Origin of the sequence: Comamonas sp. CMM02, assembly GCF_014851485.1 — a bacterium.
Taxonomy (GTDB): Bacteria; Pseudomonadota; Gammaproteobacteria; order Burkholderiales; family Burkholderiaceae_C; genus Comamonas; species Comamonas avium.
This window is the reverse complement of sequence record NZ_JACUZW010000005.1, coordinates 171,155-228,055: the sequence shown is the minus strand read 5'-3', so window position 1 is coordinate 228,055 and position 56,901 is coordinate 171,155. Positions and strand designations below refer to the sequence as shown.

Below are 56,901 nucleotides of genomic sequence, written 5' to 3'. Positions count from 1 at the left end.
CTGCAGCTGGCTTGTCGCCGTAATGCTGTGCCAGTTTCATCATGCTGTCTTGCACGATATCCAAGGCCGCTTCTTCGTCGCGGACGTGATAAACCGAGCGCTTGAAAGCTCGTTTTTCTACGCCTTTGAGGAAGTCGGATAGCTCTTGTTCAGTGGCCAAGACAGGGGTGCCCGGTAAGTCGAAATCTCGCGAAGCTGCTTACATGTGTAACGAGTAGCAGCGCACGGCAAAGACGCTCATTATTGCATTGCGTTGGCAAACTGCCCAAAAAGCGTTGACCAAAGCATATGTTGCAGTGCCATAATTGACGCTTGCAATTGAACAAGGCAAACGGGTCAGGGTCCGGCGTACACCATATCGCTCATGTCCACTGGCCTCAAGTCCTAAGACGATCCCACAAGGATACGGACGAGGGGCACCCAAGGTTTTTCGTTAGAGAAATTCACAAAGGTTGATCATGGAAATTTCTAAAGCAGAGCACGCTAATGCGGCGGCTGCCTCTTCGCAAGCAGGCACCCAGGAGCTGATGGGTGCCGAAATCCTCATCAAGTCACTGCAAGCCGAAGGTGTGAAACACCTGTGGGGCTACCCTGGTGGTGCCGTGCTCTATATCTATGACGCACTGTACAAACAAGACACCATTGAGCATGTCCTGGTGCGCCATGAGCAAGCCGCAGTGCATGCCGCCGATGGTTTTGCCCGTGCAACGGGTGAAGTGGGCGTGGCGCTGGTGACCTCTGGCCCCGGCCTGACAAACGCTGTCACGGGTATTGCCACGGCGTATACAGATTCCATTCCATTGGTGGTGATCAGCGGTCAGACCTCGACCGCCTCGATTGGCACCGATGCCTTCCAAGAGTGCGACACCGTGGGCATTACGCGTCCCATCGTCAAGCACAACTTCTTGGTCAAGGATGTGCGTGATCTGGCGATCACCATGAAAAAAGCTTTCCACGTTGCGCGCACAGGTCGCCCTGGCCCCGTGGTGGTGGATATTCCCAAAGATGTGTCCTTCAAGAAAGCGGCGTTCAGCAGCTATCCACAGACGGTGGAGATGCGCTCGTACAACCCCGTAAAGAAGGGGCACTCGGGCCAAATTCGCAAGGCATTGCAGTTGCTGCTGAGTGCCAAGCGCCCTTATATCTATACCGGTGGCGGCGTGTTGCTGAGCAACGCAAGCCCTGAGCTGCGCGCTTTGGTGGACATGCTGGGCTACCCCATCACGCACACCTTGATGGGCCTGGGCGCTTACCCTGCCAGCGACAGCAAATACCTGGGCATGCTGGGCATGCACGGCACGATTGAGGCCAACAATGCCATGCAAAACTGCGATGTGCTGCTGGCCGTGGGCGCACGTTTTGACGACCGCGTGATTGGTAACCCCAAGCACTTCATGTCGGCAGAGCGCAAGATCATTCACATCGACATTGATCCCTCTTCCATCTCCAAGCGCGTGAAGGTGGATGTGCCCATCGTGGGCGACGTCAAAGAAGTGCTCACCGAGCTGATCGCCATGATCCGCGAAACCACCTCCCAGCCTGACGAAGGTGCGCTGGCACAGTGGTGGACACAGATTGAAGCGTGGCGCAGCCGAGATTGCCTGCAGTTTGACCGTGCCAGCAAGGACGTGATCAAACCCCAGGCGGTGGTGGATGCCCTGTTCCAGATGACCAAGGGCCAAGACGTGTATGTCACGTCAGACGTGGGCCAGCACCAGATGTGGGCTGCGCAGTACTACCGTTTTGATGAACCACGTCGCTGGATCAACTCTGGCGGTCTGGGCACCATGGGCGTGGGCCTGCCATACGCCATGGGCATCAAGCTGGCCAAGCCGCAGGCAGAAGTGTTCTGTATCACGGGCGAAGGCTCGATCCAGATGAACATCCAGGAGCTGGCCACTTGCCGCCAGTACAACACCCCTGTGATCATCTGTGCGCTGAACAACCGTTTCCTCGGAATGGTGCGCCAGTGGCAGCAGATTGAATACTCGGGCCGCTACTCCAGCAGCTACATGGATTCACTGCCTGACTTCGTAAAGCTGGCCGAGGCCTTTGGCCATGCCGGTATCTTGGTGGAAGATCCTTCGCAGGTGCAGGCTGCTTTGATTGAAGCGCGTCGCATTGCCCGCGAAGAAAACAAGTGTGTTTTCATTGACTTTCGCACCGATCCCACCGAGAACGTATTCCCCATGGTGCAGGCCGGCAAGGGCATCACGGAAATGCTGCTTGGACCTGACGACTTGTAAAAAACAGAAGCTGCCAGCGCAAGCTGGTGGCCGTTTTCAAAGTCTTTTCATGCGCAAACGCAGGCTGGTTCTGCGCTAAGCGCTCTCATTTTGACGAATCTATTGTTTGCCAAGCTTGTCACTTACCGGTGACAGGGGAGGGCAGCGAAAAGAGGGATCTGGACATGAAACACATCATTGCCGTGCTGCTCGAAAACGAGCCTGGTGCTTTATCGCGCGTGGTTGGCCTTTTCTCGGCACGCGGCTACAACATTGAATCGCTCACCGTGGCACCGACGGAAGACCCGTCGCTGTCGCGCATGACCATCCTGACCACCGGTTCGGATGACATCATTGAGCAAATCACCAAGCACCTCAATCGCCTGATCGAAGTCGTGAAAGTGGTGGACCTGACCGAAGGGGCCTACACCGAGCGCGAGCTCATGATGGTCAAGGTGCGTGCGGTGGGCAAGGAGCGCGAGGAGATGAAGCGCATGGCGGATATCTTCCGTGGCCGCATCATCGACGTGACCGAAAAAAGCTACACGATTGAGCTGACAGGGGACCAGTCCAAGAACGACGCGTTCCTGCAAGGTTTGGATCGCACCGCGATTTTGGAAACCGTGCGCACCGGTGCCTCAGGCATTGGTCGTGGCGAGCGTATCTTGCGCGTTTGATGCCTGTTTGCCGCGTACACTGATTTTTTAAATAACGTTTTCACCCCCATAAACACACTGGAAATAACTGGAGCCAAACATGAAAGTTTTCTACGACAAAGACTGTGACCTGAGCCTGATCAAGGGCAAGACCGTTGCCATCATTGGTTACGGCAGCCAAGGCCACGCACACGCTCAGAACCTCAACGAGAGCGGCGTGAAGGTCATCGTGGGTCTGCGCAAGGGCGGCGCTTCATGGGACAAAGTGGGTAAGGCTGGCCTGACCGTCATGGAAGTCAACGAAGCCGTGAAGGCTGCTGACGTGGTCATGATGTTGCTGCCTGACGAGAACATTCCTGACGTCTACAACAACAATGTGGCCCCCAACATGAAGTCGGGCGCTACCTTGGCGTTCGCTCACGGCTTTAACGTGCATTACAACCAGGTGGTGCCACGCGCCGACGTGGACGTGATCATGGTGGCCCCCAAGGGCCCTGGCCACACCGTGCGTTCCGAGTACCTCAAGGGCGGCGGCGTTCCTTCCTTGATCGCCATCTACCAAGACAAGTCTGGCAAGGCGCGTGACGTGGCACTGTCTTACGCCATGGCCAATGGCGGCGGCAAGGGCGGCATCATTGAGACCAACTTCAAGGAAGAAACCGAAACTGACCTGTTCGGCGAACAAGCCGTGCTGTGCGGTGGTGCAGTGGAGCTGGTGAAGATGGGCTTTGAGACCCTGACCGAAGCTGGCTACGCTCCTGAAATGGCTTACTTTGAATGCCTGCACGAGCTCAAGCTGATTGTGGATCTGATGTACGAAGGCGGCATCGCCAACATGAACTACTCCATCTCCAACAACGCGGAGTATGGCGAGTACGTGACTGGCCCTGAAGTCATCAACGAAGAATCGCGCAAGGCCATGCGCAATGCCCTGAAGCGCATCCAGAGCGGTGAATACGCCAAGATGTTCATCAGCGAAGGCCGTCTGAACTACCCATCCATGACAGCTCGTCGCCGTCAAAACGCCGAGCACGCCATCGAGCAAGTTGGTGGCCAGCTGCGCGCCATGATGCCTTGGATCTCCAAGAACAAGCTGGTTGACCAGACTCGCAACTAATGCGCCAACCATGCAGGCCGCACCGCGCGGCCTGCAGCCCAAGGCCACTGCCAGCGCAGTGGCCTTTTTATTTGTCAGGTGGCATGGCGACAGCGATACACTGGTAGCAAGCTGGATGCAAAAGCAGTCTGCGTAAAATACTATGGTTTTAATAGCTGCCTCGGCTTTTCAGAGGCGGCGCTCTGGAGGTGCATTACATGCATGACAGCAATGACGCCCATACGGGCGATAACGGCGTAGTGGTTCGCAAGCGTCGCAAGGGCATTTACATATTGCCCAATCTATTCACACTGGCAGCCTTGTTTGGCGGCTTTTACGCCATCGTCATGGCCATGAATGGCCGCTTTGACCTCGCCGCCATCGGTGTTTTCTGTGCCATGGTGCTCGACAGCCTCGATGGCCGTGTTGCCCGGATGACCAACACCCAGAGTGCATTTGGCGAGCAAATGGATTCGCTGTGCGATATGGTGTCATTTGGCGTCGCTCCAGCGTTGATTGCATATGAATGGGCGCTCAAAGGTCTGGGGCGCTGGGGCTGGATTGCTGCGTTCGTGTACTGCTCTTGTGCCGCACTGCGCTTGGCGCGCTTTAACGTGAACACAGGGGTGGTGGATAAGCGCTGGTTCCAGGGGCTGCCTTCGCCAGCTGCCGCTGCTTTGGTGGTCGGCTTTATCTGGGTGTTCAATGATTACGGCGTCGTGCGCGGCGAAGATGGCCTGATCACCTGGGTGCAGATGATGTGGGTGATGTTCATCTTGACGCTGTACTCGGGCTTGACGATGGTCACCAACGTGCCTTTCTACAGCTTCAAAGACTTCAACATGAAGCGCAGCGTGCCGTTTGCAGCCATCGTGCTCATCGTGCTGGGTATTGCCATCGTCAATATCCACACTCCCACTGTGCTGTTTGCGGTGTTCGCACTGTATGGATTCAGCGGCTATGTGGTGTATTTGATGCGCAAGGCCAAGGGCCAGCAAACCAGTGTGATCAGCACGTCCAAAGACGAGCCTGAAGAACGTGGTTTGCACCACTAAGTAAAAACGCAAGCATTGTTTTTGAAAAACTGTGCTAGAGTAATCCGCATGCAAAACCTGTCGCTAGCTCTACTACTAACCATGTCCATCGGGCAGATCAAGTAGCGCGCGCGTACAAAACACCCTACTTCCAAGGCCCGTAGCTTCCAGCGACGGGCCTTTTTTTGTTGAGTTGCTGGGGGATCAGGTCAATTTTTCTTGAATCACGAAAGAGAGTCCCTATGTCGATGTTGCACAACCCCGCTAGCAAATACCAACCCTTTGTTCCTGTTCGTTTGACCGATCGCACGTGGCCAGACGCAGTTGTCACCAAGCCACCAGTGTGGTGCAGTGTGGACTTGCGTGATGGCAATCAGGCGTTGATTGAACCCATGGACATCGAGCGCAAGATTCGCATGTTCGAGCAACTGGTCAAGATCGGTTTCAAGGAAATTGAAGTCGGCTTTCCTTCTGCTTCTCAGATTGAATTTGACTTCATGCGCAAGCTCATCGAGGAAAAGCGCATTCCCGATGATGTGACCGTGCAAGTGCTGACCCAGGCCCGTGAGCACCTGATCCGCCGCACGTTTGAAGCGCTGGAGGGTGTGCCCCGTGCCATCGTCCACCTGTACAACGCCACCGCGCCTGTGATGCGCCGCGTGGTGCTCAATATGAGCGAAGACGAAATTGTCGAGCTGGCCCGCACCAATGCCCAGCTGTTCAAGGACATCGCGGCAGAACACCCCAGCACGGACTGGACGTTTGAATATTCGCCCGAAATGTATTCGGATACGGAAGTTGAGTTTTCCAAGCGCGTGGTCGATGCAGTGACCGAAGTGTGGCAACCCACGCCGCAAAAGAAATGCATCATCAATTTGCCGACAACCGTGGAGCACTCCAGCCCCAATATCTTTGCCGACATGGTGGAGTGGACACACCGCAACTTGCTGCGCCGTGACTCGATCGTTTTGTCTGTACACCCCCACAACGACCGCGGTACAGGCACGGCCACAGCTGAAATGGCATTGCTGGCCGGAGCTGACCGCCTGGAAGGCTGCCTGTTTGGCAATGGTGAGCGCACCGGCAACCTTGACGTGGTGAATGTGGCCTTGAACATGTACATCCAGGGTATCAATCCTGGGCTGGATTTTTCAGATATCGACGGCATTCGTGCCACGGTGGAGTACTGCAATCAGTTGCCGGTGCACCCTCGTCACCCCTATGTGGGCGAGCTGGTTTACACCTCGTTCTCGGGCTCGCACCAGGATGCGATCAAGAAGGCGTTTTCGGCACGCAAGGAAAGCGACATCTGGGACATGCCTTACTTGCCAATTGATCCCAAGGATTTGGGACGCAGCTACGAGGCCGTGATTCGCGTGAACAGCCAGTCAGGCAAGGGCGGTATTTCTTATCTGCTTGAGGCAGAGTACGGCTTGCAGTTGCCACGTCGCTTGCAAATCGAGTTCTCGCAAATCGTGCAACAGGAAATGGACTCTTTGGGCACCGAATTCACTGCTGCAGACTTGTGGAAGATCTTCCGCAAAGAATTTGGCATGGATGTGGCCCAGGCTCCGCAGTATCGTTTGGCAGAAGAAGATGGTGTGGTGACCTTGAACGCCAAGCTCCACTGGGACGGCCAAGAGCGCGTGCTTGAAGCGCAGGGCACCGGCCCGATAGATGCCTTTGTACAGGCGTTGTCGCAATCGCTGGGCCGCCAGGTGCGTGTGATGAATTATTCGGAGCATGCAGTAGGCGAGGGGGCTAATGCCCAGGCGGTGGCCTACGTTGAAGTGCGCGTAGACGATAGCCACACCGTGTTTGGTGTGGGTATGGATGCCAACATTGTTTCGGCATCGATTCGGGCGATTTTGTCAGGCTTGCGCCGTGCGCCAGCCGTGCAAACAGTGGCCGTTTAAGGTGGAAGCAGGGTGGCGCTTTGTATGTTTTTACAAGTGCCGCCCAGCTACTGACCTGCCGGATTGTGAAATCCGGCAAGGCGACAGACGGTAGTGCTTTGGCTAAGTTCGATGCCGTCTGTATTGCTTGCTCTCAAATAAATGAAATTGAGTGCTAGCTGCATGCTACAAACGGTAGGTGTCGTCCTATAATTCGCTTAATTTCCGCTAAAAAGTTGTGTATTTCGGTAAATGGCATGACTTTCTTTGGTGGTAACGGCACTCCCTTGTTGTTTGTTGCTCGGAGCACTTGCATGCACCACCGATCCCCGTTTGCGTATGGTCGAATCGCCAAAGCGCTGGCCTTTTTGACTTTGAGTTGTGCATTGGCTGCCCCAGCCGCTTACGCATCGAAAAAGGCCCCGACCAAGAAACAAACCACTGCCGCCTCTGCTTCCGTCAAGAAAAAGCAGGCAGCCAAAGCCACCAGTACCAAAAAGGTCGTGGCACAAAAGAACACCAAGTCCGCTACATCTAACCGCAAGGTGGTAGCCACGCGGGCAGTTAAATCCAATACCAAAGTTGCGCGTAAAGCGACGGCCACCCGCGCGGTAGCCGCTGCAGCGGCGGGCGCGGCGGCCGTAGCGGTAGCACGGCCTTCGTTTGGGCAAATGGCAGGCTTGCACCAGGTCTCTGATCCTTTGGATCTGAAATCCAGCGTTGCGCTGGTGCTGGATCAGGACACCAAGGAGGTGCTGCTGAGTAAGAACGACCATGCGGTCTTGCCCATTGCCTCCATCACCAAGCTGATGACGGGTTTGCTGATTGCCGAAGCCAAGCTGCCGATGGATGAAATGATCACCATCACGCAAGACGATGTGGACACTGAAAAGCACAGCAGCTCACGTTTGCGCGTTGGCACACAGCTGAGCCGCGGCGAAATGCTGCACTTGGCGCTGATGTCCAGTGAAAATCGTGCTGCCCATGCGCTGGGTCGTACGTACCCCGGCGGGCTGGTGCATTTTGTGCAGTTGATGAACAACAAGGCCAAGTTGCTGGGCATGACTGAAACCCAGTATGTAGAGCCTACAGGTCTGTCGAGCCGCAACCAGTCCAGCGCGCATGATCTGGCTACATTGGTGAACGTGACACACGCCAACCCCCTGATGCGCCAATACTCCACATCGCCCAGCTATGAAGTGGCTGTGGGTAACCGCATGCTGCAATTCAACAACACCAACAGCCTGGTCAAGAGTGACCGCTGGGACATTGGCCTGCAAAAAACCGGCTACATCTCAGAAGCAGGCCGCTGCCTGGTGATGCAGGCAGAGGTGTCTGGCCGCAAAATCATCATGGTGTTTTTGGATTCAGTGGGCAAGTACAGCCGCCAGGGCGATGCAGAGCGTGTACGCCATTGGGTCGAGTCATTGTCGAGCGGCAACGGCATGCTGACCGCCAGCAAATAAAGCTCACGAGTGATTCAATAAAAATAGCGGCTAGCGCCGGTATTTAAAGGGTTTGAGATAGTTATGTATCTGAAACCCTTGAATACAAAGCGCTAGCCGCTATTTTTTTATTCTGATCTAGTTGGAGCAGGTCAGCACAATCTTTCCAAAAGGTTGCTGATTTTCCAGATGCGCATGAGCTTGCGCGGCCTGCGTCAAAGGGTATTGCTGTTCAATCAATGGCAGCAATTGACGGCGTGCGATGACAGGGAGCCAGCGTTGGGCAAAACGCTGGGTCATGGCCACTTTTTGCGCGGTGCTGAGCGACTTCATGACCGTGCCCTCTATGCGCAGCCTGCGCGTCATCATCACATCCATCGGCAGCGTACCGCTGGCGCCACCTTGCAGCCCAAGCTGAATCAGGCGACCAGCCATATCCAGGCTGCGTACATTGCGCTCCAGATATGGCGCGCCCATATTGCAAATCACCACATCGACACGCCCGCCGGTTACTTCACTGGCAATGACTTCGGCAAAGTCCTGTGTGGCGTAGTCCACGGTGATGTCAGCCCCCAAGGCACGCAGGCGCTCATGCTTGCCAGCGCTGCTCGTGGTGACAATGGTGCTTGCACCAGCTATACGTGCCATTTGTATCAGGGTTGTGCCCACACCGCCGCCTGCACCGTGAATCAAAACCCGCTCACCGGCTTGCAGGTTCCCCAGATGCTGCAGAACATGGTGTGCAGTCACCATGGCTTCGGGAATGCTGGCGGCCTCTACATCGCTGATGCCTTCTGGCACACGCATGGCCATGCCTGCATCGATGCGGGCGTACTGTGCATATGCGCCCCCGCCCACAATGCCCATGACGCGTTCGCCCAAGCGAAAGCCGCTGACCTGCGGCCCCATGGCGACGACTTCTCCAGCCATCTCCAGTCCAATGACCTGGTCACTGTCTCCAAAACCCGGGTTGGGGCCGTACTTGCCTTGGCGCCAGTTCAGCTCTGCCCGATTGAGGCCGGCGGCATGCACGCGCACCAGCAAATCATTGGGGCGCATCGCCGGAAGAGGAATGTCTTGGGGGTGCAGAACGTCAGGGGCACCAAAGCCATTGTGTACGGCTGCGAGCATCAAGGATGGAAGTGTTGTCACGGTGTCTTCGCTGGTAGGTTATTGCAATTGCGTACAGCCAAGCATATGAGCTAAACAGCTCGACCTGACAAAACCGTATGCAAAGAGGGCAGAGGTCAAGACGCTCTAGTGACAGTCTTTGGGACAACTCCTGGCAGATGTGATTGCATGCCTGACGGTGTTTAGCGCCTATCGAGCTGACAGGTGTGTGAATGCGCCGTGGAACGTGCTTGCTGTCGCTGCGCCTTTAGTGATGTAGCGGGCGCAGGGCGGGCCGCGCACCGCTGGCGCAGTGTCTTTGGCAGATGCGTGAAAGAGGTTTGCATTGAAAAGGTGCCAGACAAGCAAAAAGCCCTGCACAACCACGTTGTGCAGGGCTTGAAACTTCTTTTGTGGCGCGGCGTACTGGAATCGAACCAGTGACCCACAGCTTAGAAGGCTGTTGCTCTATCCAACTGAGCTAACGCCACCACGTTGATTTGATTATGTTTTACCCGCAATGACTGCGGCAATAAGCGCTCTATTTGCGGAGCGCTGCGCAACAATCAATTGCTGCGAGTTCATAACCAGCCGTTATTATGCCCCCGATTGCAGGTCCAGAAGGGGTTGTGGTGTCCTACTTCGTCGCTTGGATTTTGGCTCCACGACGCAGGTAGTGGGCGTTGGGCGGTCTGTACGGATGTCCCAACTGCTCGGGTGCCTTCATCTTGCCGCGTTCATCAGCAACGTCATCTGCAGTTTGGGGTGCAAATGTCTGCAGCCGTTTTATGTTGCCGCCTTTTTCTGTCGTGGTGCGCGCAGGCTCACCAGTACGGTACTGCTAACGGTGCTGTATTGCCCTTTGGGCAAAACCATTCCGTGAAACTGAAAGCTGTCTAGAAAAGGCTGCGCCCTCCATAAGCAGTCGCATTGCATTAAAGACCGCTCAAGGCCAGTTGCATCTCATGCCCCAGAGACACATATTCAATGTGGTTGCCAGAGCGGGCGGGGGCAGGCCGCAGATATAAGACGTTCTGCTGAGCTGACAGTTCAGACGCCTCAAAAGCAAAACCCGCATTGCGCGGGTTTTGTATTAGCGGCCCCAGTCTTTGGGTTGGTAAGGCTCGAAACTGGTTCCGTTACAGACTCGGTAGCTTTCAGGCAAAGCTTGCCGTTCGTGCACTTGAATCTTGAGGCCTGCGGGCATCACGGTTTCAGGTTTAACCTTCACGGGTTGTTTCCACGGTTTTTTCGCAGAGACGTTGCTATTTGCTTGAGCATCGATTTTTGGTGGTGGCACAGGCTTCCTCTCCATAGTCATCAACAATTTAAATCTCTCCCTAGTGTGCCAGTTGAATGGCTTTTAACCTAATCCACACTAAGTGGTTGCGATTGCTTGCTTAATTTCACGCGCGCATGAGGAGGCAGGCTACGGACTGCGTCGTGCCATGGCCGCATCGTAAACAGCATCCGTGTGCTGTTGCTGCTATGCCATGACCACACCCAGTGGGGCAACCTGGTGCTGCCGGTGGCCTCTCTCTATGTTGGTCAACCCGCTGGCCCTCGAACGGCTGACTTTGCCGTTGCCGCCATGCGTCAGCCGATCCAGAACAAGCTGGCATCGGCATCGGCATCGGCATCGGCATCGCCTGCGCTGAGCCAGGTGGCGCGAGATGCTGGACTTACTAAGGGGGCAATGATGTTTGCTCTAGATATCCATAGCCAAGGCAATACCAGCGAGCGCAGCATGAAGTGATGGCCCAAAGCGTTCCCGCAGGATTCGGGCAGTCTGGCTGAACAGATCTAGTCTCTTTCCCAGCGCAAAATAGATTGGAGACGTGACCATCCCAGATTAACCATCCTCAGCCCGGATGGATTCACCTTTCTCACCGACCACTCTTTCTTGATCTCAGTGGTATCCATCGGTGATGTGCGAATGGGTAAGCAACGGCCTTCTAACACCTCGTCAAAAAAAGCAGCAAGAAAACCGCTGAAAACGGACATGGCGATTTGCACTTGCGCTTAATAGTTTTGCTGCAATGCGTTTAGTGGCTCGTGCTTGTAGGGTTGCTGTTGCGGGCCATGGCTTTTCTCCTTGCCCGTTGTAGCCTTGCCTGGCTGCGACGACGGTGGTTCTATGGCGGTTGCTGTGGGTGAGCGACGGCCCATACAGCAAGAAAGATATTTAAAGCTTTTTTGGAGCCAAGACATAAAAAACCTCGCTTTAAAAAATAAATTCAACAAACCTATCAGCGCTTCACAGTACTCCCTTTACGTACCGCCTGGTTGTGTATCGCATCAAGATATTTTTCTAATCGCTCTCACCAAGCCTGAGTGCATTTTTTGCACTGCAGCACTGAATGCCTCGGGTTTCTAGAGGTTTCCACCCGAGATTTCAATCAAACTGCCTGTGGTGTAAGGAGATTCATCAGACATCAGCCAAACAATGGCGTTTGCGACTTCTTCAGGTGTGCCGCCACGCTTCATGGGAACGCTTGGCGCAAGACGGATAAGCCTGTCTGGCTGTCCACCGCTGGCATGAATATCCGTGTCAATCAGTCCAGGGCGTACAGCATTTACGCGGATACCTTCTGCTGCAACTTCTTTGGCCAGACCCAGCGTCATCACATCCATGGCACCTTTGGATGCAGCGTAGTCCACATACTGGCGTGGAGCGCCCAGCCTTGCTGCAATACTGGAGACATTCACGATAGAGCCGCCCTGACCACCGCGTGATGTACTCATTCGCACAACAGCTTCACGTGCGCAGAGGAACGCTCCGATCGTGTTGATGCGGAACATGCGCTCCAAGCGCTGCAAGCTGAACTCAGCCACTGTCTGGGCTTTGTCGACCACCCCTGCGTTAATGACCAAGGCATCGAGCCGGCCAAACTGCTCATCCACCAAGGTGAACAAGCACTGTATTTGCTCTTCACTACCTACATCTGCTTGGACAGCGGCAGCGCGCCGCCCGAGACTCTCAATACTTGAGACAACAGCATGTGCTGCTGCATGCTCATTGTTGTAGCTAATGACGACATCCCATCCCTTGGTTGCTGCTTGTAAAGCCGTAGCAGCACCTATGCCGCGGCTGCCACCAGTGATGAGTACAACTTTGTTTGTCATGCGCTTCCTTAAAAGAATACCCCAGTCTAGGCGTGGCAGCCTTGGTCAGCTGCGAGATGCCCAACTGCACGGCCATTGGCAAAGAGCGCGCCTTCACCGTGAATGCTGCTGCCGTCCGCGACTACGCCGCAAACGCTAATGAGCTACTCGGACAGTGCAGCCAGCGATACACAGCGCTGGCTGCAAAGGCTGTCGGACACGCTCTTGATGCAAGAGTCTGCAGGGCAGCTTGGCCCGTGAAAGTTGTTACACCGTAGTGCAGCAGCTTGGCGTTGATTATTCTATTTTCAATATAAACCTTATAGCAAAAAACGTATGCGTCATGCGCGATGGGGCTAAAAATACCTAGTTTCAGGGATTGGCAAGTATTGTGCGTTTCGTTAAATTTTTGGGCTTTCTTGAGGCATTCAACGATGCGTAAAGCATTCCTTGAATCAAAGCAATAAGACACATAAGCGCTGGGGCAACATTACGATGAACCATATTTACCGATCTATCTGGAATGCTTCGTTGGGCTGCTGGGTGGCTGCGCCTGAAACCGCGCACATTGGCGTTAAGGTGGGCAGCGCACGCATTACTCGCAACATGGCCTCTGTGTGCCTCAAAGCTGCGCTGACGCCTTTGGCGCTGATTTTTGCCTTGGCTTGGCCGTTGTCCGGATTGGCAAGTAGCGTTGCGGGCGCTTCAAGCTTCGACGCGGGCGTGGCGGGCGCCGGCAGTTTCTGGTCCGGTGCGGGAATGGATGGACAAGGAGGCTTTATTCCGGCGTTCGGGGGCTCATGGGCCTACCAGTCGATCGATTCCGGATCGATGACCGGCACGGCACTGACCGGCGGCCTGGGAGGCGCTGGCGACGCCGCGACTGCGTCCTATGTCGCTGGCGGCGGCGGCGGTGGCGGCACCGGGGCGATGCTTATCAATACAAATGGCGTCAACACCGTCAGCACCCTGCTGACCGTCAAAGGCGGACGCGGCGGCAATGGCGGCGCCAGCATATCAGGCACCGACACGGCGGCGATGGGCGCGGGTTCGGGCGGCGGCGGCGGCGGTGGGGATGGGATCGGACTCGTCTCCACCACGAATTTCTCGTTTACGAGCCATGGCGATGTCGTGGGGGGGCTGGGCGGCAGCGGGGGCATCTCTTCTGTGGACGGAGGTGTCGCGGGCGGTGGCGGCGACGGCGGCAATGGCATCTACGCCCTCTCTGCCCCCGGGGTCACGATCAACAATTCGGGCTCCATCACCGGCGGCAATGGCGGCAGCAGCATTGCGGGCTTCGCCTCCGCTTTCGGCGCGCTGGCCGGGGCCGGAGGCGCGGGAGTCGCCTTGGGCGGCGCAATCCTGAACAACGGAGCGACCGGCGTCATCATGGGCGGCAATAGCGGCGCAGCCGGAAGCCTGGCGGGATTCACGACGATGAACGGCGCCGGCGGGGCCGGCGTCACCGTGACCAACGGGGTCCTGACGAATGAAGGGATCATACGCGGCGGCGATGGCCAGTCCGGCGGCGCGGGCGTGGTGATGGCGGGCTCCGGCACCCTGATCAATGCAGGTAGCATCCAGGGCGGGACGCTGGGGGGCTCCTCGCGCGCCGACGCCGTGCGCATGTCGGGCAACAACGCGCGTCTGGAATTGCGGTACGGCTACAGCTTCCAGGGCAGCGTTCGAAGTACCGGCACCGGCAACGTCGTGGCGCTGGGTGGCGCTGCGGGCGGCAGCTTTGACATGACGCATTGGGGCGTTGGATTCATTGGATTCTCCAATCTGGAGAAGACCGGAAGCGGAACCTGGCGACTGACCGGCCTGACCACCGAACGGCCCAACTGGGCCGTGAAATCGGGAACTTTGAACTTCGACGATGGCGCCCAGCTTGGCGACTCGGCGTCCACGATCGCGTTGGGAGCCGCCAGGCTGGCCTATACGCCGACGAGCGGCCATGCCACGGTGAACGCGGCCATCTCGCTGACGACCGGGGCTACCGGCGTGATCGACGTCGGCGGCAACTCGGTGCTCGACATTATCCAGGGCGTACGGGGCTCCGCGGCGACACTGAAAAAGGAAGGCTCGGGCACCCTGAGCCTGAACGGCCCGTCGAACTACGGCACGCTGCTGGCGGCCAACGGCCGTGTGATCCTGAACCACGACGTGTTGCCGCAAATCATCGGCAGTGCGACCGACATCACCATCCAGACCCGCGGCGATCTGACCCATGGCGGCGAGTTCTACGGCTTGGACGCACAGTTTGGCACGATGACCAAGGACGGCCCCGGCGTTTTGACGTTGACCGGCGCCAACTACCTGGCTTGGCACATAGCAACCGGTGGGCTTGTGGCATCAAGTGACAGATTTCAAGGCGACGTGGACATGGCTACGGGTTCGAGCTTTGTGTTGAATGCAACGACTGACGCTAGTTACAGAAACAAGATGAGCGGAGGTGGCGCATTCACCAAGACCGGCACAGCCACTTTGAAGCTAACGGGTGCTAGTACCTATACCGGAGGCACCACCGTTAACGCCGGCACGCTGGTGGCGGCTAACGCAAGTGCGCTGGGTAATGGTGCTGTCACTGTGAATACAGGGGCAGCACTGGAAGTTGTCAGTGGTACCGAGCTGGTGGTCGATGGTAATTTGACTTTTAACTCCGGCTCCAGCTACCGTGTGAGCGCCAGCCCTGATGGCACGGGCCACAGTAGCATTAAGGTGGCTGGCACGGCCAATCTGAATGGCAGCGTGCTGCATGTGGGCAATGAGGTTGATGCGTTGACCGACTTCCAGGTGGGCAAGAAGTACACCATTTTGTCGGCCTTCCAGATCCATGGCATCTTCGATGCTGCGACCTCCAACTTTGCCTATCTGGATGCCAAGCTGGATTACTCGATTGCCAACCAAGTTGACTTGGAGCTCAAGCGTAAAAGCAGTGGTGGCAATAACGGTGGGCAAATGCACTTTGCCGATCTGGCGAACACGTCCAATCAGGGCGCCGCTGCCAACGCCCTCGCAAGCCTGCCAAGCAGCCACCCGCTGTATCAGCACATTGAGACATTGCCTGCCGGCACGCCTGCGGCGGTGTTCAGCAGTCTCTCGGGTGATACGCACTCCACAGTTGCTAGCAGCGTGAACATGCTGAGCGCGCAAGCGCCCAACATCAGCCAGCAGCACTTGCGCAACAACCTGACTGCAGGCCTGCGTGCAGGCGCACCGATTGCCCAGTCGGATGGGCCTTTGCCAGCCTCGGCCTTTCCCTCGTCCAAAGCTCTGCCTGCATGGGTAGAGGTGGTGGGTCACTGGCAAAAGATGGATGGCAACAGCAACACCCCCGGTGTGAAGCAAAACACCACCGGATTGTTCCTGGGTGCTGACGAAGAAGTGGGCAGCAGCGGCTGGCGTGTCGGTGGCTCGGTGGGCTACACCAGTGCCGACGCCAAGGTGAGCAGCCGTGATGCATCGGCAGACATCAGCAGTTACAGCGCAGCGGTGTACACCGGCAAGGGCTTTAGCCATGGCGCCAACCGCATCAACGTGATGGGGGGTCTGGCGTACACCAAGCACAGCATTGAGTCTGAACGCAGCGTGGCCACGCTGAACCAGAACCTCAAAGCTGACTACAGCGCCCACACAGCGCAGTTGTTTGCCGAAGTGGGCTACGCCATGGGCCAGTACGACAAGCAGGGGTTTGAGCCATTTGTAGGCATCACGCTGGGCGAGCAGCGCTCGGACAGCTTCAAGGAAAGCGGTGGCTTTGCGGCACTGAGCAGCCAATCGAGCCGCGACACACTGGCCAGCACCACGCTGGGCGTGCGTGCGCACAGTGACTTTGTGCTGGCTGGCAAAGACACCCGCGTGCGTGGCACCTTGGGCGTGCGCCATGCCTGGGGCAAGCTGAGCCAGAACCGCACCATGGCGTTTGAAGGCTCCAGCAGCTTTACCGTGGCTGGCGCTCCGCTGGCGCGCAACACGGCGCTGGTGGGTCTGCAGGCTGAGATGGCGCTGAGCCGTTACTCGGCCCTGGTGCTGGGCTACAACGGCGAGTACGGCAGCGGCAGCCGTGACCAGTCGGCCAGCGTGAAGGTGCGCTGGGCTTTCTAAGCGTCACTGCTGGACTGAAAGAAAAAACCCCTGCCGGCGCAAACTGGCAGGGGTTTTTTTGATGACTGGCTTCAAGATCTGATGGACACGCGCTTGATGCAAAAGTCTGCCGGGCAGCTTGGCCCGTGAAAGTTGTTACGCCGTAGTGCAGCAGCTTGGCGTTGATTATTCTATTTTCAATATAAAACTTATAGTAAAAACCGTATGCTTTATGCGCGATGGGGCTAAAAATACCTAGTTTCAGGGATAGGTATATTGGTGTGTGGGTGTTACTGTTTGTTCCGATTTTTGGAGGGCTTCGGGCGGCGTGATGACAGCCTTTGAAGCGAAAAACACTAATACACACGCATTTAAGGCGTTATCACATGAACCATATTTACCGATCCATCTGGAACGCCACCTTGGGATGCTGGGTTGCCGTACCTGAAACTGCCCGCGCCGGTGGCGGTGCTGCAAGTGGCAGCAAGCAATCGAAGGTGATTTGCGCTAACCAACGTAGCTTGCGCTGGCATGGCATTGCTGGTGCCATTGCTATGGCTTGGGGATTGTTGGCCGCATCTTCTGCATATGCGGTATGCGACACGCCGGCGCCCGGTGCGACGATTAATTGCACTCTCACAACAGTCGGCCTGACTACTGGTGTGAACAATCTAACTGTCAATGTGCTCAGCGAGGCGGTCATAAATGCGCCGCTGCTTGGAACAGCAATCAACCTTAGCGGCAATAATGCCCGGTTAACTAACACCGGTTTAATTGATCCTTCTCTGTTGGGAACAGCTTCAGGGCTGACAACGGGTGTGACGATGGGTAACGCAAATAACAGCATCGTCGTAGTTACCAATAACAACACCGGCGTGATTCGTGGCACTTCCGGTCTTCTTGGTGCAAGCTTGGTTGGCTTGACCGGCATCGGTCTGAGTGTGCAAAACGGTGCAGCCGGTACTACCACGATTACAAACAACGGCATTATTGAAGGCATGCCGTTGGTAGGTACCACCATACCTGCATCAGATATTCCTGTGATTGCACTGTGGGGCGGTGGCAAGGGCGTATTTACCAACAACGGGACCATCACCGGCCGGGTGGCCATGCAGGGTACATCGACCGGAAACGTATTCACGAACACTAACACTCTTAGCGGCAGTTTGTCCCTTGGCACGGGTGGTGGTGCCAACCGTTTCAATGCGATCACCGGCTCGTTGGTGTCCGCCGGCGGTGGTGTAGGGGTTGCGTTGCCGGTACTGGGCCTGACCATCGGCTTTGCCGGCGCCGGGATTGTCGATGGTGGCACAGCCAACAACGGCAACACTCTGGCTTTGCAGAATGCCGTCGGCGGCGGCTCGGGTACCGGCGGAACGGGGACGATCAATGGGAACAACTACCTCAATTTCAGCAACCTGATTGTCGATAGCGGCACGTGGTCACTGTCCGGTTTTTTATTTAATGGTGCATCCGCACCGACCGTTCAGCTCAATGGCGGTCTCCTGAATGCCACTTCAGCAGCACTGGGTGCTGCCCCTGTTACGGCCAACGGGGGGGCACTCGGGGCATCTGAGGTTGGAGTGACGCTGGGCAACCATATCACCTTGGGCACGAATGGTCTGACCGTTTCCGGCATCAACAGCTTGACTCTATCCGGCGTGCTCTCAGGTGCGGGTGAGCTGATTAAGAGGGGTGCCGGTACCCTGACACTGAGCGGCGCTAACAGCTACACCGGCGGCACCAGCATCCAAGGGGGCACATTGGCCTTGGGTGCTGGTGGACGCTTGTCGGCAACAAGCGCGCTGAACCTGTCTGGTACGGGGAGCACATTCGACATGTCGATTGGCGGCAACCAAACCGTGGGCGCGCTGCTTGGCGCGGCGGGCTCGAATATAGTTTTAGGTGCCAACACTTTGACTTTTGGTTCTGCCAGTAGCACGACCTTTGCTGGCGACATCAGCGGCACGGGTGGCAGCCTATCCAAAAACGGTACTGGCACTATGACCTTGACCGGCAATAGCAGCTATAGCGGCATGACCACAGTGGCCTCAGGTACTCTGGAGTTTGCAGGTACTGCGGGTCATCAACTGGGTGGCGGGATAACCGTAAACGATGGCGCGGCGCTGGGCATTAAAGCTGCCACTTCGGCGCTGGGGGCGGTCACGTTGGCTAATAATTCCACGCTTTCACTGGATGCATCGGGGGCCTCGGCGCCTGTGCTGACAGCGGACAGCTTGAGTATCGGCACGAACGTGGGGTTCAACCTCTCGGGCATTAGCAGTCTTACGGGGGATAGAGATCTGATCTCTACCACGGCGGTGATTTCGGGCGACTTCAGCACTGTCAGCATTGGAGGCTTCATGGGGACGGTGGATTACCTCACACTGGTCACCCAAAAATCGGCAGACAACAAGAAGTACGTGGCCAGCCATGGGCTGACCTGGGGGGCGAAGAACAATTTGGCCCATGGCACGTTCACGCTGGCTCAGGCAACTGACGAGTTTGATGTGGGGGCGGCACTGACGGACCAAACCGCTAACGGCAGCTGGGACGGCCGCACGCTGACCAAGGCGGGTGCAGGCACGCTGGTGCTTTCAGGTGGCAACACCTATACCGGTGGCACACAGGTTAATGCGGGCACGCTGGTAGCGGCCAACAATCAGGCGCTGGGCACTGGGAATGTCAATGTGGGAGCGAGCGGCACGCTTGCAGTGAACTCTGGCGTTGCTCTCAAGGTGGGGGGGAATCTGGGCTTTCAGTCGGGTTCTATCTACCGTGTTTTTGTTGATCCCGATGCCAAAACCAGCGGTCGTATTGATGTAACTGGTAACGCTACGTTGACAGGTGCTGTGCTGGATGTACAAGCCCGAAAAGATTTGAGTACGAACCAGACGTACACCATTTTGAAGGCGGGCAGCGTGATCGGCCAGTTTGCCAGTGTGACGTCGAACTACGCCTATCTGGATGCTAAGGTCGCTTACCTGCATGGCAACCAAGTGGATTTGACCTTGCACCGCAAGCCCGGCAGCGGTGGGGGGAGTTTGGGCTTTGCCGATTTGTCCAGCACTTCTAACCAAGCGGCTGCGGCCAACGCCCTCGCAAGCCTGCCCAGCAGCCACCCGCTGTACCAGCACATCGAGACATTGCCTGCCGGTGCGCCTGCGGCGGTGTTCAACAGCCTCTCAGGCGATACGCACTCCACCGTTGCTAGCAGCGTGAGCATGCTGAGCGCGCAAGCGCCCAACATCAGCCAGCAGCACTTGCGCAACAACCTGGCCGCAGGCCTGCGTGCAGGCGCACCGATTGCCCAGTCGGACGGGCCGCTGCCAGCCTCGGCCTTGCCATCGTCCAAAGCCCTGCCTGCATGGGTAGAGGTGGTGGGCCACTGGCAAAAGATGGATGGCAACAGCAATACACCCGGTGTGAAGCAAAACACCACGGGCCTGTTCCTGGGTGCTGACGAAGAAGTGGGCGGCAGCGGCTGGCGCGTAGGTGGCTCGGTGGGCTACACCAGTGCAGACGCCAAGGTGAGCAGCCGTGATGCATCGGCAGACATCAGCAGCTACAGCGCAGCGGTGTACACCGGCAAGGGCTTTAGCCATGGCGCCAACCGCATCAACGTGATGGGTGGTCTGGCGTACACCAAGCACAGCATTGAATCTGAGCGCAGCGTGGCCACGCTGAACCAGAACCTCAAAGCTGACTACAGCGCCCACACAGCGCAGTTGTTTGCCGAAGTGGGCTACGCCATGGGCCAGTACGACAAACAAGGGTTTGAGCCATTTGTAGGCATTACGCTGGGCGAGCAGCGCTCGGACAGCTTCAAGGAAAGCGGTGGCTTTGCAGCGCTGAGCAGCCAATCGAGCCGCGACACACTGGCCAGCACCACGCTGGGCGTGCGTGCGCACAGTGACTTTGTGCTGGCTGGCAAAGACACCCGCGTGCGTGGCACCTTGGGCGTGCGCCATGCCTGGGGCAAGCTGAGCCAGAACCGCACCATGGCGTTTGAAGGCTCCAGCAGCTTTACCGTGGCTGGCGCTCCGCTGGCGCGTAACACGGCGCTGGTGGGTCTGCAGGCTGAGATGGCGCTGAGCCGTTACTCGGCCCTGGTGCTGGGCTACAACGGCGAGTACGGCAGCGGCAGCCGTGACCAGTCGGCCAGCGTGAAGGTGCGCTGGGCTTTCTAAGCGCCACTGCTGAGCTGAAAGAAAAACCCCTGCCGGTACAAGCTGGCAGGGGTTTTTTAATGGCTGACAGCAAAAACGGTTGGATACCCCCCGGGATGCAAGAACAGCCAGTCCTGTGATCGTACATCAATAAAAACTTGGGAAGTTCGACAGGCAGGAGTCCCGCAGGTCTGAACGGCCTTGAGGTCTGCTGATGTATCGAAAGTTAACTAAGGGGTTGACTGACAAGGACGTGGAGGCATCGGCCATTGGTGCAGGTATTCATCTGCATAAGACTAGAGCATCAATGCAGTGCTTTGTCTGCTGTGCTTAAACCACTTAAGGAGAAGCGTATGAATACCCGAAATCCCCTTGAACCTGCAAACCCTGCAACCGATCCTGACCTTGCCGAGCAAGCGCAGCCAGGGCATGGAGTGCCGTCACAGGATCCAGATCCCAATGCGCAGGTCGCTATGAGTGAGCAAGAGTCAGCTCGTGAAATTTCATCTTCCCTGGTTGGGGGAGGAGCACTGGCGGGTGTAGCTGTTGGAGCTGCAGTTGGTGGTGCTGTGGCTGGTCCCGTTGGTATTTTGGTTGGAGGCACTGTAGGGAGTGTGGCTGGTGCTTTGGGAGCCGCCGCCGCAGGTACATCTGCAGAGCGCAATAAATCAGAGGTTGAAGATTGCCCACCTGAAAAATGACAGCACCTTAGGTGCTGCTCGCCTCAGAGGATGCATGCGTTTTTTTCATTAGATCGCTTTGTCCTCTTGTCCATATTCCCCCCTCGTTGAAAGGAAGGCGCAATGCCATATATCGATATTTCACAATCCAGTACAGGTACCCTGCAGCTGCACTATCAGGACTATGGCAAAGGCCGGCCCGTCATTCTTATTCATGGATGGCCTTTGAGTGGCCGAACCTGGGAGCCGCAAATTGCCGATTTGGTAGAGGCAGGTTTTCGGGTGATTGCATATGACCGTCGTGGTTTCGGTGCTTCCTCCCAGCCTTGGTCAGGGTATGACTATGACACTTTGGCGCAGGACCTTAACGAGTTGATCGCCGAGTTAACACTCTCAGATGTCACTTTGGTTGGCTTTTCCATGGGAGGTGGAGAGGTGGCCAGATACATCGGGATGTATGGCTCTAAATTCATTCGCTCAGCAGTTTTTGCGGCTGCTGTGACACCTTATTTGTTTCAATCTGAGAAAAATCCAGAAGGCGCAGTCACAGAGAAAGACGTTCAGAAAAAGCAAGGAGCAGTTTTGACAGATCGTCTGGATTTCCTGGAGGGATTTACTCAGAAGTTTTTCTCGGACTCTAGTGGCAAGTTATTGGTCAGTGAAGCCCAGAGGGAATACGCAAAGATGATTGCAGCTTTTGCATCTGCCAAAGGTACGCACGATTGCATTGGCTCATTTTCAAGAACAGACTTTCGTGCTGACTTGCAAAAATTTGATATCCCAACGCTTGTGATTCATGGCGATAGTGATCAGATTGTCCCCATCGAAGTCAGCGGGGCAAGAACGCATAAATCTATCAAGGGCAGCGAGTTGCATGTCATCAAGAATGGCCCACACGGCTGCAACCTCTCTCACGCCAAAGAATTTAACAACGCACTAATCGCTTTCTTGAAAGCGCATTGAGCCTGTCCTTCGACAGCCTGTCTGACTGACAACAAGGAGCTACCGATGAATACAGCAAATCAGTACCAAGACTGCATTGACGCATGCAACGCCTGTGCTGTCGCATGCAACACATGTTTTGCTCAATGTCTCCAAGAGACGGATGTTCAAATGATGGCGCGATGCATCGCCTTGGATGCTGACTGCGCGGCAATCTGTACCTTGGCAGCCAATGCCATGGCTCGCAACAGCGAGATGGCCAAACATTTTTGCCGTCTTTGCAGTGAAGTGTGTTTGGCTTGCGCCCATGAGTGTGAGCAGCATCACCATGCACACTGCCAAGCATGTGCCAAAGCATGCAAGAAGTGCGCGCAGGCCTGTCTAGATATGCTTAACTGAGCTTGATCGCAGTAAAGTTCGGTAAGTAGCCACTGAGGACTTTACTGTTTGCGCTGTCATAGCAGGGCATTAGCTAGCCGGCGAGATACCTGTGCTCGTTGTGCGCCCTGATCGTCGCTGTCAGCTGAAGGCACAGTTTTACCAAGCTCTGGCTAACGGTTGCCAAATGCATTGCCAATGCTTGCTTGGACTGTGACGCACCAATGCCTTGCAGCCTGACTTTGACTTGCTCACATTGACCAGACTGGCCACAGCGAGCGGTAAGGGAGCTGGCGCCTGAGATGCCGATAACGAGGCAGACAACGAGGCAGATAACGAGGCAAACAAGGGTGGTGGAGAGCATGCTCAACTGTCCAGCCACAAAGCCCACATAAAAAAGCCCCGGTACTTCAGTGCACCGGGGCTTTTCTTGTTCTTTATGCGCTTTTTCCACTCCGCATTGCGCACAGTAATAACGAAGCATGCAGCTCAAAGCACTGTGTGACAGAACATTGAACCATGCTGCGCAGTGGATGTGGCACAGGGCTTGGAGGGCCTTATTCTTCCTCGAAAACGATGTTCGGCAGAGCCGTCACGCGTGCAACTTCCTTGATGTCGCCAAGAACACCGGTGCTGTAAAAACTGTAGGGAGTATCAGGCTCCAGAGCTGCGGCGGCCAGGAACGCCAAAGGCTGGTTCATGCTCACATAGTAGCTGCCGGGTGCAGCTTCAAGGCTGTGGCGCACCAGATGAACGGCCGTTTCAGAGGCTGATGCACCTGGGGTGACTTGATAGGTTTCTGTTTGAATGCTGGACAGTTCTGCAACGCGCAGCACATTGACGCCCATCATGCCCAGGCGCTCTGTGGCTTGTACGGCATTGGCTGACAGCCAGTAACCGCAGGCGTTGCTGCGTGTGCGCGGGTTGCTGATGGACAGGCTGCTGGTCCATGCCACATTTTTCTGAACCAACTGCGCACTGGCTGCATCAACCAATGTGATTTCTCGCTGTCCATGGCTGGGCTGGGCTTGGACTGCCAGTGTGCTGCGGCAAGCGTGCGAGGCTACATCACGCGTCACATAAGTGTTCACCTGGCGCAAGTCGCCAGCACGCTGGGCGGCACTTTGCAGTACAGCGAGCATGGTTTGCACTTGACTGTGCACACGGCGTTGCAGATGGGTGCGCTTGAGATCGCTGCCCCGGCTGCTCGCTTTCATGCTGACCACATTTTTCAGGCTGGCGGCATTGGTGAGGGTGGTTGGCTCTAGCGTTCCCATCGCAAAACCGTTCTCGGCGCTGTTGCCTGTGGCTTCAAATGCCCAGTCCACCCGCATGCCTGCTTGGCTCAGCGCGCTGGAGGCAGGTTGGTGCATCCACTCACGGGCGGCTTTGGTGACAAATTCGTGGGCATTGGGTGTGACTGCGTATTGCAGACCCATGTCATTGGCGCGCACCGCAGCGAAACGCTGCAGCGTGGGCTCAATGGCATCGAATTCGCTGGCATCTAAAAGTACGCTGGGGCGATAGTCTCGCACCAGTTTGGCCAGAAAGCGGGCTTCGGGAGTTTTGAGCTGCAGGTGGTCAAAACGCAAATCTGTGCCGTCAGACGTTGCTGCGGTGCCTTTGTCAAACCCATCAGGGTTGGCGCGGGGCACAAAGATGATGTTGATTTTGTCCAGCAATGGAGTCAGCAAACCTCCGGCGCCGAGCTCTTTGCTCAGTACCAGGAGGGCTTCTGTTGCCGCTGCATCGGTGCCTTGCTGGCCTGCCACGATCATGACGCTGGGTCGATTGCTTTCATCCAGCGCCAAAGGCGTTATGGCCTTGGCCTGGGTTGCAATCAGCGCATGGATGGGGGTGCCGCTTTGGGCATTGCCATTGTTGAGCAAGCCCAGACGAGGGCTTTCTTCAGGTGTCTGCTGGCTTAAATTGCGCAGTACCTCTGCCAGCTCACTGTTGGTTGTGAAGCTGCGACGGCCTTCGGAAAGGCCTGGTGTGCTGTAGCGTTCACTGGGCTCTGGAAACAGAGCGGCAATTGCGCCGCTGTATGGCAATGCTTCAAGGCGCGTATTCGATGCCACAGGCGTTACGCTGGCTGGCAGAGGGGCTGTGGGGGCTGAACTGGAGGGCTGCGCACGCGTTGTTGTACTTGTGGTGGCAGGCCATTCAGGAAGAGGTGTGCTGGAGCATGCAGCCAGAGCCAGAGCTGAGCCGATCATGAGCCAACGCGAAGCATGCGTTGCCATGTTGTGGCCTGGGCGTTCCAGATACGGCGCGAAGACAGGGGCGTTGGGCTTTGTCATGGTGCTGTAAACCGCAGAAAACCAAGTGAAGATGATGTCCGTCCAGTAGCGATGGCTAGCAGACGGACATATCGCGTGAGGCAAAAGCCAGGAGTTGGCGCATGTTACGCCGTGGCCTTGCCCCGTGTTGTCAGCGCAGGGCGCTAAGAGTGGCTTGAACCACCTGTGATGGATGTACTTTCTTGTGTCGCACGCAATGTATGAACTGTGAAAAAGTACATGCCTTCAAGCGCAAATCTTTGATCTGCTGGGTGGTTCGGCCATTCCTGGAGATTAGCGGTTAAAACCGCCGCCGCCGCGGCGATTGCCGCCGAAGCCGCCACCACCGCCGTTACCACCGCCATTGCCGCCACGGAAACCGCCGCCGCTGCCACCACCATTGCCGCCTCGGAAGCCGCCGCCACCGCCACTGCGGCGTGGGCGCTCCATCATCAGATCAATGCTGGTGCGGGTTGGGTCTGGCTGCCCGCTGGTGTTGCTGCGTGGAGCGCGTGACGGGTTGCCAGCTTGCGTGCCCAGGTGGGCATTGGGGCGTGGAGGCTGGTCGTCAAAGCGGTTGTAGCCTTCGCCACGTGATTCGCGAGGCTGGCGTGGCTGACGCTGTTCACGGGGCTCGCGAGGCTGGCGAGGTGCCTGAGCTTCGCTTGCGCCTTGTGCCGTTGGGCCACGTGGGTTGTCACGTGAAGGGCGCTGACGCGAGCGGTTGTAGCCTTGGCCGCTGCGGCGGTCCTGGCTGTCTTGCTCTGCGCGTTCGCCACGCGGTGCGTCATAGCCGCCGTCGCGAGCCTCAAACGAAGGTGCCTGTGCGTTGTCGCGAGGCGCAAAGCCTTGGCGGGCAGGGCGGCGTGGGCCACCACGGCGAGGGCCTTGACCATCTGCATCAGCTGCAGAGGGCGCATCACCACGGGGCGCGCGCTGAGGGCGGCCGCCGCGATCAGGTTGGCCAGCCTTGGTGGTGCGAATGCGATCCATCATTTCCTGGCGAGCGGCGCGTGCAGCGGCTTGCATGACATCACGGCTTGGCGGCTTGCCTGCACCGCCCCAGATGGTTTGGCGACCCATGGCGATGGGCTCAGCCTTTTCACCAGGCTCAGGGCCAAACTCAGGCATAGGAACGACGGGGATTTCCTGCTTGGTAAAGCGTTCAATGTCCATCATGAAGCCTTCTTCGTCCATGCAGACCAGGCTGACTGCGTGGCCTTCACGGCCTGCACGGCCGGTGCGGCCAATGCGGTGAACGTAATCTTCAGAGACGTTTGGAATTTCGTAGTTGACGACGTGTGGCAGCTCGTCAATGTCGATGCCGCGTGCCGCGATATCCGTAGCAACCAGAGCGCGCAGTTCGCCGGTTTTAAAGCCAGCCAGTGCCTGTGTGCGCGCGCTTTGGCTCTTGTTGCCGTGCAGGGCCATGGCGGTGACACCGTTCTTGGTCAAGAACTCTGCCACATGGTTGGCACCAAACTTGGTGCGTGTGAACACCAGCACCTGGTTCCACTGGTTGCTGTTGATGATGTGCAGCAGCACATCTTTTTTCTTGTTGCGCCCCACTGGGTGGATCACCTGCTTGATGCGCTGCACGGTGGTGTTGCTTGGCGTGACCTGAATGCTTTGCGGGTTGCGCAGCAGACCGTTGGCCAGGGTGCGGATCTCGTCGCTGAAGGTCGCCGAAAACAGCAGGCTTTGCTTGTTCTTGGGTACGAGCGCCAAAATTTTCTTGACGTCGTGGATGAAGCCCATGTCCAGCATGCGGTCGGCTTCGTCCAGCACCAGGATTTCAACTTGCGACAGATCGACCAGACCTTGCTGCTGCAAGTCCAGCAGGCGACCTGGCGTGGCCACCAGAACGTCGACACCCTTGCGGATGCGGTCCACCTGAGGCTTCATGCCTACACCGCCAAAGATGACGGTGGTGGTGACGTCCAGGTACTTCGAGTAAAAGCGGATGTTTTCTTCAATTTGCGCAGCCAGCTCACGGGTCGGAGTGAGGATCAGCGCGCGAATGCCGCCTGCAGGTGCAGTGGTGCCGCCCTGCGTCAGGCGATGGAGCATCGGCAGCGAGAACGCTGCGGTCTTGCCGGTGCCGGTTTGTGCGCCGGCCAGCAGGTCGTGGCCTGCGAGCACCAAGGGAATAGCCTGTGCCTGAATAGGGGTAGGGGTTTCGTAGCCCTGCTCCAGCACCGCTTTCACGATGGCGGGTGCCAAGTTCAATTCTTCAAATGTCATTGTTGTCGATACGCCCATCCGGGCGCGGGGTATCAGCCCGTCGGAGCAACCTGTGCAGGTTGCCAAGCCAGTCGTAGGCAGATGAGATTCACAGGATTTGGGAGCCGGAATCGCTCGGGTTGGCGAGTCTTTGTCCCCAGCTGAATGCTGATGCCAAGGGGAAACTGGAGCCCCTGACTGTGCGTATTGTCGCATGAGGAGATAATCAATGGTTGGGGCGCCCTTGAACTGTGCGCCAGATTATTATTTTTTTACAAGAATTTGCTGACAAACACATGGCCCAATACGTCTTTTCGATGAACCACCTGACCAAGACAGTGCCCCCAAAGCGCCAGATCTTGAAGGACATTTCGCTGAGTTTCTTCCCCGGTGCCAAGATCGGCGTGCTGGGCTTGAATGGTTCCGGCAAGTCTTCGCTGCTGAAGATCATGGCTGGCGTGGACAAGGAGTTCGAAGGCGAAGCCATTCCAATGCAGGGCCTGTCGATCGGTTACCTGCCCCAAGAGCCGCAGCTCAACCCTGAGCACACGGTGCGCCAGGCGGTGGAAGAGGCCATGGCTGAGGTGAACAACGCCAAGGCGCGTCTGGAAGAAGTCTACGCAGCCTATGCCGAAGAAGACGCAGACTTTGACGCCCTGGCTGCAGAGCAAGGCGAGCTGGAAGCCATCATCGCTGCCGCAGGCACCGACTCCGAGCACCAGCTGGAAATTGCTGCTGACGCGCTGCGTCTGCCCGCATGGGACGCCAAGGTAGGCCTGCTGTCTGGTGGTGAAAAGCGCCGCGTGGCGCTGTGCAAGCTGCTGCTGTCCAAGCCCGACATGCTGCTGCTTGACGAGCCGACCAACCACTTGGACGCTGAGTCTGTGGACTGGCTGGAGCAGTTTTTGCACCGCTTTTCGGGCACCGTGGTGGCCATTACCCACGACCGCTACTTCCTGGATAACGCCGCCGAGTGGATTTTGGAGCTGGACCGCGGACGCGGCATTCCATACAAGGGCAACTACTCCGACTGGCTGACTCAAAAGAGCAACCGTCTGGAAACCGAGCAAAAGGGCGAAGAAGCCCGCGCCAAGGCCTTGAAGAAGGAGCTGGAGTGGGTACGCCAAAATGCCAAGGGTCGCCAAGCCAAGTCCAAGGCACGTATTGCACGCTTCGAAGAGCTGAGCGATTACGAATACCAGCAGCGCAATGAAACGCAGGAAATCTTTATTCCTGTGGCAGAGCGCCTGGGTGCCAAGGTTATTGAATTCAACAACGTATCCAAGGCTTTTGGCGACCGTTTGCTGATCGACAACCTGTCCATGAACGTGCCGGCTGGCGCGATCGTGGGCATCATTGGCCCTAACGGTGCCGGTAAGTCGACCCTGTTCAAGCTGATTGCGGGCAAGGAGCAGCCTGATTCCGGTACGGTGGATATTGGCCAGACTGTGAAGATGGCCTTTGTGGACCAGCACCGTGATGATCTGGCCAACGAAAAGACGGTCTGGGAAGACATCTCCGGTGGTCTGGACATGATCACTGTGGGCAAGTTCACCATGGCCTCGCGTGCTTACGCCGGACGCTTTAACTTCAACGGACAAGACCAGCAAAAGAAGGTCGGCAACCTGTCCGGTGGTGAGCGCGGTCGCCTGCACCTGGCCAAAACCCTGATTCAGGGCGGCAACGTGCTGATGCTGGACGAGCCATCCAACGACTTGGACGTGGAAACATTGCGCGCTTTGGAAGATGCGTTGCTGGAGTACGCGGGCACAGTGATGGTCATCTCGCACGATCGCTGGTTCCTGGACCGTATTGCCACGCACATCCTGGCTGCTGAAGGTGATTCGCAGTGGGTGTTCTTTGATGGCAACTACCAAGAGTACGAAGCCGACAAGAAAAAGCGTCTGGGCGAAGAGGGCGCTGCTCCCAAGCGTTTCCGCTACAAGGCACTGAAGTAATTATCTTCAGCAGTGCTTGACAAAAAAAGGGCTCCGAATGGAGCCCTTTTTTTCTGTGCGACCGGCATGGGTGCGGGCTTCGTCAATCGCGTGGACTGGGTAAACCCCAGATCAATAGTCGTTACATGGTTTGTATATTGACTTTTTTGACGCAAGTCAACGTAATAAGAAGTTGCAAGCTGGGAGCGTTTCTGATGTCTTTTTCTGGTCTTTTTCAGCGTCGCCGTGTGGCGCAAATGGGCGTGGGTTTGCTGGCTGCCAGCGCGTTGGCGGTATTTGCACAAAACAGTTACCCCAGCAAGCCTGTGCGTATCGTGGTGGGCTTTTCAGCGGGTGGCACCACCGACGTGGTGGCACGCATCATGGCCAAGGAGCTGACACAGTCGCTGGGGCAGAGTTTCATCATTGAAAACCGCCCGGGTGGTGGCAGCAATATTGCCACCGAGGTGGTCAAGGCCGCCGATCCTGATGGCTACACCTTGCTGTTTGTGGCCGTGACCAGCGCCATCAACCAGACGCTGTACCCCAAGATCAAGTTTGATTTGAACCGCGATTTTGAAGCGGTGGCGCTGGGTGCCAAGGTGCCCAATATTTTGGTGGTGCACCCCAGCGTGCCGGCCAATAACGTCAAGGAATTCATTGAGTGGGCGCGCACGAATGACGACAAGATTGCCTATGCCTCTTCGGGCAGTGGCACATCGATTCACATGGCCGGCGAGATGTTCAAGGTGCGCACGGGTCTGAAAACACAGCACGTGCCTTACAAGGGCAGCGCCCCTGCAGTGACGGATTTGATCGGCGGGCAGGTGCAGTTCATGTTTGACAACATGCCAGCCTCTTGGCCGCATGTGCAGTCGGGCAAGCTCAAGGCGCTGGCTGTGACGACCAAAACCCGCTCACCTTCGGCACCCAATGTGCCTACGCTGGAAGAAAGTGGTGTGGCACCGTTTGATGTGACCTCGTGGTTCGGCCTGATTGCACCCAAGGGCACACCTAAAGAGGTGGTGGACAAGCTCAATCTGGTGATGAACCAGGCGTTTGACAAACCTGAAGTGAAGCTGGCTTACGAAAAACTGGGCGCCGTGGCAGAAAAGAACAGCCCCAAGGATTTCAGCAACTTCATCCGCCAGGAGGTGAGCACATGGGCACCCGTGGTGAAGGCTTCTGGAGCCACGGTGGATTAATGGCCTTGTAGCGGCGGCCTGAAAAGCGACTCTACCCCTGAGGTGTATCACTGCTTTGAGCGGCCGTAGCCTGTGCCATGTCAGTGGTGGTGCGTATATTTTTGAACCCATTCTGCGAGGTGCTGGGGTGAAAGTTCAGGCTGGGTTTTTTAAAAGTGAGCGCCTGACGCTTGCTGTATATGGTTTTTCATATGATTTATATGTGAAAGGCTTATTCAGTAAGCGGTAGGTGCTCTTTTTTTATTTAGAAAATAAAGCTGCGCTGTATTGCAGTGCACTGCACTGCATTGCATTGACATCAGCCGCAGGAACCGTTTCAGATTGCGCTGCCAATCGTGGGTTCATTTATCGCGCTCACCCTGCATGCTGTGGTGGTTCAGCTCCTGCCAGCTGGGCAGTACGGTTTGCTGGGGTACGGGCATGGATTGCGCCAGCAGCACGGCGCGTGCTGTGGCAATGGCCACCACTTCGGCGGCCATGGTGGACAGCGTCATCATGCCCAGCGTTTGGCCACTTTGGCCGGTAGCCAGTGCAAACAGCGTGTCGCCGTCGCTCATGGTGTGCACGGGGTTGATGCTGCGGGCCAGCCCATCGTGCGCGGTGACAGCCATTCGGTGGGCCTGGGGCTTGGTCAGGACGGCATCGGTGGCCACCACGCCAATCGTGGTGTTGCTGCCCGCCAAAATGGGTTGCGGCTCTAGACCATGCAGCAAGGCATCACGCGCATTGAGCAGCGCTTGACCATCGGGGGTGCGCGCACCAGCAAGCAACTGGCCGGTGTAAGGGTTGAAAACGTCACCCAGTGCGTTGCAGGCCACCAGCGCACCTACCGTCACTCCACGCACGGTCAGGCTGGCAGTGCCAATACCGCCCTTCATGGCGCGCTGCCAGCCAAAAATCTTGCCAATCACCGCTCCGGCACCGGCTCCAACACTGCCCTCTGCCGGGCGTGCGCTGGATGCGGCCTGGCAGGCGGCATAGCCAGCAGCGGCATCTGGACGGATTTCCATATCGCCCAGCATCACATCAAACAGCACGGCAGCAGGCACCAGCGGAATGCGGCCCACCCCGATGTTCAGCCCCGCGCCTTGCTCCTCCAGCCAGCGCACTGCGCCGGTGGCGCTGTCCAAGCCCCAGGCGCTGCCACCGGCCAGCACAATGCCGTGCACGGTCTGCACCAGGTTGCTGGGGTGCAGCAAGTCTGTTTCGCGGGTGCCGGGTGCCGCACCGCGCACATCCACACCGGCGACGGCGCCTTCGGGGCACAGCACCACGCTGCAGCCTGTGGGGCGCTGCTGGCTGGTGAAGTGGCCAACGGTGATGCCTTGCACACGGGCAATATGCCCATCGTGATTCAAGAGGTGGGTGTGGGTGCTGTCTGTCAAGCTGTGCCTCCCTCGGAGAAGATGGTTTTATGCTGATATGAGAATAAACAGATGGTGTTTTATTCTTTAGGGCTTACCCTTGCCTGCACCATACTCACCGCACTTGACGGCGTGGCGCTGCGCGCATTTTGACGCATGCCCACGTTCATTCATCTCAGGGAGTTATTCATGTCTGATCGCTTTTTCTTCAAGGCTGGTGCTGACCGCCGCGCTGTATTGACTGCTGCTGTGCTGGCCATGGCGGGTGTGCTGGCTGCGCCAGCGATGGCGCAGGATGCAGCCAAGAAAAATCTGCGCATTGGTGCCACCGCAGGCTCCAACTACGACTTGCTGCAAGAAGGCATCGTGCCCCAGCTCAAGGCCAAGGGCTATACGGTCAAGCTCATTGAGTTCAATGACTATGTGCAGCCCAATCTGGCATTGAGCGATGGGTCACTGGACGCCAATTTCTTCCAGCACCGCGCCTACTTTGATCAGTTCACCAAAGACCGCAAGCTGGCCCTCAGCGCGATTGCCCAAGGCCCTGTGGCCCCGATGGGTGTGTACTCCAAGAAGTTCAAGAGCCTCAATGAACTCAAATCTGGTGCCCGTGTGGCCCTGCCCAATGACCCCAGCAATCTGGCGCGTGCCTTGCTGGTGCTGCAAAACGCTGGCCTTATCAAGATCAAAGCTGGTGTGAACCCGGCGCGCGTTTCTGAGCTGGACCTGGCTGAAAACCCGCACAAGCTCAAGTTCCTGCCTCTGGATGCCGCACATCTGCCCCGCGCGCTGGAAGATGCTGACTTTGTGGTGGTGAATGGCAACTTCGCCATCTCTTCCGGTCTGAAGCTGCAAGAGGCGGTGGTGCTGGAGAAAACCCCTGATCAGTACCTGAACGTTGTGGCCGTGAAGACCGGCAACGAAACCACCCAGTGGGCCAAGGATCTGGCCGAAGCCTACCGCTCACCAGCATTCAAGCAGGTGGTTGATACCAAGTTTGTGGGTTACATGAAGCCTGCTGCTTTGCAGTGATCGCGATTGCCAGCCATCTGGCGCTGAAGGTATAAAAAAGGGCTGCCAAGTTGGCAGCCCTTTTTTTGCAGATGGCAGTCAGCAGGTGCCGGGTGGCTGCTCGTCAGCCTGAATATCTGGATTCATCTGCGAAGTCGGCGGGCATGTGTCTACCGCGTAGGGAGCTTTTTTCGGTTGAGCAGCACCATGCATGCCAGGCCAAAGAGCATGGCGGCCACAAGCGCGCTCACCCACGTGAATGAGGCTTCAAAAGCTTGCATGGCGCTGGCCAGTGCCTGGCTTGCGCCCGGGTGCGCCTGTGCGTAGGTGTGGGCTTCATCCAGACTGCTGCCCGCCATGTGGGACAGCCCCATTTCTTGCACATTCGCAACGTAGACGGCTGTCATGATGGAGCCAAATATGGTGACACCAAAGCCCCCGCCAAACTCGTAGGCAACGCCTTCCACAGAGCCGGCCATGCCTGCACGGTCTTCAGCCACATTGCTCATGACCAGGGTGCTGGATGCCGTGAGGCTGGAGCCAATGCCGATGCCGCACAAGGCCAGGATCAGCACCTGCGCCCAGACACTGGCGTCACGCAAGAACATGTAGCCCGCTATGCCCAGCGCCGTCATGCACAGACCCGCAACAATCACCCGCACGCTGCCCACCCGGCCAATCAAGGCCCCGGCCAGCGGGCCTGCGAAGAACGACCCCAGCGAAATCGGCAGCACAAAGGCACCAGCCTCTAATGGGCTCTTGCCCGCAACCAGCTGCAGGCGCTGGCTCAACACCAGCTCAAAGCCAATCAGCGTCATGGAAGCAATCAGCGCCACCAGCATGCCTGTGGCAATCGGTGCAGCACAAAGCAGGCGCAAATCAATGAGCGGGCGAGGAATGCGCAGCTGCCGGCGAATGAATACGGCCAGCAGCAGGGCCCCAAAAAGCAGTGCAGACCATGCCAGCAGGCTGTGGCTGTCGGGCTTGGCGAACTCTTTGATGCCATAGGCCAAGGCGATGATGCCCAGCATGCTTTGCCAGCAGCTGGCAAGGTCGATGGTGATGTCTGGGTTACCGGCCCGGACAGGCACATAGTGCAGCGCCAGCAAGGTCGCCACGCCAATGATGGGCACATTGATCAAAAACACCGAGCCCCACCAAAAGTGCTCCAAAAGCGCGCCGCCAAGCAGTGGGCCAATAGCTGCCCCGCCAGAAGCAATGGCAGCCCAGATACCAATGGCCAGCGCCAGCTCTTTGGGATCCTGAAAACTAGTGCGGATGATGGCAATGGTTGCAGGCATCATGGCTGCACCGCCCACAGCCAGCAGTGCACGCGCTGCAATCAGCATGGCTGCAGTCGGTGCAAAGGCGGCCAGCATGGAGGCCACACCAAACGTGACCATGCCAAAGATAAACACGCGGCGGTGGCCCAGGCGGTCCCCCAGCGCCCCCATCACAGGCATCAAGCCTGCCATCACGAGCGAGTAAGCGTTCAGAATCCATAATTTTTCTGAAGCTGTCGTGTGCAAGGCTTGCGCCAAGCTGGGCAGCGCGGTGTACAGCACGGTCATGTCAATCACGACCAGGAACAGCGCTGCAGAAACAATCGCCAGAGTTAGCCATCGGCTCTGGAACTTCATACGATTCCTCAATACAATTATTTAAATACAATCGTATTTTAGTGCGGGCGTTTTTTTATTTTTTGGAAAAGACAATATGGGAAGAAAGCCATCGATTGACAAAGCCAGTCTGCTGGACGCAGCGGAGCACATCATTCGCACACGTGGTGCGGGAGCGCTGTCGTTCGATGCCATTGCCAAAGCGGCCAAGGTGAGCAAGGGTGGCGTGCAAAGTGCATTTGGTACCAAGGAAGCGCTGCTTACGGCGCTGTATGAACACCTGGACAGCGGTTATGAAGCACGTTTTAACGCCGCCAAGCTGGCAGGCGCTTCTTGCGTGGCGGCCTATGTCGATGCCGTCACCACTGCAGACACCGCAGTGAACCAGCGCATTGGGACCATGTCGCTGGCAATGAGCCAGGAGCCTGAAAGCCGTGAGTACCTGCGCAAATGGTATGCCGAAAGTTTTCCCGATCTCTCTGCCGCCACGCCTGAAGGCCAGCAAGAAATTTTGCGGCTGTGCGCTTTGGAGGGGGCGCTGATGCTGCGTTCAATGAACTTGCTGCCTTTGCCAGAACAAGCATGGAGCCAGCTTTTTACGCAGTTGCGCAGCTAAATCGTGCACGGTCCTGCTGCTGCGGGCCATGGCCTTCAAGAGCGTCAGTGCATGCAAAAAGCGCCTGTGGCCAAAACCACAGGCGCTTTTTTTGACTGGCTACGTTGAGTGCCGCAGCAAATCAAGCACGCAAGGCAGTCAGCACCTCGTCGAGCATCTTCTTGGCATCGCCAAACAGCATGCGGTTGTTTTCTTTGTAGAACAGGGGGTTGTCTACGCCGGCGTAGCCAGAGGCCATGGAGCGCTTCATCACGATGGAGTGCTTGGCCTTCCACACTTCCAGCACCGGCATGCCAGCAATGGGGCTGTCAGGGTCGTCCAGCGCGCTGGGGTTCACGATGTCGTTGGCGCCAATCACCATGGCCACGTCGGCTTGGGGGAAGTCGGCGTTGATTTCGTCCATCTCCATCACGATGTCGTAAGGCACTTTGGCTTCGGCCAGCAGCACGTTCATGTGACCAGGCATGCGACCTGCCACGGGGTGGATGGCAAACTCCACCTGCACGCCTTTTTCGCGCAATGTTTTAGTGATTTCGTACACGGTGTGCTGGGCCTGGGCCACCGCCATGCCATAGCCGGGCACGATGATGACGCGCTTGGCATCGCGCAGCAGCTCGGCAGTTTCGGCACTGGTGACGGGCACTACTTCGCCTTGTGGTTCAGCGGCCGCACCATCTGCTGCCTTTTTCTTGGGTGCGCCGGAGCCAAAGCCACCGGCGATCACGCTGATGAAGTTGCGGTTCATGGCCTGGCACATGATGTAGCTGAGGATGGCGCCGGACGAACCCACCAGTGCCCCGGTGATGATCAGCAGATCGTTACCCAGCATGAAGCCGGTAGCCGCAGCAGCCCAGCCGGAGTAGCTGTTGAGCATGGACACCACGACTGGCATGTCCGCACCGCCAATGGCCATCACCATGTGTACACCAAACAGCAGGGCTATCACGGTCATGATGACCAGCGCGGGCATGCCGGCTTGTACGGTGGGGGCCTGCATGAATGCATAGCCAAAGTAGATGACGATCAGCAGCGCTGCCAGGTTCAGCCAGTGGCGCGCAGGCAGCAACAGGGGCTTGCCGCCAATCTTGCCGTTGAGCTTGCCAAACGCAATCAGCGAGCCAGAGAACGTGACTGCACCGATCAAGATGCCGATGTAAATTTCCATCTCATGGATGGCTTTTTCTGCGCCTTCCAGCTGGATCGACGTGTCTACATAGCTGGCAAAGCCCACCAAACAGGCGGCCAGACCGACCAGGCTGTGCATCAAGGCAACCAGCTCGGGCATCTGAGTCATCTTCACGGTTTTGGCTGCATACAAGCCAATGCCGCCACCCACGACCAGCGCCGCCACAATCCAGGCGATGCCGTCGGCGGTCACGCGTGGGCCAAACACGGTGGCCAAAATGGCCAGTGCCATGCCCAGCATGCCAAACAGGTTGCCACGGCGTGAGGTTTCCGGGTTGGACAGGCCGCCCAGACTCAAGATAAAGAGAATGGCCGCACCGAGGTAGGCGACCGTTGCAAGACTTTGGGACATTGAAATTCTTTCCTCTTGTTGTTCTTCGGGTTATTTGCGGAACATGGCCAGCATGCGGCGTGTCACGGCAAAGCCACCAAACATGTTGACTGCAGTGAGCACCAGCGCAGCGAAGGCAAGCCAGGTGATCAGGCTGTCAGGGCGGCCATCCAGGCCCGCTGCAGGAGAGGCGATCTGCACCAGCGCACCAATGGCGATGATGCTGGAGATCGCGTTGGTCACGCTCATCAGCGGCGTGTGCAGCGCGGGGGTCACGTTCCACACCACCATGTAGCCAATGAAGCAGGCCAGCACAAACACCGTGAAGTGGCCCAGGAAAGCTTCAGGGGCATAGGCACCGATCACCCAGAACGCCATGGCAGCCACGGCAAAGATGATGGCCAGCGTCTTGGCGGGCAGCGGGCCGCTGCTGCCATGACCGTGACCGGATTTCTTTTGCTCCAGGGGCGCAGCCGCTGCCTTGGGTGCGGGGGCGGGCGCTGCCTTCAAGGGTGGCGCAGGCCACGTGACAGCGCCGTCTTTGATGACGGTCAGGCCACGGATGGCTTCATCTTCCATATTCACCACTGCCACACCGTCTTTGGCTTTGCACAGCTCTTCGGTCAGGCGCAGCAAGTTGGTGGCGTACAGCGTGGATGACTGCTTGGCCAGACGCGAAGGCAAGTCGGTATAGCCAATGATGGTTACGCCGTGGCGCACGACAGCTTGGTCGGGCACGGTCAGCTCACAGTTGCCGCCTTGCTCGGCGGCCATGTCCACAATCACGCTGCCAGGTTTCATGCTCTGCACCATCTCGGCTGTAATCAGCTTGGGTGCGGGCTTGCCGGGGATCAGCGCCGTGGTGATGATGATGTCGGCATCTTTGGCCTGCTGTGCGTACATGGCTCGTTGCGCGGCCTGGAAGCCTTCGCTCATCACCTTGGCGTAGCCACCACCGCCGGCGCCGTCTTCTTCGTAGTCCACCTTGACGAACTCGCCGCCCAGTGATTTGACTTGGTCTGCCACTTCAGCGCGCGTGTCGTTGGCGCGCACGATGGCTCCCAGATTGGCTGCCGTGCCAATCGCAGCAAGACCTGCCACGCCAGCGCCAGCAATGAACACCTTGGCTGGTGGTACCTTGCCAGCAGCCGTAATCTGACCGTTGAAATAACGGCCGAAAGCGTTGGCAGCTTCAATCACCGCGCGGTAGCCAGAGACACCTGCGGTAGAGGTCAGTGCATCCATCTTCTGCGCACGGCTGAGCGTGCGCGGCAGGCAGTCAATGGCCAGCACAGTCGCTTGCTTGGAGGCCAGCTGGGCCATCAGCTCGGGGTGCTGCGCAGGCCAGATAAAGCTGATGAGCGTGCCGCCTTGGCGCAGCAGAGCCACTTCTTCGCCGTGTGGGGGGCGCACCTTCAAGACAATGTCCGACCCCGCCCATAGCGCGGCAGCGCTGTCGATGATGTCTGCACCCACTGCGCGGTAGGCGTCATCACTGAAGTGGGCGGCGTCACCGGCCCCTGATTCAATGGCAACCTGAAAACCAAGTTTGATCAGCTTTTCCACTGTGTCGGGCACGGCGGCCACGCGTTTTTCGAGTGGAAAAGTTTCCCGAGGCACGCCAATGCGTTGTGGCGTAGATATAGGGGTTTCTTGCATAAGAGGAGCCCTCCTGAAGTTTGGAATTCGTTGTGTGCTTGCAAAGCCGGGGGTTGGGCTTGGCAGATAGAAAGCCTATGCACCGATCATGTGCATATTGCATGGAGTCATGCAAATGGCTGTTTGGCGCTCATGGTACAAGCATTTGGATAGTGTGCGCTGTATGTAGATGCCCACACTTGCGCTGCACTTTACTGCCCAGCTTGCATAAAAGATAGGCAGGTTTTACCGGTTTGTCTCGGTGGCGCACCATTTTGGAGATGCTTCTTTGCCAGTGCACCATGTTTGTGCATCGGCATCGCTTCACGGGTCGGCATGGGGGGCATGACCAAACATGGGGGCATCCATGCATTGCGCCACAGGGCGGTCTTGACGCAAATCAAGCGCTGGTGCGCGCATGGGCTGACATCACCCGGTGCGCCACAGCGTGCCGTGATGGCTTTGACGCCGCTTGCTGGTGCGATGTTGTGCCCGCAGCGCGGCTGATTGTCTATGCTGCACAGGCTCTTCATAAGTCATTGGCATATGTAGAAGATTTTTTATTTGTTGGAGCTTGGCGCTCATCTGCTGATACTGGATGCATCAGCGCCACAGATTCGTGGCGTGATGCATAACCAACCAGGAGACAAGACAACATGTTCCAACTTCACACCCGCCGCCGTGTTCTAACTGCCACCGCGCTGTCATTGGCTGCGTTGGCCTGCGCACCTGTGCTGGCACAGGATGCCAGCAAGCCACAGCTCATCATTGGTGGCACGGCGGGTTCCAACATCGACCAGCTGCAAGCGGGCATCGTGCCGTTGCTCAAGGCCAAGGGCTACAAAGTCAAGCTGGTGGAATTTAACGACTACGTGCAGCCCAATCTGGCGTTGGCCGATGGTTCGCTTGATGCCAATTTCTTTCAGCACGAGGTGTATTTCAACCACTTCAAGGGCGACCGCAAGCTGGACCTGAAAGCTCTGGTGCAAGGACCGATTGCACCCATGGGCGTGTACTCCAAGCAACGTAAAAGCCTGGCAGATCTGAAAGAGGGCGACAAAGTGGCTTTGCCCAACGATGCCAGCAACCTGGCGCGAGCCTTGTTGCTGCTGCAGCAGGCTGGGCTGATCAAAATCAAGGAAGGTGTCAATCCGCTGCGCGTGTCTGAGCTGGATTTGGCCGAGAACCCTAAAAAGATCAAGCTGCTGCCGCTGGATGCGGCCCATCTGCCGCGCTCGCTGGATGACGCGCAGTTCGCCATCATCAATGGCAACTTTGCCATCTCTTCGGGCCTGAAGCTGACGGAGGCAGTGTTGCTGGAAAAGACACCTGACCACTATCTGAATATTGTGGCCGTGAAGACCAAGGACCAAAATGCCAAGTGGGCCAAGGACCTGGAAGAAGCTTTCCGCTCGATCGATTTCAAGAAGGTAGTGGATACCAAGTTTGCGGGTTACGCAAAACCTGCATTTTTGCAATAACGTTTTTTGGCAAAGCTGAGGGGAAGTGTTTGAGCAGCCTTCGGGCTGCTTTTTTTCTTTGCATCTGTGCCAGATGGGGCGGTTTCAATGCCCACGCTGACAGGCAACAGAGGTGTTGCGCAGACTGGCTCCGTACCCGTTTGCAAAGCGTCAAGAGGATGCGTGCAGACGCCGGTGTCAAGGTGTCTGCACGCTGTGCGGCAAGAGCGCAGTGCCTTACTGAGGGGCAGTCTCGATATGCGTGATCAGCAGGCTGCCACCGCCCGTGTCTTCTGCGCGAAAAGCCACCTTGGCACCAGGCTGCAGCGACTGTGCCTGCACGGGGTCTTTCAGGGCGAAAACCATGGTCATGGGCGGCATGCCCAGGTTGGTGATTTCGCCGTGGCGGATGGTGAGCTTGCCACTGCGGGCATCTACGCGGGTGATGATGCCCTCGGTCAAGTCTGCGCTGGGTGCAGCAATTGGCGCGGCACTGGGGGCTGCGGCCTGCGCAGCGTGGGCGCTGTGGTCAGCCGCTGGCTGGGCAAGCGCTGGCTGGGCGGCCAGCAGCCAGCCCAGTGCTGTGGCGCTGGAGAGCATGCGTAAAGTAGTGAAAGCGGACATGCAGCCTCCTTTGTTTAGCGGTAGCTGGTGAATACGCGGGCACTGACGTTGTTGCCCATCAGGTTCTTGGTGATCAGCAGCACGTCATACGGGTCTTTACGGCCACCGTATTCGGGGCCATCCATGCCGGGGCTGCCAATGGGCATACCGGGTGCGGTAATGCCCAGCGCCTTGGGCTTTTCTTGCAGCAGCTTGCGCACGTCGGCCGCAGGTACGTGGCCTTCGACGACGTAACCGCCCACCAGCGCGGTGTGACAGGAGCCGTATTGCGCAGGCAGGCCCAGCTTGGCGCGCACGCCAGAGTTGCCCACTTCGTGCACTTTGACGTCAAAGCCGGATTTTTCCATGATCTCGATCCAGTCTTTGCAGCAGCCGCAGTTCGGGTCTTTCCAGACTTCCATGGGTGTCTTGGCTGGCTGGGCAGCGATTGCTGGCAAGGCGGCGACGCCAGCAGCAGCGGCCAGCAGGTGCAGGGCGTGGCGGCGGGTGGTGTTGGTGGTAATGGTCATGGGGAGTCCTTTCTTTATTCGGTGATGGTGAATGTGCCGGTCATGCCGGACTGGTAGTGGCCTGCGATCAGACAGGCAAAGTCAAACTGCCCGGTGCGGTTGAAATTCCACACCAAGTCTTCACTGGTGCCGGGTGCTACGTGGGCCATATAGGGTTCCGCATGCTCCATGCCGGGGAACTTGAGCATCATTTGTGCGTGTTCATCCAGTGAGGCTTTGGTGCCCAGCACCACCTCATGCATCAGGGCTCCCTGATTGACGACACGCAGGCGCACGGTTTCGCCTTTTTTTACGCTGAAATTGCTGGGGGCAAAGCGCATATCGTCCGTCATGCTCAGGGTGATGGTGCGCTGGGCGTTGCGGGCATCGTCTGCAATGCCCCATGCTTTTTGCTCTTTGGTCACGGCCCCTGCCGGGGCATGGCTTTCACTGCCATGAGAAAAAGCGGCGCTCGATCCCGCAAGCAAAATGCTGGCAGCTACGAAGTTCAGAGTTTTCATGGTGTGTGACTCCTGTCAATGCTGGCTGTGGCTGCCGGCTGGGGGATTGGAGGCGGGCTTGCGTACGCTGGGCGCGCCCGGTGCTGTGCCGGGCGAGGTCTGGCGTGGGGCTTGTGCATCCAGCGGTGCACCTTGCCACTCATAGGCTTGCGTGCCCTTGGGTTGCTGGTACCAGCCCGGGTCTTTGTAGTCATTGGCACCCAGGTTTTTGCGCACCTTGAAGGTGGTGAACATGCCGCCCATTTCGATGGGGCCGTAAGGACCTTGTCCAGTCATCATGGGGAAGGTGTTATCGGGCAGGGGCATTTCCATGGCACCCATATCGCCCATGCCGCGCTCGCCCATGAGCATGTAGTCAGGGACGATTTTCTGTATCTTGCCCACCAGACCTCGGTGGTCCACGCCAATCATGGTGGGCACGTCGTGGCCCATGGCACCCATGGTGTGGTGGCTCTTATGACAGTGAAAGGCCCAGTCACCGGGCTCGTCAGCCTTGAATTCCACCTGCCGCATCTGGCCCACGGCCACGTCGGCTGTCACCTCGGGCCAGCGCGATCCCCTGGGGGTGGGGCCGCCGTCTGTGCCCGTCACCTCGAACTCATGGCCATGGATGTGCATGGGGTGATTGGTCATGGTCAGGTTGCCCACGCGAATGCGTACCCGGTCGCCTTGTCTGGCCACCATGGGTGTGATGGCTGGGAAGGCGCGGCTGTTAAAAGTCCAGATGTTGAAGTCCGTCATCTCGTTGATGCGCGGCGTCATGGCGCCGGGCTCTACCGCGTAGGCGCTCAAAAGGAAAGCATAGTCACGCTCTACTTCGTCAATCAAGGGGTGCTTGCCTTTCGGATGGGTGATCCACAGCCCCATCATGCCCATGGCCATCTGCACCATTTCGTCGGAGTGCGGGTGGTACATGAACGTGCCGGGACGGCGCGCTTCAAACTCATAGACAAAGGTTTTGCCCGGCGGAATGTGCGGCTGGTTCAGTCCGCCCACGCCATCCATGCCATTGGGCAGGCGCTGACCGTGCCAGTGGATGGTGGTGTTCTCAGGCAGGCGATTGGTGACAAAGATGCGCACCCTGTCGCCTTGCACCACTTCAATCGTGGGGCCGGGAGACTGGCCGTTATAGCCCCACATGTTGACGAAGAAGCCGGGTGCCACTTCTCGCACCACGGGCTCGGCCACCAGATGAAATTCTTTGACGCCCGCATTCATGCGCCAGGGGGTGGTCCAGCCGTTGAGTGTGACCACCGGGCGGTAAGGGCGGCCATTGGGTGGCGTCAGCGGCGCGGCGGTGTCTGCGCTGTTTTGCATGACGGGCTCGGGCAGCGCTGCCATGCCGACGCGGCTGACGGAAGCTGCAGCCACTGCAGTGGCTGCGCCGGTGAAAAAGGTGCGGCGTTGCATATCAGTGGCCTTGTGCTGGGGTGTCGGTGGAGGCAGCAGTGCTGCTGGCGGGTGCTGCGGCAGCAGCGCCGGGCGATGTGCTGTAGAGCGCCAGCTGCAGATCCACATCAGCCAGCCAGAAGTCGCGCTGGGCATCGGTGGCTGTGGTCACCGCCTGAGCGGTGCTGCGTGCCTGGGCCAGCAGCTGCCAGGTGCTGATGAACATGCCGTTGTAGCGGTACACGGCTTCTTCCTGCATCTGCTGAGCCAGCGGAAGCACTTCCGTGCGCTGCTGCTGTGCCAGATCCCAGGCGGTGCGGTAGCGCAGCCAGCTGGTGCGCGCCTCGCTGCGGGCGCGCAGGGCAGCATCACGCAGCAGGGCACTGCTGTGCTGCAGCTGTGCGCGTGTGCCCGCAGCGGCCACACCGCCCCAGTCGAACAGGGGCAGGGGAATGTCCAGCTCCCAGCCGCGCGTGACTTCGTCGTGGCGTGTGGCGCGGTCGGTGCTGGTGTTGCGGCTGTAGCTGGCACCAATGTCACCGAACAGTGCCCCCACGCGGGTGAATCCACTGCGGTCAGCGGTGGTGTCCAGATCGCGACGCAGGGCGCGCACGTCCAGCCGCTCGTGCAGTGCCGTGGCTTCGGCGTCGGCGCCGGTGTGCAGTGCATTTGCCGCAGGCAGAGCAGGCAGTTGTGCGGGCAGAGCAAAGTCTGCCTGAGGGCCCCACAGGCCCATCAGGCGCGCCAGCTGCTCGCGTTCCAGCGCAGCAGTCAGCCGGGCTCGGGCCAACTGCGCGGCGGCATCGTGCTGAACGCGCAGCTCTTGCGCCTGATCTCGCTTGCTGAAGTTGCCCACCAGGGCCATGCGCCGGGCCAGCTCACCGCCCACGGCGGCAGCGTCGTGCATGCGCTCGGCCGCCTGAAGGCTTTGCTGGGCGGCCACTGCACGCAGCCAGGCACGGCGCGTATCGGCGGCGTGCAGCAGCACTTGCTGGGCGGCAGTGAGCGTGGCTTGTTCCAGCTGCCAGCCTTGCCAGCGGCTGCGCCACGGCAAGGTGATGAGCTGTACGAGGTTAAAGCTGAGCTGGCGTTCAATCTCTCGCTCATGGCCGTTAACAAAGCGGCCCAGTGTTAGCGTGGGGTTGAACAAGGTGAGCGACTGGGCGCGCTGGGCATCTTGTCGCGCCAGTTGTGCCAGCTGGGCCTGCAGGCCTGGATTGCGCAGCAGGGCAATGCGCACGGCGGTGTCGGCATCAACAGGCTGGCTCAGCCACTGAGCGATTTGTGTGTGGGTGGCTTGCTGCTGCTCGGCGGTGTCGCTGCCTTCGGGCGTGGGCAGGCTGCTGCCCGCAGGCAGCCGGGCGGCGGTGTGGCTGTCCACGGCGCTGCGCAGGCCATCGGGGGCTACGCTGGCGCAGCCTGCCAGCACCAGTGCGCCCAGCAAGCTTGTGAGGCGGAATGTTTGGCGCTTCATGGCTGGCCTTCGTGGTGGTGCGCGCTGCTGGGTGCGTTGGCCCGGGTGCCAGCAGGCGTGTTTGTTGCCGTTTCACCATGGGAGCCAGTGGGCATGTTCGCCATCATCGGGCAGGCAGCTGCAGGCTGTGCAGCCTGCGCACCCTGCGTAACCTGAGAAATGGCCGGAGCCGTCGCTGCCGGCGCTGCGGCTGGATTCGAGGCCGTTTTTTTAGCCGCTTCCCAGCGCACCACATCGGCGTGACCGCGTGGAAATTGAGCCACGGCGGCATGTGCGGCACGCCAGTCTTGCGGGCTGGCAACGATGGCTGCGCTGGCGGGCAGCGGCGTATGCACCAGTGCGCGTTGCTGCGCTGCAGATTCAGCAACGGGGGCGTTGGAAGGCGGTGGGTTTTGGGCCATAGCCCAAGCGGGTGCAACGCTCAAAGCGAGCAGCCACGGGGTAACAAGGGGCGCGGTGCGCATGCTGCAATCTCCTGCGACAAGACAAACCAAGCGTCGGCAGCAGCGCTTGCCTTGAGCAAACAGCAAACTGCGGACGCACTTTGGGTATCAGGTCTCAGGCGATGGGTGGCTTGATGGCTTGCAGCAAAGCTGCGCTGGCAAAGCGAGCCTGCGCGCTGGCAGGTGTTGCATGGGCAGGCAGGGCATGGGCAGGGGCCACTGCTGCGGGAGAAGACAGCACGGAATGGCAAATACCACAGGCTGCGCAGGGCGTGCTGTGGTGGCTGCCTGCGCATCCAGGTGCTGAGGGTGTTGTGGTGGCGCAGTGCTCTGTGCCGGGGAGCATGTCAGCGGCGGCGGCGGCATGCTGGCTGGAGCCCATGCTGTGCACATCGCCGGCAGGGCTGGCTGCCAGCCTCTGGTGGTCAGCTTGGGAATTTGTATGCGAATCGGCGTGGGGCTGCACAGCGCTGGCGGCCGACATGTGCGGCACGGCCTGGGGGAGGGTGCCCATGGCCATGGCATCGCCCAGCAGACCGCGCAGGGTCAGCAGCAAAATCATGAGCAGGGGCAGGACGCGGCGCATAGAGGTAAATGATGCCAGAGCCGTGGAAAAGTTCCTCGTGCTTGGTTTTTGTGCCTGATCTGGCCATGCCAGCCGTGGCTGGCGCTGAGTAGTCAGTCACCAGCCGGCAGCGCAGGCGAGGCGGGTGCTTAGCTGCCGTAACGGCCGGGGCGGTGGTTCATGGACAGTACCTGGTTGAGCGTCAGCGCAGCCACAATGGACCACAGCGCCTGCTGCAGATCGACGATGAAGAAGGCGCTGAGCAAGATGATGCAGTCCAGACCCATCTGCACATAGCCTGCACGCCAGCCGTAACGTTGCTGCAGATAAAGGGCAGCAATTCCCAGGCCGCCAATGCTGCAGCGGTGGCGAAACAGCACCAGCATGCCCACGCCCATCAAAATGCCGCCGACCACGGCGGCGTAAGGTGCCTGCACGCTTTGCAGCTGCAGAAAATGCGGCTGCAACTCGGACACCACAGCCAGCAGGCCCACCGCGCAGAAGGTTTTGAACGTGAAAGCCCAGCCCATTTTTTTGACGGCCAGCCAGTAAAACGGCAGGTTCAGTACAAAGAACCACACACCAAACCCCACGTCGCTGGCGTAGTGCAGGGCAAAGGCCAGACCCGCCATGCCTCCAGTCACCAGGCCTGCCTGCTTGAACAGAGCGACGCCCACGGAGATCATGAGCACCCCGGTGACGATGGCGGCGGCGTCTTCCAGCGTGGTGTGCGGTGTAGGTGCAGGGGACGCAGCCGGTGGGGTGGGGGTGTGCTTCATGGTGTGCAGGAATCTGTGCGCGTTGTGTTTTTTGGGCGCACAGATTATGCAGCCGTCTTTTTCAAGAGGCTGATTTTTTGCTTTTAATGCGGCGCAAGCGCAAACCGTTGGCTACCACCAGCAAGCTCACTCCCATATCAGCCAGTACCGCCAGCCACATGCTGGCAGCACCTGCAACGGCCAGGATGAAGAAGGCCAGCTTGATGCCCAGTGAGAGTGCAATGTTCTGCCACAGCACGCGGTGTGCACGCTGGGACAGCTGCACGGTATCAGGCAGGCGGCGCAGATCGTCGTGCATGAGTACGACGTCAGCGGTCTCCATGGCCATGCCGGTGCTGTGCGCGCCGCCCATGGCAAAGCCCATGTCGGCCTGCGCCAGTGCCGGAGCGTCGTTGATGCCATCGCCCACCATGCCCACAGGGCCTTCTTGCTGCAACTGGCGCAGGCGCTGGAGTTTGTCTTCTGGCAGCAGGCCACCTTCTGCCTGCGTGATGCCAGCCTGTGCCGCCATGGCGCGTGCAGCATCAGGGTTGTCGCCACTGAGCATGATGGGGGTGATGCCCAGCGCCTTGAGCTGTTGCACAGCTTCTTTGGCATGGGATCGCAAGGTATCTGCCACGGCAAATACCGCCAGCACCTGTTGCTCGGTAGCCAGCAAGCTCACACTGCGGCCCAGGCTGCTGTGGGCATGTACGGCTTGCTGCAGCTCTGGGGTGTCCAGCTGGTGGTCTTGCGCCCAGCGCAGGTTGACAAGGTAGTAGGTCTGCCCGTCGATGTGCGCCTGCACGCCGCGCCCGGCTAAGGCCTGCAGATCTTGCGCTGTAGAGGCGGTGACGGTGTCGACTTGCAATCCCTGCGCAATGGCATGCGAGACCGGGTGGTCAGAGCGCGACGCAATGGACCAGGTCAGCAAGGCCGCATCAGCGCTGGAAAGCGCGTCGTTCAGCACGCTCCACTCCACCAGGGCAGGCTTGCCAGTGGTGAGGGTGCCGGTTTTGTCCAGCGCAATGGTGCGCAGCTTGCGGGCAGCTTCCAGCGCGCTGCCGCCTTTGAGCAAGACCCCCTGGCGTGCAGCGGCTGTCAAGGCACTGACCACCGTGACGGGGGTGGACAGCACCAGAGCGCAAGGGCAAGCGATGACCAGCAGGGCCAGCGCCTGATAGAGCGCATCCATCCATGTCCAGCCAAAGAACAGCGGTGCCAGCACGGCCAGCAAGATCGCTAGCGCCATGACGATGGGGGTGTAGATGGCGGCAAAGCGATCCACAAAACGCTGGGTGGGCGCTTTGCTCGCTTGTGCCTGCTCCACCGCCTTGACGATGCGTGCCAGCATGGAATCGGCCGTGGCCGCCGTCACCTGTACCTGCAGCTCTGCCTGCTGGTTAATGCTGCCAGCCCAGACGGTGTCGCCCGGGGCTTTGTCTACGGGCACGCTCTCGCCGGTGATGGGTGCCTGGTTTACGCTGCTGCGCCCTGCGGTGATGGCGCCATCGAGCGCAATGCGTGCACCCGGAGGGACCAGCACCGTGGCTCCTGTGGGCACGTCGGCGGTGGCCATGGTTTGGCTGCTGCCATCGGGCTGCAGTACTTGGGCGGTGTCAGGTGCCAGGGACAGCAGGTTGCGGATGGCCAGACGGGCGCGGTCCATGGCCTGGTCTTCAATGCGCTCGGCAGCGGCGTAGAGCGCCATCACCATGGCTGCCTCGGGCCACTGTCCAATCAGGAAAGCGCCGGTAACAGCCACTGCCATCAAGGCATGAATGCCCAGCCGCAATTGCATCAGGCTCTGGATGCCCGCCTTGTACACGCCCAGACCAGCCAGACCAATGGCCAGCACGGCCAGTGCCATGCCGGCGTATTCGAGGCCAGCGTACTGCGGTGTGAACCAGTGGGATATTTCAGCCAGCAGTGCCATGACCAGTGCCGCGCTGATGCGTGGCCAGCTGGGCAGCACGCCATGGTCGTGTCCATGGTCATGACTGTCGCCGTCGTCGTGATGGCTGTGATCGTGCTTGTGCGGTGTGGCAGGCGCACAGCAGTTGGAGTGCATGTGTTTGGTGTTCATGCCATGATTGGAAAGTTGAAAGTTACTTGAAGGTCAAGCCCATGACAGCATTGCGCATAGGGGAAGCGGCCAAACGCACAGGCGTATCGGCGGCCAACATCCGGTATTACGAAAAAGAAGGCCTGCTGGCACCCGCCATGCGCCAGGATAACGATTACCGTCTTTACAACGATGGGGACTTGCATCGCCTGCGTTTCATACGCATGTGCAGGGCCATGGACATGTCGCTGGACGAGGTGCGCACCTTGCTGGCGCTGGACTGGCAAAACCCTGCCGACTGCCACGCCGCCACGGCCACGATCAATGCGCACCTGCAGCATGTGCGCCAGCGCCTGCAAGAGCTGCGCGCGCTGGAAAAAGAGCTGCAATCGCTCAAAGTACTGTGTGATGGCCACCAGGCACCGTGCAATTTGATTGCCGCCTTGCATGCCCAGGCCGATGCCAGCTTGCCCCCAGAGCCTGGCACACACGTCAAGCGGCATGTGTGATTTTTTAAAAGATAGCTGCTATCGCTTATAAATCAATAGTTTCAGATATAAAACTATCTGAAATGAATGGTGTGTAAGCGCTGGTAGCTCTTATTTTTAAGGTGGCTTGTAGGTTGGCTTTGTGGCGCTACAAGGCGCAAGGCAGTCACTTGCGCTGACAATGGCGAGCATGGCTTTGATGAACAACACAGTGCAGACAATCGATTGGAATGGCGTGCGCGCCATGGTGTTTGATATGGATGGCACCTTGCTCAATACCGAGCAGGTCATTATTTCGGCGGCCAGCCATACGCTGGAACACCTGGGCTATGCGCCACTGCCGCAGGGCTATCGCATGCCCAATATGTTTGGCACGGCGGCGGATCTGATGGTGGACGTGCTCAAAGAGCGCGGCGTGCCCCTGCCCGCAGGCGGCCACGCGCAAGCTGGTGCTCTGTTTGAGCGCTTTTACGCCGCGCAGCCCGCTGGTGCAGCGCCTCTGTATGACGGCGTGCTGGACTGGCTGCATGCTGCTCAGGCGCAAGGTGTTGCGCTGGGCGTGTGCACCAACAAGCAATATGCGCTGGCCCTCAAGGGGCTGGAGGCTGCGGGTATTTTGGAGCTGTTCAGCGTGGTCACGGGGCGCGACAGCTGTGGCATTGCCAAGCCTGCGCCTGAGCCGCTGCTGCATACCTTGTCGCAGATGCAGGTGTTGCCACAAGAGGCCGTGTTTTTTGGCGATACACACGCAGATGCAGGCTGTGCGCACGCAGCGGGCGTGCGTTTTGCATGGTTTACCTCAGGCTTTGGCACCGACCGCGTGCATGATTTTCCGCAAGCGCTGGCGTTTGCAGACTTTCGGGAGCTGTCGCTGGCGACGGCTTAGCGCGGCGCTGAAAACACACAACCGGCGCAAGGCCGGTTGTTGTCGTTGTCGCTAGCGTTGTCCTAGTACGAGGAGCGCAGGGTTCAAGGCTGCTGCACGCCCTGAAAGAACGACAGGGCTAGATTTCATTCAAGATGCGATGCAAGCGTGCAGCGAGGGCTTGCCGCAGCGCTTTTAGCGCTGGTGGTAAGCGCTGCCGCGAAAACCCAGGGCCTGCGAAATTTCAAACGCGGTGCTTTGCAGCTTGGGCAGCCAGCTTTCGTCCAGGCGATCAGCAGGGGCAGAGATCGACAAGGCTGCAATCAGCTTGGCCTGATCGTCATAAATGCCTGCGGCCATGCAGCGCACACCCAGCTCCAGCTCTTCGTTGTCGTAAGCCACGCCGGTTTCGCGCGCCTTGTTCAGTTCGCGCTCCAGCAGGGGCAGCTGCGTCAAGCTGTTGTGGGTGTTGCCAGCCAGCCCCGTGCGCATGGCATAGGCACGCACACGCTGGGGTTCGTCGGCTGCCAGAAAGAGCTTGCCGTTAGACGTCAGGTGCAGCGGGGCATGGCCGCCAATGGCTCGCACCACCTGCATGCCCGAGCGTTCGCTGTAGGCGCGCTCCACATACACAATCTCATCGCCCTGGCGCACGCTCAAATTCACGGGCTGCTGGATTTGCTTGTGCAGCAATCGCATGCCGGGCAGCGCCGTCTCGCGCACGCTCAGGCGGGCTTTGACCAGGTTGCCCAGCTCCAGCAGGCGCATGCCCAGACGGTAGCTGCCCGATTCTGGGCGGTCGACAAAACGGCCCACGGCCAGATCGTTGAGGATGCGGTGTGCCGTGGAGGGGTGCAGGCCAGTTTTTTCGCTGATTTCTTTCAAGGAAACTGCTTCTTCGCGCGAGGCCAGTACGTCGATCAGGACAAACATGCGCTCCAGCACTTGAACACTGGGTTTGGCGGGCGCGTCGTGATCGTTTTTCTTCATGGGGAATCCAGGGGGCAAAGATGGGCGGATTCTAGCCGCCACTCGTCGCTATCGTGCACATCTTTGGCGTTGGCTGCCGCATCGCGCCTCAAGACTTAGCTTTTGTCGACGCGATGCCACAGACTGTCGCGTAAAACCTCGTACGGATGAAATTGCGCTTTGTAGCGCATCTTTGGGGAATGCTCGATCCAGTAGCCCAGGTAGGCATACGGCAGCCCCATGCTGCGGGCAAAGGCAATCTGCCACAGCACATTGAAGGTGCCATAGCTGGTGCCCGGTTCTGGATCATAAAAAGTGTAGACCGCTGACAGCCCGTCTTCCAGACAGTCAATGATGGAGACCATGCGCAATGCGTTGTCAGCCTCAGGGTCACGGAACTCCACCAAGCGCGTTTCCACGCGGCTTTGCAGCAGAAACTGGGTGTATTGCTCGACGTTGTCCTGGTCCATGCCGCCGCCACTGTGGCGTGCATGCTGGTAGCGCTGGTACAGGTCGTAGTGCTCTTGTGAAAAATGCAGTCGCTGCACATTGACGTCCAGCAGCGCATGCTGTTTGGCAGCGCGGCGCTGGCTGCGGGTAGGACGGTATTCGTTGACCAGTACGCGCAAAGGCTGGCAAGCCTTGCAGTGGCTGCAATAAGGCCGGTAGGTGAACAAGCCGCTGCGGCGAAAGCCCTGGGTGACAAGCGCCGAATACACCTCGCTTTGGATCACATGACTGGGTGCTGCAACTTGGGAGCGAGCCTCCTGCTCAGGCAGATAGCTGCATGGGTAGGGGGCAGTGGCATAGAACTGCAAGTTGTAGTGCGGCAGGTCATTGAGCTGTGTCATGCAGTGAAAGCCTTCAACAAAGCGAATCCCAGTATACGGGGCGGAATGTCCAATCCATGGCGGGCTGCTGCTGCTGAATGGCCGCCTCAGCCAGAAAATCGGTGCGCGCCTGTTCATGCGCACCCAAGGATGCCAGGTGCGGCGTTGCCTGCTGGCAATCGATTTGTGTGGCACCGTGGTGGCGGCACAGTGCCACCAGAGCCGCCAGCGCTACCTTGGAGGCATCGGTGGCGTGGGCAAACATCGATTCACCATACACCGCCTGACCCAGCGCCACGCAGTACAGGCCGCCCACCAGCTTGTCGTTGACCCATGTCTCAACGCTGTGTGCCAGACCTTGCTGGTGCAGATCGCAGTACGCATCCATGATGCTGGGCACAATCCACGTGCCATTTTGGCCATTGCGCGGCACATGGGCGCAATGCTCTATGACCTGGCGAAATTGGGTGTCAATCCGCACTTCGTAGCCGGGCATGCGAATGAACTTGCGCACTGTTTTGCGCAGCGATGGGTGCAGGCGAAAGTCGGCTGTTTTGAGCACCATGCGCGGATCGGGTGACCACCACAGATTGGGCTGCCCCGGGCTGAACCATGGAAAGATGCCGTTGCGGTAGGCCGTTTGCAGCCGGGCTGCATCTAAAGAGCCGCCTGCTGCCAGCAAGCCAGGCAGGGGACTGTCTTCACCCCAAGCCAGATTAACCGGGGGGAAATCATCATCAGCTTCTAGCCAGATTAAGGTTGGCTCTTGCATTGTTGCTATCAAAACTATGAATGTTGACGTGCTTGCACGGTGTCATCGCCTTGTTGGGATGCATGACAGGGTTGCTCCTACATCTATCGTTGTCCTATGGGGACATGCGACGCGATGACGGCAGACTATGGTTGCACCAGTGTCTTCGAAGGCATTATCAGATGTGGCTTCGACAGATGCGGACGAAGGAGGCTGAACCATGTTTTCACTGAGTCTTTTTGGCGCAGAACCCCGCTATATCCGCCGGGCGCGGGCCTACTTGCAAGAAGCACGCATGGCGGTGCTGGAACATACCATTGCTGCCGAGCACTACCAGGCATCTGCAGAGATGTATGCAGAACGCGCGCGCCGTCTGGAAGATGAAATTGCACATTGGGAGGCGCGAAAGAGCGGACCTGTGGTGGTGGACCCTGTGCAAGAAATTGCGACCAAGTTTGCGGTGCCCAACCGGCTTGAGTCGACCCCGCAGCCCGTGCTGGGCGCAGCGCCCGCTTCTGTGGGAATTGTGCGGGCCGCTTGAATGCGAGGTGCGCCTGGTTCAGCTTGAGCAGGCATAAAAATGCTGGCAATAAAAAAGCCAAGCATCTTTGAATGCTTGGCTTTTTATTTGGCTCCCCGACCTGGGCTCGAACCAGGGACCTGCGGATTAACAGTCCGTCGCTCTACCAACTGAGCTATCAGGGAATACACTTTGGTGGTGCCTTGATCAATTGCAAGGCGTCAATATTTGGCTCCCCGACCTGGGCTCGAACCAGGGACCTGCGGATTAACAGTCCGTCGCTCTACCAACTGAGCTATCAGGGAATACACTTTGGTGGTGCCTTGATGAATTGCAAGGCGTCAATATTTGGCTCCCCGACCTGGGCTCGAACCAGGGACCTGCGGATTAACAGTCCGTCGCTCTACCAACTGAGCTATCAGGGAATATGTTGGCAAGTTTTGCGTGAGCAAAACTAAAAATCTTGTTGGCTCCCCGACCTGGGCTCGAACCAGGGACCTGCGGATTAACAGTCCGTCGCTCTACCAACTGAGCTATCAGGGAACAAGACCTAGATTATATACATGGATTTTTCACTGATTTGGAAGTTGCAGCGAAAAAGTGGAGCAATCCAAGCTTATGCAGGCTCAGGGCGCAGCCACAACCAGACCAGAACGATGGCCATGCAGGTGCAGGCCAGTATGCGTGCCCACAGTGGGGTGGGTGTCAGCCACAGGATGACGGCACACACGGCCATCATGGCCGCAGCGCTGCGTTTGGCGCGGCGGCTGACAAATCCGCCTGCCTGCCAGTTCTGCAGCATGGGGCCAAACAATGGGTGGTTCCACAGCCATGCATGCATGCGCGGGGAACTGCGCATGGCGGCCCAGCCTGCAATCAAGATAAAGACGGTGGTGGGCAGGCCCGGAATGAATACGCCCAGGATGCCCAGACCCAGTGACGTGACGGCCAAAGCACGCAGCAGCCAGCGTGTGTACCAGCGGCGCACCAAAGCAGGCGCGGGTGTGGTGGCTAACGCAGAAGGCTCTTCAGACTTGGCAGGCAAGGACATGGTGCAATTGTGCCTGTGCGTTATGCCATGTGGGGAAAGTGTGGATCAGATGCGCTTTGAAAACAAGAGCTGACTGCGCTTGTCATGCCTGGTTTTTAAATGCTTTTGATTGTGCAATCTTTGTCAGGCAAGCGCTATCAGCTATCAATGTTGCCATTGCCATTGCCATTGCCATTGCCATTGCTGTTGCTAAGGTGGCGGCTGTGGGGCCGCGCAATGACAAAGGCCTGCAAAAGCAGGCCTGAGCGTCAATTTGCTTGGTGACAAAGCTTTAGGTTTTGGCTGATGGTGCAGCTGTTTTCTTGGCGTGCTCTTTGCTGCTTTTACCAATTTTTCCCATGAAGAGTACGGTGAAGTAAATCCACATGGCGATGAGAATCAGAATAACGATCAAGCTCATCAAACCGTAATCGGTTGAGATTAAATCGGTGAGCATCTTCATGGCAAGCGTCCTCTGCAATCAGTCATGGGTTGATAGGGATGCACTCACTATCGCGTGAGGCGCCAGACTGGCGTTTGCGGCACATCAAAGGCATGGGCTGCGCCATTTGCGTTAAAGCAAGTGTCTCAATGGTTGGCGGGGCCGGTTTTTTGCATACCATGCAAAGAGCTGCCGATAGGCGGTGGAAATTTTCAGTTTTTTACGGACAAGACGACACATGATCGATCCTTCCAACGTGACGCACAGCGTGCAACTGGCCGTTGCGCCGGTTTTCTTTTTGACGGCGGTGGCCGGCATGATCAGTGCAGTGGCCGGGCGCCTGGCGCGCATCATTGACCGTGCGCGGGTCATGGAAGAGCGCGTGCGTGCCAGCACCGATGAAGACTTTATTGACCGGGGGCTGCGTGAGCTGAATTACTTGCGCACGCGGGGGCGCATTGCCAATTGGTCGATCGGGTTGCTCACGCTGTGTGGCTTCCTGATCGGCCTGACGATTGTTTTTTTGTTCGTGGGTGAAGCATGGAGCGTGCGCGGCTACCAGATTGCCGTTTTTTCTTTTTTGGCGGGAGTGGGGTCGTTCATTGCAGCGCTGGCCTGCTTTATGTGGGAGACCGTGCTGGCGACAGATTTGCTGAACTTCAATGTGCTGGAGACGGGGCGGAAGATGGGACACGAGCGCTGAGTGAACAGGTCCGCCACTTTTCGCTCTCGTGGCCTGACAGCCTTACTGTCTGTGGTCGATGGGGTCTAGCCAGTCCTGGGCCGCGTTAATCACGCACTGGGTCAGCCGCTCCAAACCGGCTTGAGCGTTACGCGCATGCGCCCAGTACAGAGGCACTGAAATGCCGCTGTCAGGCACCAGCTCTACCAGAGAGCCGTCTTGCAGGTGCTCTTTGATCAATACAGTTGGGTGCATGCCCCAGGCCATGCCGGCCAGGCTGGCGCGTACAAAGGCGTGGGCAGAGGGCACCCAGTGGCGTGGTGGTGCATGGCGTGCAGTGACACCATGCTGCAGCAGCCATTTGTCTTGCATGGCGTCTTTGCGGCCATAGGTCAGCAGCGGTGCTTGGGACAGGTTTTGGGGGTTGATGCCAGCGTCACCAAAAAAGCGTGCAATAAATTCAGGGCTGGCGGCTGCTACGTAGTGCATGTTGGCCAAAGGCCAGATATTGCAGCCCGTGATGTGGCTGGACGAGGCGGTCACGGCTGCGATCACTTCGCCTTCTTTGATGCGCTTGGCAGTGTGGTCCTGGTCATCAATGCTGATGTCCAGCAACTCATTGCCCCCTTGTGTGAAGGCGGCCATGGCATCGACAAACCAGCTGTTGAGTGAGTCTGCGTTGACGGCCAGCTTGAGCGTAGGGCGCTGCACTTGGCCTTCTGGCACCAGCTCGGGGTTGTTGCGGCGCAGCTCATTTTCTAGCAACGCCACTTGCTCGACGTGCAGACACAAACGTCGCCCGGCCTCAGTGCCAGTGCAGGGCGAGCCCCGCATCACCAGCACTTGGCCCACGCGCTCTTCCAGCAATTTGATGCGCTGAGAAATAGCCGAGGGAGTGACGTGCAGCTTGCGCGCAGCGCGATCAAAGCTGCCTTCGCGCAGCACCGCGGCCAAAGCTTCCAGTCCAGCGTAGTCGAGCATGTAGTAAAACTTAATTCGATTGAGAATGTTTAATTTTACTTATGTTGCAAGTGCTTTGAGAATTCAGGGCATGTGGACTGAAAACATTACTGCTTCGTGGCTGGCTGGTTTTACCGTTTGCCTGTCGCTCATTATCTCGATTGGTGCGCAAAACCTGTATGTTTTGCGGCAGGCCGTGCGCGGGCAGCATGTGCGAGCCTGTGTGGCATGGTGCGTTACCTCCGATGCCATCTTGATCGGACTGGGCGTGGCAGGCATGGCGCAATTGCTCAGCAGTCAGCCCAGCCTGGCGCTGTGGCTGGGCTGGGGTGGTGTGCTGTTTTTGGTGGGTTACGGCGCGTTTGCTTTGTGGCGCATGGCCATGGCCTCTGATGCCAGCGCAGTGGTGGACAGCACTCAGGTGGCACCACGTGGACTGCTGGGCGTGCTGACCACGCTGGCGGTGATTACCTTGCTCAACCCCCATGTCTATCTGGATACCGTGGTGCTGGTGGGCTCCATTGGTGCGCGCCAAGAGGGCAATCTGAAATGGATTTTTGTGCTGGGCGCTGCATGTGCCAGTCTGGTGTGGTTTGGCCTGCTGAGCTTTGCCGCGCAGCGTATGCGTGCTGTGTTCGCAAGGCCTGTGGCGTGGCGTGTGCTGGACGGTGTGACGGGCGTGATGATGCTGGTGCTTGCATGGTGGGTGTGGCAAGGGCTGCCGGCTGCGTCTTAAACGCCTCTCACAAGTGCTCAATCACACCCCCCCTTGTTTGCGTCGCAGTTTTGTGTTTTCGCACGAGCCGTCTCGTAGCGCCTGTGGCTGAGTGCCTCGCTTGCGCCGCAAATTTTTGGCTTTTTTTGAGGGGTGCTTGCCACCCTGATTAAGTAAGGTGCAAGAGCGTTGAGCCCAGTAAAAAGCCCGTGGTGATTGCCACGGGCTTTTTGTTTGGGTGCGCTGGCTGCGCTTAATCCAGGCGGGCCAGTACTTCCAGCAATTTCCACTGGTTGGCCAAAATCTGGTAGTGACCGGTTTCCCCTGTCTTATGGCTCACCGCTTCGATGTAGACCACATTGCCATGCTCGCGGGCACGGGTCATCAGTGGCTTGATCTTGTCGTAGTTGTAGCGTTCGGCCAAGTCGCCACGAAAATTCAAAATGCGTTCGCTGCCAGATGCCCGGTGGGCGTCATAAAGCTCCAGAGTGCGGGCCAAGGTCACTTCGCTCAGACCTGCGGTGATCGCTTTGTCCATGGAGGGTGATGCGTTATCGCTCATAAAGAAGATCCGGTATGGGAGGGGAAACAACAGGTATGTCGCTTTGTAACGGCCTGCATCATGCCAGC

Annotated in this window: 48 protein-coding genes, 5 tRNA genes and 1 pseudogene (1 of these 54 running past the window's edge); 23 read left to right on the top strand and 31 right to left on the bottom strand. The window is 58.2% G+C overall.

All coding sequences use genetic code 11. The features are described 5' to 3' along the window. Window positions 1-160 carry the start of an RNA polymerase sigma factor gene (locus IB213_RS16355; RefSeq protein ID WP_191724784.1) on the bottom strand. The gene continues 413 nt to the left of window position 1, outside the view, so 160 of the gene's 573 nt are visible here — the first part of the coding sequence; its start codon is at window positions 158-160; its stop codon lies beyond the left edge, outside the window. A 298-nt stretch (window positions 161-458) separates the two neighbouring features. Here IB213_RS16355 and IB213_RS16350 point away from each other — a divergent pair, with 298 nt between their 5' ends. The 6 genes from IB213_RS16350 (at window position 459) to pbpG (ending at window position 8,372) form a co-directional block, all read left to right on the top strand. Continuing rightward, entirely contained in the window at window positions 459-2,246 is a 1,788-nt protein-coding gene (locus IB213_RS16350; protein WP_191724785.1) for an acetolactate synthase 3 catalytic subunit, read from the top strand. A 164-nt stretch (window positions 2,247-2,410) separates the two neighbouring features. Beyond that, window positions 2,411-2,902 carry an acetolactate synthase small subunit gene (ilvN, locus tag IB213_RS16345; RefSeq protein WP_191724786.1) on the top strand — a complete coding sequence of 164 codons (492 nt, stop codon included), beginning with the start codon at window positions 2,411-2,413 and terminating at the stop codon, window positions 2,900-2,902. A 79-nt stretch (window positions 2,903-2,981) separates the two neighbouring features. Beyond that, window positions 2,982-3,998, top strand: a complete 1,017-nt coding sequence (gene ilvC / locus IB213_RS16340) for a ketol-acid reductoisomerase (RefSeq protein ID WP_191724787.1) — start codon at window positions 2,982-2,984, stop codon at window positions 3,996-3,998. Between the two features lie 197 nt (window positions 3,999-4,195). Then, a complete protein-coding gene (pssA, locus tag IB213_RS16335) occupies window positions 4,196-5,032 on the top strand; it encodes a CDP-diacylglycerol--serine O-phosphatidyltransferase (protein WP_191724788.1) in 837 nt (278 codons plus the stop codon). A gap of 227 nt (window positions 5,033-5,259) precedes the next feature. After that, complete coding sequence (gene leuA / locus IB213_RS16330) at window positions 5,260-6,927, top strand: 2-isopropylmalate synthase (RefSeq protein WP_192407922.1); 1,668 nt, start codon at window positions 5,260-5,262, stop codon at window positions 6,925-6,927. A gap of 293 nt (window positions 6,928-7,220) precedes the next feature. After that, the gene (gene pbpG, locus IB213_RS16325) at window positions 7,221-8,372 is read left to right on the top strand and encodes a D-alanyl-D-alanine endopeptidase (RefSeq protein ID WP_191724789.1); all 1,152 of its coding nucleotides are present in this window, start codon (window positions 7,221-7,223) and stop codon (window positions 8,370-8,372) included. 117 nt (window positions 8,373-8,489) lie between these two features. Here the strand turns inward: pbpG and IB213_RS16320 are convergent, their stop codons facing one another. The 3 genes from IB213_RS16320 to IB213_RS16310 form a co-directional block, all read right to left on the bottom strand. Beyond that, the gene (locus IB213_RS16320; protein ID WP_370551225.1) at window positions 8,490-9,503 is read right to left on the bottom strand and encodes an NAD(P)H-quinone oxidoreductase; all 1,014 of its coding nucleotides are present in this window, start codon (window positions 9,501-9,503) and stop codon (window positions 8,490-8,492) included. Between the two features lie 372 nt (window positions 9,504-9,875). Further along, window positions 9,876-9,952, bottom strand: a tRNA-Arg gene (locus IB213_RS16315). A 602-nt stretch (window positions 9,953-10,554) separates the two neighbouring features. After that, a complete protein-coding gene (locus IB213_RS16310) occupies window positions 10,555-10,692 on the bottom strand; it encodes a hypothetical protein (RefSeq protein ID WP_191724790.1) in 138 nt (45 codons plus the stop codon). A gap of 243 nt (window positions 10,693-10,935) precedes the next feature. Between IB213_RS16310 and IB213_RS16305 the strand changes: the two genes are divergently transcribed. Continuing rightward, the gene (locus tag IB213_RS16305) at window positions 10,936-11,217 is read left to right on the top strand and encodes a hypothetical protein (RefSeq protein WP_192407867.1); all 282 of its coding nucleotides are present in this window, start codon (window positions 10,936-10,938) and stop codon (window positions 11,215-11,217) included. Between the two features lie 617 nt (window positions 11,218-11,834). Here the strand turns inward: IB213_RS16305 and IB213_RS16300 are convergent. Then, a complete protein-coding gene (locus tag IB213_RS16300; protein WP_192407864.1) occupies window positions 11,835-12,587 on the bottom strand; it encodes an SDR family oxidoreductase in 753 nt (250 codons plus the stop codon). A gap of 474 nt (window positions 12,588-13,061) precedes the next feature. Here IB213_RS16300 and IB213_RS16295 point away from each other — a divergent pair, with 474 nt between their 5' ends. The 6 genes and pseudogenes from IB213_RS16295 (at window position 13,062) to IB213_RS16275 (ending at window position 22,842) form a co-directional block, all read left to right on the top strand. Beyond that, window positions 13,062-16,673 (top strand): autotransporter domain-containing protein, encoded by a 3,612-nt coding sequence (locus IB213_RS16295; protein WP_192407862.1) that lies wholly within the window; start codon window positions 13,062-13,064, stop codon window positions 16,671-16,673. 365 nt (window positions 16,674-17,038) lie between these two features. Next, window positions 17,039-17,104, top strand: a pseudogene (locus IB213_RS18430) (ESPR domain-containing protein); the annotation flags it as partial. Window positions 17,105-17,476: 372 nt separating this feature from the next. Continuing rightward, window positions 17,477-20,842: an autotransporter outer membrane beta-barrel domain-containing protein gene (locus IB213_RS16290; RefSeq protein WP_225561172.1), complete on the top strand. Its 3,366-nt coding sequence runs from the start codon at window positions 17,477-17,479 to the stop codon at window positions 20,840-20,842. A 332-nt stretch (window positions 20,843-21,174) separates the two neighbouring features. Next, window positions 21,175-21,522, top strand: coding sequence for a hypothetical protein (locus IB213_RS16285; protein ID WP_191721293.1), 348 nt, complete (start codon window positions 21,175-21,177; stop codon window positions 21,520-21,522). A 102-nt stretch (window positions 21,523-21,624) separates the two neighbouring features. Next, window positions 21,625-22,464 (top strand): alpha/beta fold hydrolase, encoded by an 840-nt coding sequence (locus IB213_RS16280; protein ID WP_192407846.1) that lies wholly within the window; start codon window positions 21,625-21,627, stop codon window positions 22,462-22,464. A 45-nt stretch (window positions 22,465-22,509) separates the two neighbouring features. Next, window positions 22,510-22,842, top strand: a complete 333-nt coding sequence (locus IB213_RS16275; RefSeq protein WP_191721295.1) for a four-helix bundle copper-binding protein — start codon at window positions 22,510-22,512, stop codon at window positions 22,840-22,842. Between the two features lie 536 nt (window positions 22,843-23,378). Here IB213_RS16275 and IB213_RS16270 read toward each other — a convergent pair. Both IB213_RS16270 and IB213_RS16265 read right to left on the bottom strand, forming a co-directional pair. After that, the gene (locus IB213_RS16270) at window positions 23,379-25,124 is read right to left on the bottom strand and encodes a M14 family zinc carboxypeptidase (protein WP_192407844.1); all 1,746 of its coding nucleotides are present in this window, start codon (window positions 25,122-25,124) and stop codon (window positions 23,379-23,381) included. A gap of 273 nt (window positions 25,125-25,397) precedes the next feature. Beyond that, window positions 25,398-27,347 (bottom strand): DEAD/DEAH box helicase, encoded by a 1,950-nt coding sequence (locus IB213_RS16265; protein WP_192407842.1) that lies wholly within the window; start codon window positions 27,345-27,347, stop codon window positions 25,398-25,400. A 275-nt stretch (window positions 27,348-27,622) separates the two neighbouring features. Here IB213_RS16265 and ettA point away from each other — a divergent pair, with 275 nt between their 5' ends. Beyond that, window positions 27,623-29,284 carry an energy-dependent translational throttle protein EttA gene (gene ettA / locus IB213_RS16260; RefSeq protein ID WP_191721298.1) on the top strand — a complete coding sequence of 554 codons (1,662 nt, stop codon included), beginning with the start codon at window positions 27,623-27,625 and terminating at the stop codon, window positions 29,282-29,284. Window positions 29,285-29,478: 194 nt separating this feature from the next. After that, a complete protein-coding gene (locus tag IB213_RS16255; RefSeq protein WP_191721299.1) occupies window positions 29,479-30,468 on the top strand; it encodes a tripartite tricarboxylate transporter substrate binding protein in 990 nt (329 codons plus the stop codon). Between the two features lie 341 nt (window positions 30,469-30,809). Here the strand turns inward: IB213_RS16255 and IB213_RS16250 are convergent, their stop codons facing one another. Continuing rightward, window positions 30,810-31,853 (bottom strand): P1 family peptidase, encoded by a 1,044-nt coding sequence (locus IB213_RS16250; RefSeq protein WP_192407840.1) that lies wholly within the window; start codon window positions 31,851-31,853, stop codon window positions 30,810-30,812. Between the two features lie 168 nt (window positions 31,854-32,021). Here IB213_RS16250 and IB213_RS16245 point away from each other — a divergent pair, with 168 nt between their 5' ends. Further along, window positions 32,022-32,864 carry a MetQ/NlpA family ABC transporter substrate-binding protein gene (locus tag IB213_RS16245; protein WP_191721301.1) on the top strand — a complete coding sequence of 281 codons (843 nt, stop codon included), beginning with the start codon at window positions 32,022-32,024 and terminating at the stop codon, window positions 32,862-32,864. Between the two features lie 149 nt (window positions 32,865-33,013). On the opposite strand, the gene IB213_RS16240 is transcribed toward IB213_RS16245, so the two are convergent. Then, complete coding sequence (locus IB213_RS16240; protein WP_192407838.1) at window positions 33,014-34,483, bottom strand: MFS transporter; 1,470 nt, start codon at window positions 34,481-34,483, stop codon at window positions 33,014-33,016. Window positions 34,484-34,559: 76 nt separating this feature from the next. Between IB213_RS16240 and IB213_RS16235 the strand changes: the two genes are divergently transcribed. Continuing rightward, window positions 34,560-35,078, top strand: a complete 519-nt coding sequence (locus tag IB213_RS16235; RefSeq protein ID WP_191721303.1) for a TetR/AcrR family transcriptional regulator — start codon at window positions 34,560-34,562, stop codon at window positions 35,076-35,078. Window positions 35,079-35,199: 121 nt separating this feature from the next. Here IB213_RS16235 and pntB read toward each other — a convergent pair whose 3' ends face one another. Then, window positions 35,200-36,615: a Re/Si-specific NAD(P)(+) transhydrogenase subunit beta gene (pntB, locus tag IB213_RS16230; protein ID WP_192407836.1), complete on the bottom strand. Its 1,416-nt coding sequence runs from the start codon at window positions 36,613-36,615 to the stop codon at window positions 35,200-35,202. A gap of 30 nt (window positions 36,616-36,645) precedes the next feature. Then, window positions 36,646-38,253: a Re/Si-specific NAD(P)(+) transhydrogenase subunit alpha gene (locus IB213_RS16225; RefSeq protein ID WP_192407829.1), complete on the bottom strand. Its 1,608-nt coding sequence runs from the start codon at window positions 38,251-38,253 to the stop codon at window positions 36,646-36,648. A gap of 635 nt (window positions 38,254-38,888) precedes the next feature. Between IB213_RS16225 and IB213_RS16220 the strand changes: the two genes are divergently transcribed. Continuing rightward, window positions 38,889-39,713, top strand: coding sequence for a MetQ/NlpA family ABC transporter substrate-binding protein (locus tag IB213_RS16220; protein WP_191721306.1), 825 nt, complete (start codon window positions 38,889-38,891; stop codon window positions 39,711-39,713). A 216-nt stretch (window positions 39,714-39,929) separates the two neighbouring features. Here the strand turns inward: IB213_RS16220 and IB213_RS16215 are convergent, their stop codons facing one another. From IB213_RS16215 to IB213_RS16175, 9 genes are all read right to left on the bottom strand, one after another. Next, entirely contained in the window at window positions 39,930-40,316 is a 387-nt protein-coding gene (locus IB213_RS16215; protein WP_225561162.1) for a copper-binding protein, read from the bottom strand. Window positions 40,317-40,330: 14 nt separating this feature from the next. Further along, window positions 40,331-40,825 (bottom strand): DUF411 domain-containing protein, encoded by a 495-nt coding sequence (locus tag IB213_RS16210; RefSeq protein WP_192407827.1) that lies wholly within the window; start codon window positions 40,823-40,825, stop codon window positions 40,331-40,333. A 14-nt stretch (window positions 40,826-40,839) separates the two neighbouring features. After that, on the bottom strand, window positions 40,840-41,325 hold the full coding sequence (locus tag IB213_RS16205) for a plastocyanin/azurin family copper-binding protein (protein WP_191721308.1): 486 nt from the start codon (window positions 41,323-41,325) through the stop codon (window positions 40,840-40,842). 15 nt (window positions 41,326-41,340) lie between these two features. Beyond that, window positions 41,341-42,735: a multicopper oxidase family protein gene (locus tag IB213_RS16200; protein ID WP_192407824.1), complete on the bottom strand. Its 1,395-nt coding sequence runs from the start codon at window positions 42,733-42,735 to the stop codon at window positions 41,341-41,343. Between the two features lies 1 nt (window position 42,736). Continuing rightward, the gene (locus tag IB213_RS16195) at window positions 42,737-44,188 is read right to left on the bottom strand and encodes a TolC family protein (protein ID WP_192407822.1); all 1,452 of its coding nucleotides are present in this window, start codon (window positions 44,186-44,188) and stop codon (window positions 42,737-42,739) included. After that, window positions 44,185-44,652: a hypothetical protein gene (locus IB213_RS16190; RefSeq protein ID WP_192407820.1), complete on the bottom strand. Its 468-nt coding sequence runs from the start codon at window positions 44,650-44,652 to the stop codon at window positions 44,185-44,187. The genes IB213_RS16195 and IB213_RS16190 overlap by 4 nt, the downstream gene beginning before the upstream one ends. Before the next feature lie 94 nt (window positions 44,653-44,746). Further along, complete coding sequence (locus IB213_RS16185; RefSeq protein WP_192407817.1) at window positions 44,747-45,217, bottom strand: hypothetical protein; 471 nt, start codon at window positions 45,215-45,217, stop codon at window positions 44,747-44,749. Window positions 45,218-45,345: 128 nt separating this feature from the next. Continuing rightward, the gene (locus IB213_RS16180; protein WP_191721313.1) at window positions 45,346-45,975 is read right to left on the bottom strand and encodes a YitT family protein; all 630 of its coding nucleotides are present in this window, start codon (window positions 45,973-45,975) and stop codon (window positions 45,346-45,348) included. A 61-nt stretch (window positions 45,976-46,036) separates the two neighbouring features. Next, entirely contained in the window at window positions 46,037-48,040 is a 2,004-nt protein-coding gene (locus IB213_RS16175) for a cation-translocating P-type ATPase (RefSeq protein WP_192407815.1), read from the bottom strand. A gap of 41 nt (window positions 48,041-48,081) precedes the next feature. On the opposite strand from IB213_RS16175, the gene IB213_RS16170 reads away from it, so the two are divergent. Together IB213_RS16170 and IB213_RS16165 are read left to right on the top strand one after the other, a co-directional pair. Beyond that, window positions 48,082-48,528, top strand: coding sequence for a MerR family transcriptional regulator (locus IB213_RS16170; RefSeq protein ID WP_191721315.1), 447 nt, complete (start codon window positions 48,082-48,084; stop codon window positions 48,526-48,528). 190 nt (window positions 48,529-48,718) lie between these two features. After that, complete coding sequence (locus IB213_RS16165; protein WP_192407812.1) at window positions 48,719-49,393, top strand: HAD hydrolase-like protein; 675 nt, start codon at window positions 48,719-48,721, stop codon at window positions 49,391-49,393. A 174-nt stretch (window positions 49,394-49,567) separates the two neighbouring features. Here the strand turns inward: IB213_RS16165 and IB213_RS16160 are convergent, their stop codons facing one another. From IB213_RS16160 to aat, 3 genes are all read right to left on the bottom strand, one after another. Next, window positions 49,568-50,362 (bottom strand): IclR family transcriptional regulator, encoded by a 795-nt coding sequence (locus tag IB213_RS16160; protein ID WP_191721317.1) that lies wholly within the window; start codon window positions 50,360-50,362, stop codon window positions 49,568-49,570. A gap of 95 nt (window positions 50,363-50,457) precedes the next feature. Next, window positions 50,458-51,192, bottom strand: coding sequence for an arginyltransferase (locus IB213_RS16155; RefSeq protein ID WP_191721318.1), 735 nt, complete (start codon window positions 51,190-51,192; stop codon window positions 50,458-50,460). A 13-nt stretch (window positions 51,193-51,205) separates the two neighbouring features. Continuing rightward, a complete protein-coding gene (gene aat / locus IB213_RS16150) occupies window positions 51,206-51,943 on the bottom strand; it encodes a leucyl/phenylalanyl-tRNA--protein transferase (protein WP_191721319.1) in 738 nt (245 codons plus the stop codon). Window positions 51,944-52,142: 199 nt separating this feature from the next. Here aat and IB213_RS16145 point away from each other — a divergent pair, with 199 nt between their 5' ends. After that, entirely contained in the window at window positions 52,143-52,463 is a 321-nt protein-coding gene (locus IB213_RS16145; RefSeq protein WP_191721804.1) for a hypothetical protein, read from the top strand. 88 nt (window positions 52,464-52,551) lie between these two features. Here the strand turns inward: IB213_RS16145 and IB213_RS16140 are convergent. The 6 genes from IB213_RS16140 to IB213_RS16115 form a co-directional block, all read right to left on the bottom strand. Beyond that, window positions 52,552-52,627: transfer RNA gene (locus IB213_RS16140), tRNA-Asn, on the bottom strand. A gap of 44 nt (window positions 52,628-52,671) precedes the next feature. Next, window positions 52,672-52,747, bottom strand: a tRNA-Asn gene (locus IB213_RS16135). A gap of 44 nt (window positions 52,748-52,791) precedes the next feature. Continuing rightward, window positions 52,792-52,867, bottom strand: a tRNA-Asn gene (locus IB213_RS16130). 42 nt (window positions 52,868-52,909) lie between these two features. Then, window positions 52,910-52,985, bottom strand: a tRNA-Asn gene (locus IB213_RS16125). A gap of 73 nt (window positions 52,986-53,058) precedes the next feature. Continuing rightward, the gene (locus IB213_RS16120; RefSeq protein WP_191721320.1) at window positions 53,059-53,493 is read right to left on the bottom strand and encodes a YbaN family protein; all 435 of its coding nucleotides are present in this window, start codon (window positions 53,491-53,493) and stop codon (window positions 53,059-53,061) included. Between the two features lie 271 nt (window positions 53,494-53,764). Next, entirely contained in the window at window positions 53,765-53,935 is a 171-nt protein-coding gene (locus tag IB213_RS16115; RefSeq protein WP_191721322.1) for a DUF3149 domain-containing protein, read from the bottom strand. Window positions 53,936-54,152: 217 nt separating this feature from the next. On the opposite strand from IB213_RS16115, the gene IB213_RS16110 reads away from it, so the two are divergent. Continuing rightward, a complete protein-coding gene (locus tag IB213_RS16110; RefSeq protein WP_191721323.1) occupies window positions 54,153-54,617 on the top strand; it encodes a DUF2721 domain-containing protein in 465 nt (154 codons plus the stop codon). Between the two features lie 42 nt (window positions 54,618-54,659). Here IB213_RS16110 and IB213_RS16105 read toward each other — a convergent pair whose 3' ends face one another. Continuing rightward, window positions 54,660-55,577, bottom strand: coding sequence for an HTH-type transcriptional regulator ArgP (locus IB213_RS16105; protein ID WP_192407810.1), 918 nt, complete (start codon window positions 55,575-55,577; stop codon window positions 54,660-54,662). 70 nt (window positions 55,578-55,647) lie between these two features. Between IB213_RS16105 and IB213_RS16100 the strand changes: the two genes are divergently transcribed. Beyond that, window positions 55,648-56,292 carry a LysE/ArgO family amino acid transporter gene (locus IB213_RS16100; RefSeq protein WP_192407809.1) on the top strand — a complete coding sequence of 215 codons (645 nt, stop codon included), beginning with the start codon at window positions 55,648-55,650 and terminating at the stop codon, window positions 56,290-56,292. A 232-nt stretch (window positions 56,293-56,524) separates the two neighbouring features. On the opposite strand, the gene IB213_RS16095 is transcribed toward IB213_RS16100, so the two are convergent. After that, complete coding sequence (locus IB213_RS16095; protein ID WP_191721326.1) at window positions 56,525-56,833, bottom strand: hypothetical protein; 309 nt, start codon at window positions 56,831-56,833, stop codon at window positions 56,525-56,527. Between the last annotated feature and the right edge of the window lie 68 nt (window positions 56,834-56,901).

Excerpts from the sequence above, each read along its gene's own strand:
- IB213_RS16350 (WP_191724785.1), top strand. The coding sequence starts at position 459 with ATGGAAATTTCTAAAGCAGAGCACGCTAATGCGGCGGCTGCCTCTTCG.
- ilvN (WP_191724786.1), top strand. The coding sequence starts at position 2,411 with ATGAAACACATCATTGCCGTGCTGCTCGAAAACGAGCCTGGTGCTTTA.
- ilvC (WP_191724787.1), top strand. The coding sequence starts at position 2,982 with ATGAAAGTTTTCTACGACAAAGACTGTGACCTGAGCCTGATCAAGGGC.
- pssA (WP_191724788.1), top strand. The coding sequence starts at position 4,196 with ATGCATGACAGCAATGACGCCCATACGGGCGATAACGGCGTAGTGGTT.
- leuA (WP_192407922.1), top strand. The coding sequence starts at position 5,260 with ATGTTGCACAACCCCGCTAGCAAATACCAACCCTTTGTTCCTGTTCGT.
- pbpG (WP_191724789.1), top strand. The coding sequence starts at position 7,221 with ATGCACCACCGATCCCCGTTTGCGTATGGTCGAATCGCCAAAGCGCTG.
- IB213_RS16300 (WP_192407864.1), bottom strand. The coding sequence starts at position 12,587 with ATGACAAACAAAGTTGTACTCATCACTGGTGGCAGCCGCGGCATAGGT.
- IB213_RS16295 (WP_192407862.1), top strand. The coding sequence starts at position 13,062 with ATGAACCATATTTACCGATCTATCTGGAATGCTTCGTTGGGCTGCTGG.
- IB213_RS16290 (WP_225561172.1), top strand. The coding sequence starts at position 17,477 with ATGGGTAACGCAAATAACAGCATCGTCGTAGTTACCAATAACAACACC.
- IB213_RS16285 (WP_191721293.1), top strand. The coding sequence starts at position 21,175 with ATGAATACCCGAAATCCCCTTGAACCTGCAAACCCTGCAACCGATCCT.
- IB213_RS16280 (WP_192407846.1), top strand. The coding sequence starts at position 21,625 with ATGCCATATATCGATATTTCACAATCCAGTACAGGTACCCTGCAGCTG.
- IB213_RS16275 (WP_191721295.1), top strand. The coding sequence starts at position 22,510 with ATGAATACAGCAAATCAGTACCAAGACTGCATTGACGCATGCAACGCC.
- IB213_RS16270 (WP_192407844.1), bottom strand. The coding sequence starts at position 25,124 with ATGACAAAGCCCAACGCCCCTGTCTTCGCGCCGTATCTGGAACGCCCA.
- IB213_RS16265 (WP_192407842.1), bottom strand. The coding sequence starts at position 27,347 with ATGACATTTGAAGAATTGAACTTGGCACCCGCCATCGTGAAAGCGGTG.
- ettA (WP_191721298.1), top strand. The coding sequence starts at position 27,623 with ATGGCCCAATACGTCTTTTCGATGAACCACCTGACCAAGACAGTGCCC.
- IB213_RS16255 (WP_191721299.1), top strand. The coding sequence starts at position 29,479 with ATGTCTTTTTCTGGTCTTTTTCAGCGTCGCCGTGTGGCGCAAATGGGC.
- IB213_RS16245 (WP_191721301.1), top strand. The coding sequence starts at position 32,022 with ATGTCTGATCGCTTTTTCTTCAAGGCTGGTGCTGACCGCCGCGCTGTA.
- IB213_RS16240 (WP_192407838.1), bottom strand. The coding sequence starts at position 34,483 with ATGAAGTTCCAGAGCCGATGGCTAACTCTGGCGATTGTTTCTGCAGCG.
- IB213_RS16235 (WP_191721303.1), top strand. The coding sequence starts at position 34,560 with ATGGGAAGAAAGCCATCGATTGACAAAGCCAGTCTGCTGGACGCAGCG.
- pntB (WP_192407836.1), bottom strand. The coding sequence starts at position 36,615 with ATGTCCCAAAGTCTTGCAACGGTCGCCTACCTCGGTGCGGCCATTCTC.
- IB213_RS16225 (WP_192407829.1), bottom strand. The coding sequence starts at position 38,253 with ATGCAAGAAACCCCTATATCTACGCCACAACGCATTGGCGTGCCTCGG.
- IB213_RS16220 (WP_191721306.1), top strand. The coding sequence starts at position 38,889 with ATGTTCCAACTTCACACCCGCCGCCGTGTTCTAACTGCCACCGCGCTG.
- IB213_RS16215 (WP_225561162.1), bottom strand. The coding sequence starts at position 40,316 with ATGTCCGCTTTCACTACTTTACGCATGCTCTCCAGCGCCACAGCACTG.
- IB213_RS16210 (WP_192407827.1), bottom strand. The coding sequence starts at position 40,825 with ATGACCATTACCACCAACACCACCCGCCGCCACGCCCTGCACCTGCTG.
- IB213_RS16205 (WP_191721308.1), bottom strand. The coding sequence starts at position 41,325 with ATGAAAACTCTGAACTTCGTAGCTGCCAGCATTTTGCTTGCGGGATCG.
- IB213_RS16200 (WP_192407824.1), bottom strand. The coding sequence starts at position 42,735 with ATGCAACGCCGCACCTTTTTCACCGGCGCAGCCACTGCAGTGGCTGCA.
- IB213_RS16195 (WP_192407822.1), bottom strand. The coding sequence starts at position 44,188 with ATGAAGCGCCAAACATTCCGCCTCACAAGCTTGCTGGGCGCACTGGTG.
- IB213_RS16190 (WP_192407820.1), bottom strand. The coding sequence starts at position 44,652 with ATGCGCACCGCGCCCCTTGTTACCCCGTGGCTGCTCGCTTTGAGCGTT.
- IB213_RS16185 (WP_192407817.1), bottom strand. The coding sequence starts at position 45,217 with ATGCGCCGCGTCCTGCCCCTGCTCATGATTTTGCTGCTGACCCTGCGC.
- IB213_RS16180 (WP_191721313.1), bottom strand. The coding sequence starts at position 45,975 with ATGAAGCACACCCCCACCCCACCGGCTGCGTCCCCTGCACCTACACCG.
- IB213_RS16175 (WP_192407815.1), bottom strand. The coding sequence starts at position 48,040 with ATGAACACCAAACACATGCACTCCAACTGCTGTGCGCCTGCCACACCG.
- IB213_RS16170 (WP_191721315.1), top strand. The coding sequence starts at position 48,082 with ATGACAGCATTGCGCATAGGGGAAGCGGCCAAACGCACAGGCGTATCG.
- IB213_RS16160 (WP_191721317.1), bottom strand. The coding sequence starts at position 50,362 with ATGAAGAAAAACGATCACGACGCGCCCGCCAAACCCAGTGTTCAAGTG.
- IB213_RS16155 (WP_191721318.1), bottom strand. The coding sequence starts at position 51,192 with ATGACACAGCTCAATGACCTGCCGCACTACAACTTGCAGTTCTATGCC.
- aat (WP_191721319.1), bottom strand. The coding sequence starts at position 51,943 with ATGCAAGAGCCAACCTTAATCTGGCTAGAAGCTGATGATGATTTCCCC.
- IB213_RS16145 (WP_191721804.1), top strand. The coding sequence starts at position 52,143 with ATGTTTTCACTGAGTCTTTTTGGCGCAGAACCCCGCTATATCCGCCGG.
- IB213_RS16120 (WP_191721320.1), bottom strand. The coding sequence starts at position 53,493 with ATGTCCTTGCCTGCCAAGTCTGAAGAGCCTTCTGCGTTAGCCACCACA.
- IB213_RS16115 (WP_191721322.1), bottom strand. The coding sequence starts at position 53,935 with ATGAAGATGCTCACCGATTTAATCTCAACCGATTACGGTTTGATGAGC.
- IB213_RS16110 (WP_191721323.1), top strand. The coding sequence starts at position 54,153 with ATGATCGATCCTTCCAACGTGACGCACAGCGTGCAACTGGCCGTTGCG.
- IB213_RS16105 (WP_192407810.1), bottom strand. The coding sequence starts at position 55,577 with ATGCTCGACTACGCTGGACTGGAAGCTTTGGCCGCGGTGCTGCGCGAA.
- IB213_RS16100 (WP_192407809.1), top strand. The coding sequence starts at position 55,648 with ATGTGGACTGAAAACATTACTGCTTCGTGGCTGGCTGGTTTTACCGTT.
- IB213_RS16095 (WP_191721326.1), bottom strand. The coding sequence starts at position 56,833 with ATGAGCGATAACGCATCACCCTCCATGGACAAAGCGATCACCGCAGGT.